Source organism: Arthrobacter sp. 35W (assembly GCF_000482545.1).
Lineage (GTDB): Bacteria > Actinomycetota > Actinomycetes > Actinomycetales > Micrococcaceae > Specibacter.
The window spans coordinates 1,937,867-1,994,237 of record NZ_KI519454.1 but is presented as its reverse complement, the minus strand read 5'-3'; the positions used below and the strand labels follow the sequence as shown (position 1 = coordinate 1,994,237).

The following is a 56,371-nucleotide window of genomic DNA, read 5'->3' as shown; positions in this document are numbered from 1 at the left end:
GATCTGGCCCTGCTGGCCGGCAAGACCCTGGTTGCCGGCGTCGTCGACGGCCACAACATCTGGCGCAACGACCTCGCCGTCGCCGCCGACAAGCTGGAGGCCCTCAAGGCAGCCGGCCTGAACGTTGCCGTCTCCACCTCCACCTCCACCCAGCACGTCCCGCACGATGTTGCCGAGGAAGTCCAGCTCTCCGAGCAGCTGCGCAGCTGGTTGGCCTTCGCCGACCAGAAGGCCACCGAGGTTGTCACCCTGGCCGCCGCGCTGACCGACCGTGCCGCAGCCCAGGGCGCGATCGATGAGGCCAGCGCCATCATCGCCTCCCGCGCCACCGCTGCCGGCGTCCAGCGCCCCGAGGTGCGTGCCCGCCTGGCCGCACTGACCACGGCCGACTTCAACCGCTCCGACTACGCCACGCGTGCCGCAGCCCAGGACGCCGAGCTGAACCTCCCGCCGCTGCCCACCACCACCATCGGTTCCTTCCCGCAGACCAGCGAAATCCGCTCCGCCCGTGCCCGCGCCAACAAGGGCGAGCTGACCGGCGAGCAGTACGAGACGCTGATGAAGGAAGAGATCAAGCGCGTTGTGGACCTGCAGGAGGACCTGGGCTTCGACGTCCTCGTCCACGGCGAGCCCGAGCGCAATGACATGGTCCAGTACTTCGCCGAGAACCTGGAAGGCTTCGACGTCACCGTCCACGGCTGGGTCCAGTCCTACGGCAGCCGCTGCACCCGCCCGTCCATCCTGTGGGGCGATGTCACCCGCGCCAAGGCCATCACCGTAGCCTGGGCCGAGTACGCGCAGTCCCTCACGGCCAAGCCGATGAAGGGCATGCTCACGGGCCCCGTCACGATCCTGGCCTGGAGCTTCGTCCGCGACGACCAGCCCCTGGGCGAGACCGCCAACCAGGTTGCCCTGGCCCTGCGCGATGAGATCGCCGACCTGGAAGCCGCCGGCATCAAGGTCATCCAGGTCGACGAGCCCGCCCTGCGCGAGCTGCTGCCGCTGCGCAAGGCCGACCAGGCCTCCTACCTGGACTGGTCCGTGAACTCCTTCCGCCTCTCCACCGCAGGCGCCGTGGATGGCACCCAGATCCACACCCACCTGTGCTACTCGGAGTTCGGTGTCATCATCGACGCCATCGACGGTCTGGATGCCGACGTGACCTCCATCGAGGCCGCCCGCTCCCGCATGGAGGTTGTGCACGACCTGGAGAGCCACGGCTTCGGCCGCGGTGTTGGTCCGGGCGTCTACGACATCCACTCCCCGCGCGTCCCCGGCCAGGCCGAGGTCTCCGAGCTGCTCGGCACCGCCGTCAAACACGTGCCGGCCCGCCAGCTCTGGGTCAACCCGGACTGCGGTCTGAAGACCCGTGGCTACGCTGAGACCGAAGAGTCCCTGCGCAACCTGGTCGAGGCCACCAAGGAAGTCCGCGCCCAGCTGGTCTAGGACTTCCGAACCAGCGCTCCTTCGCCTTGTTGGGGCCGGCCCGCTTCGCGGACGTCCGAAGCCGCTCCCGGGCCCCAACAAAGCTGCAGAGCGTTGGTCGAACTTGTCGAAACCAAACCGCCGTCGTTCCCTTCCCGGGAGCGGCGGCGGTTTTTGCGTTCCCCACGTTGGGAGCAGGTGGGGAGCGAGACCCGGTGCGACGAGCGTGTCCCCAGTTGGCGACGTCGTTCCCCTCCGAAGACGCGGTAGTGGACGCGTCCCCAACGGGATAGTGCGTCGCCGATGCGCATGGTGGGCCCCGGGGTAGATTTGGCCCATGATTGCGCAGATGGAGACGATGGCCCAGACAGTGGCGCGGGCGCGGGCCGTGTTCAACTCCGGGGTGTCCCGGCCTGTGGCGTGGCGGCGGGAGCAGCTGCACGCGTTGAACCGGATGCTCGTGGAGCGCCAGGGCGAGATCGCCGCCGCCCTCGAGGCCGATCTGGGCAAGCATGCCAGCGAATCGTGGTTGACGGAGATTGGCTTCCTGACGGCGGAGATCGCGCACACGCTTAAACACCTGAAGCGCTGGCTGGCCCCTGAAGCCAGCGCCGTACCCGTGGCCCTCGCGCCGGCCGCGGCGAAGATCGTGCTGGAGCCGCTCGGCGTCGTGCTGGTGATCGGTCCGTGGAACTACCCCATCCAGCTGCTGCTGGCGCCAGTCATCGGTGCACTCGCCGCGGGCAACACGGTGGTGGCCAAGCCCAGTGAGCTGGCGCCGGCGTCGTCGGCCGTGCTGGCCCGGCTCGTGCCCGAGTACCTGCCCGACGCCGTCCGGATCGTCCAGGGTGGCGTTGCAGAAACCACCGAGCTGCTGGAACAGCGCTTCGACCACATCTTCTACACGGGCAACGGCCGGGTGGGCCGCATCGTGATGGCCGCCGCGGCGAAGCACCTGACGCCCGTGACCTTGGAGCTCGGCGGCAAATCGCCCACCTACGTGGACGACACGACGGACCTTGAGGTCGCGGCGGCGCGGATTGCCTGGGGCAAGTTTATGAATGCCGGCCAGACCTGCGTGGCCCCGGACTATGTGCTGGGCACCGCGGAGGTGCTGGACCGGCTGGCCGCCCTGCTGCCCGCCGCCATCGAACGGTTCTACGGGGTGGACCCGAAGTCCAGCGGTGAGTACGGCCGGATCATCCACGAGGGCGCCTTCGCCCGGCTCACCGCCCTGCTGGAGGACGACGACGTCGAGCTGGTCACCGGGGGAGCGGCCGATGCGGCCCAGAAGTATCTGGCACCCACAGTGGTGCGGGCCGGCGCGGACTCGAAAGTCATGCAGGAGGAAATCTTCGGTCCCATCCTGCCGCTGGTGGCCGTGGACGGTCTGGAGGATGCCATCGGGTTCATCACTGCCCGTGACAAGCCGTTGGCCCTGTACGTCTTCAGCGAAGATGCGGCTGTGCGCCAGGCCTTCACCGAGCGGACCTCCTCGGGGGCGCTGGCCTTCGGTGTGCCGGCGGCGCATCTGCTGGTCCCGGGCCTGCCCTTTGGCGGGGTGGGGGAGAGCGGCATGGGCCGTTACCACGGGCGGCATTCGCTGCGCACGTTCTCCCACCCCAAGGCGGTGCTGGACAAGCCGATGAAGCCCGACACCATGGTGCTAGTCTATCCGCCCTTCGGTGCCCTCAGGAACCAGATCATCCGCAGGCTGGTGGCGCCGGCGGCCAGGATCCGCCGTCGCGGAAAGGCCTAGCCGGCGCCACCAGCGGTGCCGCGGCTAGTGCTGCCCGGCCAGCGAGGTGTCGAAACCCGTGCTCCGGCTGGTGGACTCCCAGGCGTCGGTCTCGGCGCGGAGGGCATCGAGCACCGCCCGGAAACCCTTGAGGGAATCTTCGCCCAGCAGCAGCAATCCGGGCGTCTCGGGGCTTTGCACCGCCGCGATGATCGCCTGGGCCGCCTTGGCCGGATCGCCCTGCTGGGTGCCGTGGACGGTGTCGTTCTCCTTGCGGCGTTTCCCAGCGGTCTCGGCGTAGTCGCCAATGGCCGCGGCCGACTGCGTCAGCGACCGGCCGGCGAAGTCGGTGCGGAATCCGCCGGGTTCAACCGACATGGCGGTGATGCCCAGCGGTTTCACTTCCTTGCGCAGCGACGCTGTCATCGCCTCGAGGGCGGCCTTCGTGGCCGAGTAGTAGCCGGATCCTTCGGGGGAGAGCCGGGCGCCGATCGAGGAGATGTTCACGATGGACCCCGAGCGGCGGGCGCGCATCCCTGGCAGGACTGCCTTGACCATGGCGACGGCGCCAAAGAAGTTGGTATCGAACAGCTGCTGGACGTCGGCCTCGCCACCTTCCTCAACCGCGGCGCGGTAGCCGTAGCCGGCATTGTTCACCAGCACGTCGATGCCGCCAAAGCGCTCCTCCGCCTGCTTCACGGCGTCGGCAATCTGCTGCCCGTCCGTGACATCGAGGGGGAGGGCCAGTGCTGTGCCGGGGTGTGCGTCGACCAGGTCCTGGACCGCCGCTGCATCCCTGGCCGTGACGACGGCGTTGAAACCGTTCGCCAGAACGGCCTCGGCAAGGGCGCGGCCGAGGCCGGTTGAGCATCCTGTGATGAACCATGTGGTCATGATGGGGCTTCCTTTCAACGGGTGCCGGCCATCCGGCTGCGGCACTCACCAGTCAACCAAGGCCCCATGCAACGAGGGAGTGCCCCTCCATACAGGCCCTGGCGTTACCCCCATCCGGCAGCTCCACGCGATGGAGCGTCAGCCGATCTGGGACGCCCGGGAGAGCTCGTTGAGAATGCCCGACAGGCCATCCACAAAGACCTCCACCTGGGCCGTGGCCTTCTCATTGATGAGCAGGGCAAAGATGTTGCGCGCCAGCCGGATCTCCGGCACATCCAGGACCACGACGCCGTCGGGCCTGTTCGCCAGCGCCAGCTCGGGAACCAGCGCGGCTCCCATCCCGACCGAGGCGAGCTGGAGGCTGGCGTTGAAGTCGTCGCTGTGGACGGCCACCCGGGGATGGAGATTGCAGCTGGCAAAGAGGCGTTCGATCACCATGGCATCCGGGGTGCCCGGGTGGTGCATGATCCACGGCACGTCGTTCAGCTGCGCGGCGGCCACCTCGGCATTGGCCTGGATGCCCCAGGATTTGGGGAGCACCACGCGGAAGTTGTCATCGCCAATCCACTGCCGGCTGACGGTGTGCGGCCAGGCCAGTCCGCTCTGGCCCACCTGGTAGACGAGGGCGACGTCGAGCTCGCCGCCGGCGCGCAGGCCCTGGATGGTCTGGCCCGGCTCGGCCACCGAGACGTTCAGATTGATCCCCAGGTCCGGCCAGCTGGGGCTGCGCAGGAGACGGGGGAGTACATAGGTGGCCAGCGAGGGGAAGATGCCCAGCCGCAACTCCTGGCTGGTGGCGGCATGGGTCTTGGAGCTGGCGGCCAGCAGTGCGTCGATGTCCGTAAGGACCTTGCGGGCGTGCCGGGTCATGACCAGTGCGGCGTCCGTGGGCAGCACGCTGCGGGCCGAGCGCTGGAACAGCACCACGCCCGTGTCGCGCTCCAGGGCGGACATCTGCTGCGACACCGCCGACGCCGTGTACCCGAGTCTGCTGGCCGCCGCCGCGAAGGATCCCAGCCGGGTCACCTCCACCAGCGTGCGCAAATGCACCGGATTGACCACGCCCACCACCTCTCCATCTGTCCGAGCCAAGCCTAGTGGTGGGGAGCACGCGGCACACCAGGCGCGACACGCCGGGAAAGCCGACACGCCGCCCCGGATTAAGTGATTAACTCGTCCACAGCCTGTGGATAGCGGAGCTTAAAGAGCCGCGAATCCGGCAAATTCTGCGCTCCTGCCTGTGGACGGTCGGTGCATAAAATGACATACTTGTAATACATCATCTTGGGGTCACTTCCGGGGGTGTGCACTACATGTAGTATCTAATTACAGAAATCGAGCAGTTCGGGAAACACTCCCGGAACGCTGGCGAGGCCGTATTTAGGCGCCAAAACCACCCGAGCCAACAGGCAGTGTCACGAGCGAAAGCCGAGGGCGCAGCAAGGGCCGGGAAACCCGCAAAGCGGGGGGCGCGCTTCACAGGCTCAACCGGCACGAAGAGCCAGAAGCAACCATGACAGGTACTTCCAAGAAGGGGAACGGATTATGACCGTTACGGTTTACACCAAGCCAGCGTGCGTGCAGTGCACCGCCACCTACCGGGCATTGGACAAGAAGGGGATCACCTACCAGAGCGTGGACATCTCCCAGGACCCCGACGCCCTCGAGCGCGTGCGGTCCCTTGGCTACATGCAGGCACCTGTTGTCATCACCGACCAGGACCACTGGTCCGGATTCCGCCCGGACAAGATCGAAGAACTGGCCCTCGCGGCCGCCGTTTCCGTCGCCTAGCCACGGACCGGCCCGCCCGGGCCATTCGCCCCGGGCACATCGTTGGGAGCAACACCAATGACTGCCATCGCAGACATCCATCAGCGCGGCACCAGTGCAGGAACCGGCCAGGCCCCAACGGCCGGCCTGGTTTCCACTCGCAGCAGGCTCATCTATTTTTCCTCCATTTCGGACAACACCCATCGGTTTGTCCAGAAATTGGGCATGGATACTGCCCGGCTGCCGGTGCTGACCCGCGATGACACGCTGCTGGCTTTGGAACCCTTTGTGCTGGTCCTTCCCACCTATGGTGGGGAGACCGGGCACGGGGCGGTTCCCAAGCAAGTCATCAAGTTCCTCAATGTGGAGCAGAACCGCAGCATGATCCGCGGCGTTGTCGCCGCCGGGAACACAAACTTCGGGGAAACCTACTGCCTTGCCGGCGACATCATCGCCGCCAAGTGCAAGGTGCCCCTTCTTTATCGTTTTGAGCTCATGGGCACGTCCGAAGACGTTGACCGTGTACACCAGGGATTGGAATTATTTTGGACACAACAGTCACCGAACCGGCGCTGACCCAGAGCAAGGATGCTGCTATGCCCGAGGCATACAAGGGACTTGGCTACCACGAGCTGAACGCCATGCTGAACCTCTACGGTCCCAATGGCGAGATCCAGTTCGACGCCGACCGCGAGGCCGCGCACCAGTACTTCCTCCAGCACGTGAACAACAACACCGTGTTCTTCCACGACCTGGAAGAGAAGCTGGAATACCTGGTCAAGAACGAGTACTACGAGCGCGAGACGCTGGACCAGTACACGATGAACTTCATCCGCGACCTCTTCAGCCGCGCGTACAAGAAGAAGTTCCGCTTCGAGACGTTCCTTGGCGCGTTCAAGTTCTACACCTCCTACACGCTGAAGACGTTCGACGGCAAGCGCTTCCTGGAGCGCTACGAGGACCGCGTCTGCATGGTGGCCCTGCACCTGGCCCGCGGCAACGAGCAGCTCGCCATGAACATGGTGGATGAGATCATCGACGGCCGCTTCCAGCCCGCCACCCCGACGTTCCTGAACGCCGGCAAGGCCCAGCGCGGCGAGCTGGTCTCCTGCTTCCTGCTGCGCATCGAAGACAACATGGAATCCATCGGACGTTCCATCAACTCCGCCCTGCAGCTGTCCAAGCGCGGCGGCGGCGTGGCCTTCGCCCTGACCAACATCCGCGAGGTCGGCGCGCCGATCAAGCAGATCGAGAACCAGTCCTCCGGCGTCATCCCCGTGATGAAGCTCCTCGAGGACAGCTTCTCCTACGCCAACCAGCTCGGTGCCCGCCAGGGTGCCGGTGCGGTGTACCTGCACGCCCACCACCCGGACATCAACCGCTTCCTCGACACCAAGCGCGAGAACGCCGATGAGAAGATCCGCATCAAGACACTCTCCCTGGGCGTTGTGGTTCCGGACATCACCTTTGAGCTGGCCAAGCGCGACGAGGACATGTACCTGTTCTCTCCGTACGACGTCGAAAAGGTCTACGGCATGCCGTTCTCCGACATCTCGGTCACCGAGAAGTACTACGAGATGGTTGACGATTCCCGGATCAAGAAGACCAAGATCAAGGCCCGCGAGTTCTTCCAGACCCTCGCCGAGATCCAGTTCGAGTCCGGCTACCCGTACATCATGTTCGAGGACACCGTAAATCGGGAGAACCCGATCGAGGGCAAGATCATCATGTCCAACCTGTGCTCGGAGATCCTGCAGGTTTCCCAGCCCACCACGTACCTGGATGACCTGTCCTACGACGAGACCGGCAAGGACATCTCCTGCAACCTGGGCTCGCTGAACATTGCCAAAACCATGGATTCGCCGAACTTCGGTGCGACCATCGAGACGTCCATCCGGGCACTCTCCGCGGTCTCGGACATGTCCAACATCACCTCGGTCCCCTCCATCGCCAAGGGCAACGACCAGTCGCACGCCATCGGCCTGGGCCAGATGAACCTGCACGGCTACCTGGCCCGCGAGCGGGTCCACTACGGCTCCGAAGAGGGCCTGGACTTCACCAACATCTACTTCTACACGGTGCTGTTCCACGCTCTGCGCTCCTCGAACCTGCTGGCCATCGAGACCAAGTCCACCTTCGGCGGTTTCGAGAAGTCCAAGTACGCCACCGGCGAGTTCTTCGACAAGTACACGGACCGCGAATGGGTTCCCCAGACCGCCCGCGTCGTGGAGCTCTTCGAGGGCATCCACATCCCCACGCAGGATGACTGGCGCGAGCTGAAGGCCTCCGTCATGGAGCACGGCATCTACAACCAGAACCTGCAGGCCGTGCCGCCCACCGGTTCCATCAGCTACATCAACAACTCCACCTCGTCCATCCACCCGGTTGCCTCGAAGATCGAGATCCGCAAGGAAGGCAAGATCGGCCGTGTGTACTACCCGGCCCCGTACCTGACCAACGACAACCTGGAGTACTACCAGGATGCGTATGAGATTGGCTACGAGAAGATCATCGACACCTACGCCGCTGCCACGCAGCACGTGGACCAGGGCCTGTCCCTGACGCTGTTCTTCAAGGACACCGCCACAACGCGTGACATCAACAAGGCGCAGATCTACGCCTGGCGCAAGGGCATCAAGACCATCTACTACATCCGTCTCCGCCAGCTCGCGCTGGAAGGGACGGAGGTGGAGGGTTGCGTCAGCTGTGCACTATGACAACCTAAATCGGTTGATTTTCGCCAGGAGATGAAGTGATGGAAACGACGACGGCGACGGGTGGCTTGGTCTACGGCATTCGCCTGCGGCGAGAGTTCGAGTACCGATATGTCGGTATTACGACCAAGACGGCCAGTCGTCGTTTCCATCAGCATCTTCGTGTGGCAGTAGAGGGGCGCAAGACGCCCTTCTACGATTGGCTTCGGAAGTTCGATCCATCGGAAGTCACCGTGGATGAGCTGGACTGGGTCGAGGGTTTGCAAGAGCTTGGGCAGGCTGAGATTGACTGGATCAGTTATCTGCGGCGCGAAGGGGACAGGCTCCTGAACCTCTCCGAAGGAGGATTGGGTCCTACCGGCGTCGTCTGGACGGAGGAGATGCGCGAAGCCGCGCGGATTCGGTCCACCGGGCGCAAGATAGTCAGACAGTCAGGACCGGGCGCCCCGTTCTACGGCAAGAACCACAGTGATGAGCAGAAGGAAAAGTGGTCCCGGGAACGCAAGGGTACCAATGCAGGTCCGGAGAATCCGAACTTTGGCAAGTTTGGCCCGGAGCATCCTCGATTCGGCCACGCGATGTCGGAGGAGTCAAAGCAGGCGCTCTCCGAGACGCGCAAGGGAGCCGGCAATCCGAACTTTGGCAAGACAGCCAGTGCGGAGACTCGAGCCAAGATGTCTGCCGTCCGAAAAGGGCGCCCAATGCCGTCGAGCCAGCGGAACGCCCACACGAGGCACCACACAAATAAAGGCATAATGAATCCGGTCTGTAAGCACTGCGTAGAAGATGCAGCGAAGCTCAGCAGCCCCTCAGAAAGTGAAGAAGAGTGATGACGCCTAAGGTCAAACTGATGAGCCATGTTGAGGCCATCAACTGGAACCGCATCCAGGACGAGAAGGACGTAGAAGTCTGGAACCGCCTGGTCAACAACTTCTGGCTGCCCGAGAAGGTGCCGCTGTCCAATGACGTCCAGTCGTGGGCGACGCTGACCCCGGACGAGCAGCAGCTGACCATGCGCGTGTTCACCGGCCTGACCCTGCTGGACACCATCCAGGGCACCGTGGGCGCCGTCTCGCTGATCCCGGATGCGCTCACCCCGCACGAAGAGGCCGTGTACACGAACATCTCCTTCATGGAGTCCGTGCACGCCAAGAGCTACTCCTCGATCTTCTCCACCCTCTGCTCCACCAAGGAGATCGACGAGGCGTTCCGCTGGTCCACCGAGAATGAGAACCTTCAGCGCAAGGCTCAGATCGTCATGGACTACTACGCCGGCGACGACCCCCTCAAACGCAAGATTGCCTCCACGCTGCTGGAGTCCTTCCTGTTCTACTCCGGCTTCTACCTGCCGATGTACTGGTCCTCCCGCGCCAAGCTGACAAACACGGCCGACCTGATCCGCCTGATCATCCGCGACGAGGCCGTGCACGGCTACTACATCGGCTACAAGTTCCAGCGCGGTCTGGAAAAGGTTTCCGAGGAGCGCCGCCAGGAACTGAAGGACTACACGTTCGAGCTGCTCTTCGAGCTGTACGAGAACGAGGTCCAGTACACCCACGATCTCTACGATTCCGTGGGCCTGGCCGAGGACGTCAAGAAGTTCCTGCACTACAACGCCAACAAGGCGCTGATGAACCTGGGCTACGAGGCCATGTTCCCGTCCTCCGTAACGGACGTGAACCCGGCCATCCTGTCCGCGCTCAGCCCCAACGCCGATGAGAACCACGACTTCTTCTCCGGCTCCGGCTCCTCCTACGTGATCGGCAAGGCCGTGAACACCGAGGATGACGACTGGGACTTCTAGTCCAACGTGGCTGTGGCGCCGCACCCGTACGGGTGCGGCGCCACAGTTGTCTAAGGCGGGGTGGCCGGCCGCATGAGCGGCCGGCCACCATTGCTGGGTTGGTTGCTAGCTGCCGGGGTAGGTGAGAATCGTGTCGTGCATCTCGAAGGTCACAATGCTCATGACGTCGCCGGCGGTGCGGTAGACCACGAAGTCGGTCTGCTTCTGCCAGAACTGCACCTCATTTGCGTCGGGCAGATTGACCGACTTTGACACGGTCTGCTGGGTGTCAGTGCTAGTGCTGGTGCTTCCACTCACCTGCATTTCGTCGTTGTACGTGACCGACACCTTTGCGCTGAAGGGCCCCGCCTCGATGCCCGCCTCGGCGCCCACCTCAAGCGAGGTGGTGTGCTGGAAGCCCGTGGAGGACCCGGTCGAGGTGCCAATGGTGATCGACTCCGTCTGCACGCCACCCTTCGGGGAGGAGTACCTCTCGAGACAGAGCCACGAGGGCTGGGCAGCCAGGTAGTAGAACGGGCTGGTGACTGCGGCCGGGTCGCTGATGAGGGTCGACGGGAGAACAGCGACGTTGCCCAGGCCCGGTGTGGTGGTGGACCCCTGCCCGTTGCCGGGAACGTAGACGGGGTCTACGTTCCCGGCTCCTTCGACCGGGAGCATGAGCTTGGCCATCGAGAGGCACCACGAGGTGTTCTGAAAGTCGCCGTGCTCGTTGCTCAGCAAGGTTGTCGGTGCGAGCAGGATGACCTCAGCCTGGGCGGTCTGGCCCGCCAGGGTGGGTACGCTGAGGCTGCCATCGTGTTCCGTCCAGTGCGACCCTGCATCGTTCCAGAACGGCTGGGTTGGGGCGTGCTGGAGGTGCTCGGTCTTGACGCACCAGTACTTGGTTGCGTCGGGGACGTTGCCGTTGAAGCCGACGCAGATACCCAGGGCCTGGTAGCCGTCAGGGGCCGTCGGCCAGAAGTAGGCGATGTCGTTCGGGTTTCCCGAGTGGGCGTCGTCGAGGATCCAGGCGAAACCCGTCGGGTGCGCCAGGGCGTCAGGGTGCTCTTGCGACGGTGCCAGCAGCATGATGGGGGTCGTCGCGATCGGCGTACCGTTGACAGCGGCGAAGTCGCCGAGCGGCAGGAAGTCGGTCGAATCGCCCTGGTACTCGCCGTAGAAGGTGATTGCGTTTCCCTTTTCCGCGGTCCAGCCGTTGACGAACTTCTTGGGATCGGCGAACTTCATCAGGAACGGGTCGAAGGGGGCTCCCTTGGTGCCGTAGCCGGCCGCAGCAATGGCTGCGGCGACCAGGCTTCCGGGCCCGGACCGGGCCGTGAGAGGTCGCGCCGAGGTCTCTTCAGTGGTCGTGGTGTTCATGTTGTCCCCAGTGTTTGGTAGTTGATGCCGGGCCTGGTGGCCGGGCACTGAACTCGTCGCCAGAATCAAAGACCGTTGGCGACCAAAACCATCTCGTGGCAGCCCAAAGTAGCGGGGCTGGCGATGGGTAACTGTCAGGCAGGTGCCATCAATGGCACTGCTGTTGGGGGTGGAACGCGAGCAGTCAAAGCGAGCCGATACTGCCGGCTGCGGCCGTGACACAAACGAATGAAATGGCGGGAGAATTGGAGGCTGCGCAACCCCCGACCGTACGGCCTGATATTCACCTCTGTCTTGCAGTGGTCCCCATCAAACAACGAAGCTCCCCAGCCAGAATCGGTTGATACGGATCACCATAGTTTGGCACCGGTCCAATTAAAAGAGTTCCGGGAAACTTTTTCTGGGTAGTGGAGAGTCGCCGTCCCATACGTCTAACCAGACTGCGGGCCGCTACATCTTCGCGTATCTGGACTTGGCGGCCAGGAACAAGCCGTAGAGGACCAAGCCCACGCCGACCAGGCCCAGCAGGTAGATGCCGTAGGGCTGCTCGCGCAGTGCCTTCAGGCCGCCGTCGAGACCGGTGGACTCCTGCGGCCGGGCGTGGGCGGTGGCGATGATGACCAACACGCCGGTCAGCACCAGCACGATGCCCTTGGCGATGTAGCCGGCGACGCCGAGAACCGTCACGATGGAGCGGGCCGGCGCCGACGATGGCATCGAGAGCATCTTGGTGAACGATCTGGTGATTCCGCGCACCGCAAAGACAACCCCTGTGACGGCCACGGCTGCGCCGATGGCGTACAGCAGCAGCGATCCCAGGGGTGCACTCATCAGAGTGCCGGTCCAGTCACTGGTGGACTCGCTGCTGTTCTTTCCCCGTCCAACCGCAAAGGCGGAGAGGGTCGCAGCAACGAGGGAAAAAACCACGCCTTGGCCCGCCGCCGACAGTTTCCTGCCAGCCTTCTTCTTGGCAGGGAGGCCGCGGTAGCTGAAGAGGGCTTCGCTGAACTGCCACAGTGCCAGTGCCACACAGGCGCCGAACGCCGTCCAGAGCAGCAGCGTCCCCAACGGCTGGGCCGCCAGCTGTGCCACCGCGCCACCCTGGTCGGCCTCGCCGGACTTGCCGAAAGCCAGGCCGATGGCGATGGTCCCGACCAGAATGTGCAGTACGCCGCTGACCGCGAAGCCGGCCCTGGCCACGGCCACAAAGACGGGGGAGTTTGAGGCATCCTCGACGGTGGCCGCCGCCTCGTTCAGTTCCTTTTTGATGGCGTCATCCTTTACCCGGCCTTGTCCCCGGGCCAGTAAACGTGGATCCAGCGCTGGCCCTCGCCGTCCCACGATTCGGTGTGGCCGAGGAGGGCAATGTCGGCAAAGGAAGCCTCAATCCCGTGGTTCTTCAAGATGTCGTGGAGTTCATCCGTGGCCGCCCGGACCACGGATGCTATCGCTTCAGGCGAGTCGGAAGAGATCCGGCGCGAGGCTGAATAGGTTGCACCCATGACCGTTATTCTGCTCTTCCACTGCCACCGGGGGAACCATCGAGGGTGTCGCTGCCATCACTTTCGGCATGGCGCGGGCGGCGGTCGGCGGCCTCATTGGCACCTTCACTGGAGGTCTCTGGCGACTCGGGCTGTGGGGGACCGTCGTCATCGACCATCGGATCCAACGCCTCGGCCTTTCGGATCTGCTCTTCCGAGCGCGATCTGACGGACTCCGCCTCATCTTGGCGTAGGCGGGCCTCCTCGCGCAGATGCTCGGCATCCACCTCGGCCTGCTGGGCGTCGGCCGCGGCCCTGGCGGCCTGCGCTTCGCTTTCCCGCGCCCCGAGTTCGTTGGCTGCTGCAGATCGGCGCAGGTTCTCCGCGTGCTCGTGGTCCTTGCTCCGCTTCCACCGCCGCCCGAAGAAGAGCGCCGCAACGACCACCACCACTATGGCGATGATCGCGATGATGGTCCATGCCAGCTGCCCAGATTCCATGGTCGCTGACCTCTTTTCGATGGCCGCAATGGGATAACTCCAGTAAAGCGCCGAACCGGCACGCTGGCTAGGGAATCTCCGACGGCGCCCGGGCTGGCTATCCGGCCAGCCCCAGCAACTCGATGGAGCGCTCCCGCATGTCCATCTTGCGGACCTTTCCCGTGACGGTCATGGGGAACTCGTCCACCAATAGAACATAGCGGGGGATCTTGTGCCGGGAGAGCTTGCCGGCACAGAAGGCGGCGACGGCGGCCTGGTCCAACGGGGCGGCGCCGGGGCGCATGCGCAGCCAGGCACAGAGCTCCTCACCGTAGGTGGGGTCCGGGACGCCGACCACTTGGACATCGGCCACATCCGGATGGGTGTAGAGGAACTCCTCGATCTCGCGGGGATACAGGTTCTCCCCACCACGAATCACCATGTCCTTGATCCGGCCCACAATGTTGACGTAGCCGTCGTCGCGCATCTCGGCCAGATCTCCGGTGTGCATCCAGCGCGCCTCGTCGATGGCAGCAGCGGTCTTCTCGGGATCCTTCCAATAGCCCAGCATCACCGAATAGCCACGCGTGCAGAACTCTCCGGGCATTCCGCGGGGGACCGTCAGGCCGGTGGCTGGATCCACGATCTTCACCTCAAGGTGCGGGTGCACCCGGCCCACCGTCGCCGTGCGGTGGTCGACGTCGTCGTCGGGCTGGGTCTGCATGGACACTGGGGAGGTCTCCGTCATCCCGTAGGCGATGGACACGGCGCCCATGTGCATCTCGTTCATGGTGCGCTTCATGACCTCCACCGGGCAGGGGGAGCCGGCCATAATGCCCGTGCGCAGGCTGGAGAGGTCGTAGTCGGAAAACTGCGGAAGGGCCAGCTCGGCGATGAACATGGTGGGCACGCCGTACAACGCCGTGCACCGTTCACTCTGGACGGCGCCAAGTGTTGCCGCCGGGTCGAACGCGGGGGCCGGGATGATGATGGCCGCCCCGTGCGAGGTGGCACCGAGATTGCCCATGACCATGCCGAAGCAGTGGTAGAACGGCACGGGGATGCACAGCCTGTCCGCCTCGGTGAAGTTGATGGTCTCGGTGACGAAGTAGCCGTTGTTCAGGATGTTGTGGTGGCTCAGAGTGGCGCCTTTGGGAAAACCCGTGGTGCCGGAGGTGTATTGGATGTTGATGGGATCATCTGCGCTCAGCTGCGACATCGCCGCTGGCACGGCGCTCGCAGGCAGCCCGGTGCCGCCTGCCACCAGGGCATCCCAATCCGAGGTGCCGATGTAGACGATCTGCGAGAGTCCGGGGCACTCAGGCGCTGTCTGCTCCAACATGTCCCGGTAGTCGGAGTTCTTGAAAAAGGGCAGCGCCACCATTAGGCGCAGTCCGGATTGCTGGATGGCGTAGCGCAGCTCGTGGGCCCGGTAGGAGGGGTTGATGTTGACCAGGATCGCGCCGATCGTGGCAGTGGAGTACTGCACCAGTACCCATTCGGGCACGTTGGGCGCCCAGATGCCCACCCGATCGCCCTTCCCGACGCCGGCCGCGAGCAGCCCGCGGGCGAGGGCCTCGACGTCGGACTCCAACTGCGCATAGGTCCAGCGGCGCCCGGACGGTATGTCCACCAGCGCCTCACGGTCAGCAAACTGCGCTGCCATCCGGGAAAAGTTCTGCCCAATGGTCTCGCCCAGCAAGGGGACCGTGGATGTTCCTGACGTATACGAGGGTTGGGCAGGGGCAGTCTGAACGTCATTGGTCATGCCACGATGCTATTCCTCCCCGCGGACCGCAGACAGGGGCGGCGGCCCGCGAGCCGGACTGATGCCCATTGCGCGCCGCGTCAGCAGAGTGTTAGATTTCCGGTGATCGTGATCAAACGTCAGGAGGTGAGTCCCATGAACGCAACATCCGCAATGGGTGCTCCCCTGAAGTCCACGATCGCGCGACTGGGCTAGTCGCCACCGGGAGCGCCAGAGAAGGCAATTCGCGAAGGGCGACTCCCATGAACACAACACCTTTTTCACCTCTGAACTCTGCCCCGCAGACCGACGCCGCAGGTCTGGCACCCGCCGAGCGCGGGCGGGCTCTGGTCCTCGGTGGTGGCGGATCGACAGGCAACGCGTGGCTGATTGGCGTCGTCGCCGGTCTGTATGGCGCCGGACTGGACGTGACGACGGCCGAGCTGACCATTGGCACGTCGGCCGGCTCGACTGCGGCGGCCCAGCTGGCCGGCGCCACCCCCGCAGAGCTGTTCGCCGCCACCCTTGTGGCTGCTCCCCAGCACCGGCCCGCTCCGCTCGGATCCGACCACGGGCGCGCTCCGGCCAGGCCGGTGGTGGACCATCTGGAGCGGATCAACAGGATCATCGCCGCTGCCACCGATGCGGCCGATATGCGCCGGCGAATGGGCGCGGCGGCACTGGAGCTGGATGCGGCGTCGGACGGCTCCTGGCAGGCACAGTGGCGCGCCACCGTCGCCTCGCGGCTGCCCAGCCTCGACTGGCCGCAGCGAACGGTGCTCATGACGGCCGTCGACGCCCAGAGCGGCGAGCCGGCCGTGTTCGACAAGCACAGCGGCGTCGACCTGGTGGACGCCGTCGCCGCCAGCTGTTCCAGCGGCCGCCCCTACAGGATCGGGGGCAGGGGGTACATCGACGGCGGCTACCGGTCCAACGCCGAGAATGCCGATTTGGCCGCCGGATGTTCACGGGTGCTGGTGCTGTCGCCCTTTGGCGGCAGATCGCTGGTTCCGGAGGAGTGGGGCACCCATCTGGCAACCCAGATCGAGGAACTGCGCGCCACCGGCAGTTCGGTGGCAACGATCTTCCCGGAGGCCAGCGCCGAGCACATGTTCGGCGCCAACGCGATGGATCTGTCCCTGCGTCCGGCCGCCGCCCAGTCGGGGTACGACCAAGGCAGGGCGCTGGCCGGGCAGCTCGCCGAGTTCTGGCGCTGCCCCCTCAACGGTTGAGGGGTGGGACATGCTTCCCGCCCCTCAACCAGAGCTCGTTCCGCCGTCTTGATGATCCCCGCATGCAGGTGGCGTTAGATTGGGTGTGTTGGGCGCTCCCGCACCGGTGGCTGCCCGTCCGGAATGGCCAATGCATCGGAGTGAGGAACCATGGGCGAGATTGAGCATGTTCGGTATCTGGCGCAGGCCGTCGATCTGGCCACGCAGAACGTCGCCAACGGCGGCGGTCCCTTTGGCGCCGTCATTGTCACGGCGGACGGGCGCACCTTCAACGGCGTCAACCGGGTGACGGCCACCAACGATCCCACCGCCCACGCCGAGGTGACGGCCATCCGCGCGGCCTGCTCGGCGCTGGACACCTTCACGTTGGCCGGCTGCGTGCTCTACAGCAGCTGCGAGCCATGCCCGATGTGCCTGGCCTCGGCCCTGTGGGCGCGCGTGGATGCCGTCTACTTCGCCGCCGACAGGCATGACGCCGCGGCGGCGGGCTTTGACGACGCCGTGTTCTATGAGTTCTTTGACACGCCTGTGGAGCAGCGGCCCATGCCCGTGGCCAAGCTGCCGCTCGACGGCGAGGGCCCTGCCGCCGCTGCGGCCACGCCGTTGGCACCATTTGCGGCCTGGAATGACCTGGAGACCCGCACCGAATACTAGCCCCGCGCCGGCTGTCATCGGGTCATGAACAATTGGCCCGCGGCAGGGTGTGCAGGTTAGGATTGCCTTATCCAATTTGGCGACCCTTGGCCAAATTCCCATCCACGCCAGGAGCCGAGCATGCGCCGGATCGTTCCACCGTTCCCGACGGCAGTGCCGCGGTCCCTCTGGCTGGGTGCCCGCTAGTGGACGGCATTCTTTCGCTGCCCTTCGTGTGGGCCTTCCTGATTCTCTTTGCCATCGTCATGCTGCGCACCAATGCCACCTATTGGGCCGGACGAGGCCTGGCCGCAGGTGGCCGGAAGACGCGGTTTGCCAGGTATTTGGACTCGGCCGCCGTGGCCCGCGCCGAGCGGATCATTTCCCGCTGGGGTGCACCGGCGGTGTCCGTCAGTTTCCTGACCGTCGGCTTCCAGACGGCCGTCAATGCGGCTGCCGGGCTGGGCCGCATGCCGTTGCGCCGCTACATCCCCGCCACAGTGGTGGGCTCCATTCTCTGGGCCACGGTGTACGCCACCATCGGTCTTGCCGCGTTTGATGCAGCGGTGGCCGCTGCAGCCGGTTCGCCGGTGGCGATTGCCCTGCTGGCTGCGGTGGCCATCGCCGTCGTCGTACTGGTTGTCCGCCGCCGGCGCAAGGCCAGGCTGGTGCCTGCGGTGCAGGAAAGCAGCGTGTCCGCGGGGCTGTAAAGTCGGGTGCATGAGTGAGAGCACCGTGCCCGTCAATGTCGACGCGACGTCCTACTACCGTTCGCTCGGCGGCGGACGCTATGAATCCACGCCCCATGCCCAGGGCGCGTGGGATCCCAACGAGCAGCACATGGCGCCCGTCACCGGCATCATGACGCGGGAGCTGCTGGGCTTCAAGCCGCGCGATGACATGCGCCTGGTCCGGCTGAACTTCGACATTCTGGGGCAGATCCCTGGCGGCGAATTCACCCTGGAGACCACGATGCTGCGCCCCGGGCGCACCATTGAACTGCTCCAATGCGAGCTCCACGCCGGCGGCCGCACCGCGGTGAGGGCCACGGCCTGGCGCCTGCAGACCTCCGACACCTCCGCCGTCGCCGCCCTTGAAGACGACGCCATGCCGCCCCTGGACGACTCCGTGCCGTGGGATGGCCTGGCGGGCTGGCCGGGCGGTTTCATCCGCTCCGTGGAGGCGCGGACCATCGAGGGCCACCGGCCGGGCAACGGCCAGGTGTGGATCAGCACCCCGTTGGAAACCGTGGAGGGTGAGGCCACCGCGCCCATGGTCCGCTTGCTGGGCCTGGCCGACAGCTCCAACGGCATTGCCTACCGGGTGCGGCCGGGTGCGGGCGGCTACATGTTCCCCAATGTTGATCTCTCGCTGCACCTGTACCGGGAGCCGGAAGGGACGTGGCTTGGGTTGGACAACACCGTGACCTTCGCCGACGACGGCGTCGGGCTCACTTCGACGGTGCTCAATGACATCCACGGCCCCTTTGGCCGGGCCGAGCAGATCCTCACCGTCCGCGCCCTGCCCTGAGCCTGCCGGCCCCCTTCCTTCAGGAGACTCCCATTTCTTCCATCGATGCACCCTTCATGGCGCCGCGGATCACCGTCGAACGCCACCACCCCTCCCTGGGCGCCGCCGCCGATCTGGCCCGCGGGCTGGACCTGCTCGCCGACGCCAAGACCGGCCGCATGGGGGCCTTGCTGCGCATTTACCGCCCCGAGCCGACGGTGGCCTTTGGCCAGCGTGACGCCCATCTTCCCGGCTTTCCCGCCGCCGCCGAGGCAACCCGCAGCCTTGGCTTTGAGCCGCTGGTGCGCAAGGCCGGCGGACGTGCCGCCGCCTACCACCAGGGTTGTCTGGTGGTGGACCACATCCAGCCGCAGCCGGATGCGATTGTGCAGGCCAAGGGGCGGTTTGGCTTCTACGGCGAGTTGCTTGCCGAGGCCCTGCGGAGCGTTGGCGTGCAGGCCGCAGTGGGGGAGATCCCTGGGGAGTACTGCCCGGGAGAATTCAGCGTGCACGGCACCGGAGCCAACCAGTCCGTGAAGCTGGTGGGGACCGCCCAGCGCGTGGTCTCCGGTGCATGGTTGTTCAGCTCGGTGGTGGTGGTGCAGAACTCCGCACCGATCCGGGACGTCCTGACGGCCAGCTATGCCGCCCTGGGGCTGGACTGGGATCCCGCCACGGCTGGTGCCGCCGAGGACCTGGTCCCTGGAACCACCGTCGACGCCGTCGAACAGGCCATCCTGGACGTCTACGCCGCGTACACGGAGTTGGTGGAGCGCTAGGGGCGCTCCACCAACGATCCCTCAGCCCTTCAAGGCTTCTTCGATCCCGGGGGCCTCGGCCGCGACGGTGGTTGAATCACCATGTCCGGTCCGCACCACTGTGTCGGCCGGCAGGGTCATAAGCCGGGTGCTGATGGACTCCAAGATGGTGGGGTAGTCGCTGTACGAGCGCCCCGTGGCGCCGGGTCCGCCGTTGAACAGTGTGTCCCCGGTGAACACCGTGCCCTCGGATTCCAGGTAGTAGCAAACGGAACCGGGCGAGTGGCCCGGGGTGTGCAGGGCCTGCAGGGTGCCACCGGCGACGGCGAACGTATCGCCGTCGGCCACCTCATGGTCCGGGGCGGCGTCCGGGTGGACAACGTCCCACAGCATCCGGTCCGCGGGGTGCAGGTGGATGGGCGCCCCGGTGGCCTCGGCAACGGCCCGCGCGGCGCGGATGTGGTCATCGTGGGCATGGGTGAGCCGTATGGCCAGCAGCCTGCGCCCGCCCACCTGCTCCACAATGGCCGCCGGATCGTGCGGGGCGTCGATGACGATGCACTCCGCATCGTCGCCCACAATCCAAACGTTGTTGTCTACGTCCCAGGTTCCGCCGTCGAGCGAGAACGTGCCCGAGGTGACAAGGCGATCAATACGCAGCGCCATTAGAGTTCCACCACCGAACGCAGCACGGAGCCCTCATGCATCTTGGCGAATGCAGCCTCGATGTCGTTGATGCCGATGCGCTCGCTGACAAAGGCGTCCAGATCCAGCCGGCCCTGTCGGTACAGGCTCACCAGCATCGGGAAGTCGCGCGAAGGCAGGCAGTCGCCGTACCAGGAGGACTTCAGTGAACCGCCGCGGCCAAAGACATCCAGCAGGGGCAGTTCCAGCACCATCTCCGGCGTCGGGACGCCCACCAGCACCACCGTGCCGGCCAGGTCGCGGGCGTAGAAGGCCTGCTTGTACGTTTCGGGACGGCCGACGGCGTCGATCACGACGTCGGCGCCGAAGCCGCCGGTGAGGGCGCGGATGGCCTCCACCGGATCCTGCTCGGAGGAGTCCACCGCATGGGTGGCGCCCATGGCGCGGGCGCGCTCAAGCTTCTTGGCATCGATGTCCACGGCGATGACCGTGGTGGCGCCGGCCAGGGCGGCGCCGGCGATGGCTGCCGTGCCCACTCCGCCGCAGCCGATCACGGCCACGGTGTCACCGCGCTGGACGCCGCCGGTGTTGATGGCGGCACCGAGGCCGGCCATGACACCGCAGCCCAGCAGCCCCACGGCCGCGGCATCGGCGTCTGGGTCCACCTTGGTGCACTGGCCCGCGGCCACGAGTGTCTTTTCGGCGAAGGCGCCGATGCCCAGGGCGGGGGAGAGCACGGTGCCATCCTCCAGGGTCATCTTCTGGGTGGCGTTGGCGGTGTTGAAGCAGTACTGGGCTTGGCCCTTGGCACAGGCGCGGCAGGTGCCGCAGACGGCGCGCCAGTTCAGGATGACGCGGTCGCCCGGAACGACATTGGTGACGTCGGGGCCGACGGCGCTGACCACGCCCGTGGCCTCGTGGCCGAGAAGGAAGGGGAAGTCATCGCTGATGCCGCCGAGCTTGTAGTGCAGGTCGGTGTGGCAGACGCCGCTGGTGAGGATGTCAACCAGCGCCTCGCCGGGGCCGGGGTCCGGGACCAGAATGGTTTCCACGGTAACCGGAGCTCCCTTTGACCGTGCAATGACGCCTTGTACTTTGTGAACCACGTTGTTCTCCTTGATGATCTACATCGGGTGCAGGCTGGCTGCCAGCGGCCAGTCTACCGAGTCAACAAGGGCCTGTGGCTTAAGCAAAGATGGGGCCGCCGGCGTGGTGCTGCGAACAGCAATTCCACGCCGACGGCCCCGCCTTGGGCCCACGCCCGCAGGGTTCCCTGGTCGAGCGAAGCGAGATGAGGGAGCGGGTGGGGATTAAGCGGCCAGTCGCAGCTTCACATCGTTCAGCGAGGGGTTGGTGGCGGCCGTGCCGTCCGGGAAGATCACGGTGGGAACGGTCTGGTTGCCGCCATTGAGCTTCTCCACCAGTTCCGCGGTGCCGGGAACGTCCTCGATGTTGATTTCCGTGTAGCCAATGCCCTGGGCGTCCAGCTGCGTCTTCAGACGGCGGCAGTAGCCGCACCAGGTGGTTGAAAACATCGTGATGCTGCCGGCCTCGGGGGTGTAGTCCACGGATACTCCTTGTGTTGGTGCGGATTTGGCTCAGTTGTTGAACACAACGCTACCCAATGCCGCGGATATTCCCTTCTCCGCGGGTCACAGGGCGGTCATGGACGCTTCCACCCGGCATCCGCACGGCCTCGCGGAACGCCCGCACGGGTGCAAGGATGGGGTGCATGTGCGGACGATATGTGATGGCCCGGGCCGTGGGCGACCTGGTGGCGGAGCTTGAAGCGGAGGCCGATGCGGCCCTGGAATTGCGGCAGTCCTGGAACGTTGCCCCCACCACGGATGTGCCCATTGTGCTGGAGCGGTTGATCGACGGTGCCGTGCACCGGCAGATCCACGTCGCCAAATGGGGACTGGTGCCCTCCTGGGCCAAGGACCCCTCGGTGGCGGTGCGTTCGTTCAATGCACGCAGCGAGACGGTGGCGGAGAAGCCCAGCTTCCGCGCCGCCCTGAAGGCCCGCCGCTGTGCCGTACCGGTGGAGGGCTACTACGAGTGGAAGAAGTCCGCCGACGGCAAGACCAAGCAGCCGTACTTCGTGCACAGCAAGGACGGCTCCCTGACCACCTTCGCCGGGCTCTATGAATGGTGGAAGGATCCCGCCCAGCCGGAGGGCAGTGCCGAACAGTGGCTGCTGTCCTGCGCCATCATCACCAAGGCCTCGCCGGAGCCAGACGGCGTTGAAGGCAGCGCGCTCGCAGAGCTGGCCGGGCTCCATGACAGGCTTCCTGTGCCGATGGACGCCGAGACGATGGCGTCCTGGCTGGACCCGCAGGCCGATGACCCGAAGGCCTTGCTGGAGATGGTGCTCGCCTCCGCCGACGACGTCGCTGCCGGCTGGGTGCTGGATCCGGTGGCTGCCGCCGTGGGGAACGTCCGCAACGATTCCCCGGAGCTGACCGCGCCGGTGGATGATCCGCTGCTCTAGAACCTTTGAAGTGAGGCCGGCGGCTCAGACGGTGACGTCGCCGCCGTCGTCGACCTGCCAGGTGGGGTTGAACGCCAGTTCCCAGCGGAAGCCGTCGGGATCGGCAAAGTAGGCCACGTAGCCGCCCCAGGTGGTGGCCTTGCCCTCGGCGGCGACGACGGCGCCTGCCGCAACGGCCTGGGCCAGCGCCTCGTCGACCTCGGCGGGTGAGCCCAGGTTCTGGCTCAGCGTGATGGCGGGGATCCCGCCGGAAGGGTCCACCCCGGCGTCGGCGGCCATGGCGGCCCTGTCCCAGAGGGAGAGCATCAATCCATGGTTGACCTGGACAAAGATGACCTCGCCGGGGACCTCCATGTGGACTGGCCAGCCTAGGCCCTCAACGTAGAAGGCCCGGGATGCGGCGGTGTCGCGCACGCCCAGTGAGATGAAGGAAACGGCTGGTTTCACTGCCCTGCCTCTAGTCCTCGCCCGACCATTCCGGAGACCAGCGGTGGAAGTCCAGGGAAAGGTACAGGGCGATGGCGGCGGCGTTGTTGCTGTCCACGCTCAGTGCCACCTCCTCGTACCCGGCGTTGAACAGGCTGTCCATGGCGGACAGGACCAGATCCTCGGCCAAACCGCGGCGGCGGAACTCGCGGTCGGTGAAAAGTTCGAAAATGAAGGGCGCGTCGGGCGTGTCGTCGCCGACAGCCTTCTCCACCACCAGCACCGCGGCGATGATGTGGCCATCGTCGTCCAGTGAGACGTGTGATGCCTTGGGGAGGAACTTTCCGTACTTCCCGGTCAGGGAGGCGCCCATGTTTTCGATGGCGGCCTCGAGGGATTCGCCGGCCAGCCCCGGGTCGTAGGCAGAGAAGTAGAGCTCGCCAATGGGCCTGGTATCGGCCTGTTCCACGGTGCGGGTTGAGGTCTTCAACTCCCGCTCCAGCGGGGCAGTCCTGGCAATCAGGGTGACCATGTCAGTCATGGAACGCTCCTTATCGTGTGGGTGGTACGGCGGCGCAGCGTCATTGGTGCCTTGAGGCAATGCTAGTGGTCATTTGGACCCTCAGCTATGGCCTGCCACCTTCCGCCCGGCCCGCTCTTCGGCCGCCGACCCTTGGCCGGAGGTTCGTTGTTGAGGCCCCGGCCACGGCGTACACTGGAACGGAATTCGAATATATGTTCGAATACTCAACAGCAGCACGTGGCACCAGATGCGGCCGGCAAATCGGCAGGCAATGGCTTGATGGATGGGCGGTGGACTTCTCCGCGGCGGGAAGGAAGAGGGCGTGGGCATCTTCAGTGCATCCGTGGAGGTTGAACTCTCCGCCGAGGGCCTGCCGCTGCGCCTCGCTTGGCAGGGAGGAAGCTATGAACTGGGGGCCGATCCGGTGCGCTGGTATGAACGCCGCTCCTGGTGGGAGAAGGAACTGCGGGCCCCGCTGGGCCACGGGCCCGGCCTGGTGGACCACGAGATCTGGCGGGTCCAGGCACGGCTCGATGGCAAGGGGGAGCTGTACACCTTCGACCTTTCCCGGCATGTGGGCAGCGGGCGCTGGCGGATGATCCGCATCCACGACGCCCTGCGCACATCTGAGGAACCTGAGGAGCGAGAGGAGCTGGCTGAGCCGGAGGAGCCGTGCGAGGAGGACTGGGGTGCCTAGCTTCACCCACCTGCACGCAGCCACGGCCTTCAGCGCCCACTACGGCGTCTCCTGGCCCAACGAGCTCGCCCAGGCCGCAGCCGCGGACGGAGCCACCGCGCTCGCCTGCACGGACCGCGACGGCCTCTACGGCACCATCAAACACCTCAAGGCCTGCAGCGAGGCGGGGATCGACCCCATCGTGGGCGTGGACCTGGCCGTCCTGGAACCCGCCCCGGATACGCGGGGAAGCCAGAGAACCCGGAGCCCCGGCCTCGGCGCAGCGCCCCGCCTGCAGGAGGGCGGACGCGTGGTGGTGCTGGCCCACGGCAGCCCCGCAGGCTACAAGGCCCTGTGCCGGCTGGTCTCCGCCGCACACTCCCACAACCCCGCAGGGGTGACAATCGAGCAGCTCGCCACCTACGCCGTCGAGCCCTCCACTCTGGAACCGGTGCTGACCATCCTCATCGGACCGGACTCCGACGTCGGCCGCGCCATGGAGGGGCGCCAATACCTGCTGCCCAGGCGCAGGCTTGCCCGCTGGCACCAGCTGATGCCCACAGGAACGCTCATGGCGGAGATCGTCTCCCACCGCAGCACCCCCGGCACGGCCCTGAGCACACAGCACGCCGTGCGCATGCTGCGACTGGCCAACGAGCTCTACATCCCCGCCATCCTCACCAACGCCGTCCGCTACGTCAGCGAAGACGGCGCAGCAACAGCGGACGTGCTGGACTCAGCCCGGGAGCTGAGCACCCTCACCGCGCTCGCAGGCCCAGCCCCCAAACTCCAGCCCACGGCCCAGGGCTGGCTCAAGAGCGCAGCCCAGATGGAGCAGCTGGGCAGGGAGATCATGCGCGACGCCGGCTGCGGCACCGCAGACCTGGCCCAACTGCTGGCCAACACCGAGAAGCTGGCAGACCGCTGCCGCATGGACCCCGTCAAAGACATGGGATGGAAGAGCCCCACGGTCCCCGAGGCCTCGGTCCTGGGGATAGCAGGAAGCCCGGATGCGGAACTGCGCCAACGCTGCGACGCCGGCATCACCGCGCGCTACCCCAACCCCACAGGCGCCAAGGCCCGGGACGTGCACCAACGCCTCGAAATGGAACTGGCCACCATCACCGATCTGGGCTTCTCCGCCTACTTCCTCACCGTCGCCGAGGTCTCCACCATGATCCACGACATGGGAGTGCGGGGAGCCGCCAGAGGCTCCGGCGCCTCAAGCCTGGTGAACTACCTCCTGGGCATCAGCCAAGTGGACCCCCTGCGCCACGACCTCATCTTCGAACGCTTCCTCTCCCGCGACCGCTCCACCCTCCCGGACATCGACATCGACGTGGAGAGCGCACAACGCCACGCGGTGTACCACCGCATCTTCGAACGCTTCGGCGAAGAACGGGTCACCCTGATGAGCATGCAAAACGGCTACCGCGCCCGCGGAGCCGTCCGCGACGCAGGACTGGCCCTGGGCATGGACGAGGAGGAGATCGACACCATCGCCAAACAACTATGGCGCTTCTCCGCCCGCAGCTTCCGTGAGGCGCTCGCAGAAAAACCCGAATTGCGCGAATTCGCCCAACGGGTGGAGGCAAGCCACTGGGGGGACGGAACCGGAACCCCCCAGCAGCTGGACCTGCTCGTGGACATCACCGAACGCCTGGACAGACTGCCACGCCACATCTCCATGCACCCCTGCGGAGTGATCCTGGGCAACGCCACCCTCCTGGACCGCACACCCGTCCAACCCAGTGGGCTGGGACTGCCCATGAGCCAGTTCGACAAACACGACATGGACCCCATGGGCATGCTCAAACTCGACGTCCTGGGCGTGCGCATGCAAAGCGCCATGGCCTACGCCCTGCGCGAGGTCATCCGCATCCACCCCACCAAGGAGGAGGTGGTCGCCGCAGGCAGACACCCCTTGGACGCGACAGGGACGGGGCCGGACTACATCGCCCCGGACGGAACCATCAACCTCGACGCCGTCCCGCTGGACGACGAACCCACCTACCAACTCATCCGCAGCACCCACACCCTGGGCTGCTTCCAAATCGAATCCCCAGGCCAACGCGAACTCATCGGCAAAATGGCCCCCCGCGAATTCAACGACCTCATCATCGACATCTCCCTCTTCCGCCCCGGCCCCATGAAATCCAACATGGTCAAGCCCTACCTCGAAAACAGGGCAGGCTTCGCCCCCGAGGTCTACCCTCACCCACTGCTTAAACCCGCGCTCGCAGAAACGCACGGGGTCACCGTGTTCCATGAGCAGGTGCTGCGGACCTTCCATGTCATGACGGATTGCGGGCTGGCCCGGGCCGATGAGTTCCGCCGCGCCCTGGGCAATGAGGCGCAGGAGCCGGCGGTGGAGGCGTATTTCCGCCGCCACGCCCTGGCCAACGGGTTCCCACCCGGCGTCGTCGACACGGTCTGGGACACGCTGAAGGCCTTTGGCAGCTTTGGCTTCTGCAAGGCCCACGGTGCGGCCTTTGCCGTGCCCACCTACCAATCCGCCTGGCTCAAGACCCACCACCCGGAGGCCTTCCTGGCCGGATTGTGGGAGCACGATCCCGGCATGTACCCGCGCCGGCTGCTGGTGGCGGAGGCCCGCCGGCTGGGCATCCCCATCCTGGGGCTGGACATCAACGCCAGCGCGGGGGAGTACCGGGTGGAACGGACGGACGACGGCGTGCTCGGCATCCGGATGAGCCTGGCCGGGGTCTACGGACTTTCCGGGGCCGAGCTGAAGCGGATTGTGGCGAACCAGCCCTACGATTCGCTGGCCGATCTGCGCACCCGCGCGCGGGTCAGCCGGCCCATTATGAAGCGGCTGGCCCAGCTGGGGGCCTTCGACGCCCTGCACCGTTCGGTCAAAGCAGCCTCAGGGTCCACCGCCAGCCGGGCCGATCTGGTGGCCCACCTGGTGGGGCAGCCTGCCCGGAGTCCTTCGGCACGGCACCAGCCGCTTGAGGGGCAGCTGGCCCTGCCGCTGGGGGATCTGGAACTCTCAGCGCTGCGGCCGCTGCTGCCGGAGCCCAGCCTGCACGAAAAGGTCCGCACGGAACTGGACCTGCTGGCCCTGGATGTCAGCGGGCACCTGATGGGCAGCTACCAGCCGCTGCTGGATTCCCTGGGGGTGACCACGGCGGACAGGCTGCTGGGGCTGCGCAACAACTCGGAGGTGCTGGTGGCCGGGGTGCGGGTGGCCACACAGACCCCGCCCATGCGTGGTGGCCGCCGCGTGGTGTTCATCAGCATCGACGACGGCACCGGCTGCGTGGACGCCACCTTCTTCCACGAGGCGCAGGAGCAATCCGGGCCGCTGCTCTTTGGCACCCGGATGCTGCTGATCCGCGGCCTCACCCGGCGCACCGGACCGCGGGGGATCAGCCTGCAGGCGCTGCAGGCCTGGGATCTGGCCCGAACCGAGACGCTGCCGCTTCCCGCCCCGCGGGAGACGGTGCCGGGGGCCGTGCCAGATTGGGTGCAGTTCTGAAGAACCGATACCATCGAAGAGGCTCACAGCAACCCCCGTATGTTGCTTGCACGGAGCCATTCAACCGAATTTAGGAGCCAGCAATGCCAGTGGACATACAAATCACCCTCGACGTCGATGGCGAAGCAACCACGGTAGCTGCTGGCACCACGGGTGCCGAGCTGTTCTTTGAGCGCCGCGACGTCGTCATCATGCGCGTCAACGGCGTGCTGAAGGACCTCGACCAGCCGCTGGACGATGCCGCCGCCGTGGAAGCCGTCACCATCTCCTCCCCGGACGGCCTCAACGTGCTGCGCCACTCCACCGCCCACGTCATGGCCCAGGCCGTGCAGCAGCTGCGCCCGGACGCCAAGCTGGGCATTGGCCCGTACATCACCGATGGCTTTTACTTTGATTTCGACGTCGCCGAGCCCTTCACTCCCGAGGATCTGAAGACCCTCGAGAAGATGATGCTCAAGATCGTCAACCAGAACCAGAAGTTCGTCCGCCGCGTGGTTTCCGAGGACGAGGCCCGCGAGGCCATGGCGAACGAGCCCTACAAGCTGGAACTGCTGGGCAAGAAGAACGACGGCGACACCGCCGAGGGCGTCAACGTGGAGGTCGGCGCCGGCGACATCACCATCTACGACAACGTGGACCGCAAGAGCGGGGACTCCCTCTGGTGCGATCTGTGCCGCGGCCCGCACCTGCCCAACACCAAGCTGATCTCCAACGCCTTCGCGCTGACCCGCACCTCCGCCGCCTACTGGCTGGGCAACCAGAACAACCAGCAGCTGCAGCGCATCTACGGCACCGCCTGGCCCACCAAGGATGATCTGAAGGCGTACCAGGAGCGCATTGCCGAGGCCGAGCGCCGCGACCACCGCAAGCTTGGCGTGGAGCTGGACCTCTTCTCCTTCCCCGACGAGCTGGGCTCCGGCCTACCCGTGTTCCACCCCAAGGGCGGCATCATCCGCAAGGAGATGGAGGACTACTCCCGCCAGCGCCACGTGGATGCCGGCTACGAGTTTGTCTACACCCCGCACATCACCAAGGGCCACCTCTACGAGGTCTCCGGCCACCTTGACTGGTACAAGGACGGCATGTTCCCGGCGATGCACGTTGACGCCGAGCTCAATGAGGACGGCACCGTGCGCAAGCCCGGCCAGGACTACTACCTGAAGCCGATGAACTGCCCCATGCACAACCTGATCTTCCGCTCCCGCGGACGCTCCTACCGCGAACTGCCGCTGCGCCTGTTCGAATTCGGCTCGGTGTACCGCTATGAGAAGTCCGGTGTGGTGCACGGCCTGACCCGCGTGCGCGGCATGACACAGGACGACGCCCACATCTACTGCACCAAGGAGCAGATGAAGGACGAGCTCACCACCACGCTGAACTTCGTGCTGGGGCTGCTGAAGGACTACGGTCTTGACGACTTCTACCTGGAGCTTTCCACCAAGAACGAGGAGAAGTTCGTCGGCGACGACGATGTCTGGGAGGAAGCGACCCGCACGCTGGCCGAGGTGGCCGAGGCCTCCGGCCTGGAGCTGGTCCCGGATCCGGGTGGAGCCGCGTTCTACGGCCCCAAGATCTCCGTCCAGGCCAAGGATGCCCTCGGCCGCACCTGGCAGATGTCCACCATCCAGCTGGACTTCAACCTGCCCGAGCGCTTTGAGCTCGAGTACCAGGCCGCCGATGGCACCCGCCAGCGCCCGGTGATGATCCACCGTGCCCTGTTCGGCTCCGTGGAGCGCTTCATGGGCGTGCTGACCGAGCACTACGCCGGCGCCTTCCCGGCCTGGCTGTCCCCGGTCCAGGTGGTCGGCATCCCCGTGGCCGAGGCCTTCAACGAGTACATGTTCGACGTCGTCGACAAGCTCAAGGCCGCCGGCATCCGTGCCGAAGCGGACATCTCCTCCGACCGCTTCCCCAAGAAGATCCGCACCGCCAGCAAGGACAAGATTCCGTTTGTCCTCATTGCCGGTGGCGAGGATGCCGAGGCCGGTGCCGTGTCCTTCCGCTTCCGCGATGGCAGCACCGACAACGGTGTGCCCGTGGACGAGGCAGTGGCCCGCATCGTCGAGGCCGTGAAGAACCGCACCGCCTAATCAACCAGAGAAAAGGTATGAACCATCTTGTCTGACGAGCTACAGCACGATGGTGCCATCCCGGCGCCGGGCGTGCAGGACGACTTTGCACTGCCCGGCGTTCCGGATGCCTTTTCCCGGCTCTGGACGCCGCACCGCCTCGCCTACATCAAGGGCGGCCAGGACCAGTACAAGGGCCAGGACGACTGCCCCTTCTGCGTGGCCCCCAGCCGCAGCGATGAAGAATCGCTGATTGTGCACCGGGGTGAGCTGAACTATGTGGTGCTCAACCTGTTCCCGTACAACCCCGGCCACCTGCTGGTGTGCCCCTACCGCCACATTCCGGACTACACGGATCTGACGGTGGAGGAGACGGCGGAGTTTGCCGCCCTGACCCAGCAGGGCATGCGCGTGCTGCGCGAAGTTTCCAACCCCTCCGGCTTCAACCTGGGCATGAACCAGGGAGTCACCGGCGGGGCGGGGATCTCCGCCCACCTGCACCAGCACATCGTGCCGCGCTGGGGCGGGGACGGAAACTTCCTGCCGATCATTGCCCAGACGAAGGCGATCACCCAGACGCTGGGCGACGTCCGCGACCAGGTGGCCAAGGCGTGGTCAAATGCTGAATAAGTACGCGCGCACGTTCTTTGCCAACATCTTCACCCCCATAGCCCGGTTCCTGGTGCGGCTGGGGATTTCCCCCGACGCCATCACCATTGCCGGCACGCTGGGCGTGGCGGCCGGCGCGCTCATCTGGTATCCGCTCGGCGAGCTGTTCTGGGGCACGGTGGTGATCACCGTCTTCGTCTTCTCGGACATCGTGGATGGCCTGATGGCCCGCATGCTGGGCCGCTCGGGCCCGTGGGGTGCGTTCCTGGATTCCACCCTGGACAGGGTGGGGGACGGGGCCGTCTTTGCCGGCATCGTGATCTGGTTCTTCACCGGCGGCGACAACCCCTTCATCGCCGTGATGGCGCTGCTGTGCCTGGTCCTGGGCAGCGTGGTCTCCTATGCCAAGGCCCGTGCCGAGGGGCTGGGGATGACGGCGAACGTGGGCATTGCCGAGCGCTCCGAGCGCCTCGTCGTCGTCCTGGTGGCCACCGGCCTGGTGGGCCTGGGCCTGCCGCAGCTCCTGCTGGCCATCGTGCTGGTGCTGCTGGCGCTGGCCAGCCTGGTGACGGTCTTCCAGCGGGTCCTGACGGTCCGGGCGCAAAGCCTGGCCGTGGACTGTGGAACAGATTCGTAACTGGTTCGGAGCGCTCGACGCCGGGCACTAGTATGGACCGTACCAAGTTAGGCCTTTTGGGCCCTCAACCTACCTTCCCATAGGGGTTTTTGTGTCTACACCTGATGTAACGCCGGTCGCTTCCTCCGCTACGGCCAACGTCACCGGCAGCAGCCGTGTCAAGCGCGGCATGGCCGAAATGCTTAAGGGCGGCGTCATTATGGACGTCGTCAACGTCGAGCAGGCCAAGATTGCAGAGGATGCCGGCGCCGTTGCCGTCATGGCTCTGGAACGCGTTCCCGCCGACATCCGCGCCCAGGGTGGCGTGTCCCGCATGTCGGACCCGGACATGATCGACGCGATCATCGACGCCGTCTCCATCCCGGTCATGGCCAAGGCCCGCATCGGCCACTTCGTCGAGGCACAGATCCTGGAATCCCTCGGTGTCGACTACATCGACGAGTCCGAGGTTCTGACCCCGGCCGACTACGAGCACCACATCGACAAGTGGAACTTCACCGTTCCCTTCGTCTGCGGCGCCACCAACCTCGGTGAGGCCCTGCGCCGCATCAACGAGGGTGCTGCCATGATCCGTTCCAAGGGCGAGGCCGGCACCGGCGACGTCTCCAACGCCACGGGCCACATGCGCAAGATCCGCGCCGAGATCGCCAAGCTGGCAGCCCTGCCCGAGGACGAGCTGTACGTTGCCGCCAAGGAACTGGCCGCGCCGTACGAGCTGGTCAAGGAGATCGCCTCCACCGGCAAGCTCCCCGTTGTCCTGTTCACCGCCGGTGGCATCGCCACCCCGGCCGACGCTGCGATGATGATGCAGCTCGGCGCCGACGGCGTGTTCGTCGGCTCGGGCATCTTCAAGTCCGGCAACCCGGCCCAGCGTGCCGCCGCCGTCGTGAAGGCCACCACCTTCTTCGATGACCCCTCCGTGGTGGCGAAGGTTTCCCGCGGACTGGGCGAGGCCATGGTTGGCATCAACGTCGCCGACATCCCGGAGCCGCACCGCCTGGCCGAGCGCGGCTGGTAAAAACTCCGGCTACTTCCGGCGTCGCCCGGCTTTGCGTCGGCTGACGGCCGGCGCAACGCCGGCCTTGCCGGCGCTTGGGCACAGCCGGGAGCGTCGAGTCGCCCGCGGGCGGGCTTGTCGCCACGCCCGGCTGTGATGCGCGCCTTTGCAAGGCCGGCATTTCGCCTTTCATTGGCGGATCTACGCAAGCGGAGACGAGCCGGGTAGCCTACGCAAAACTGAACGGCGTCCCACCCCCTGAGGGGTGGGACGCCGTTCTTCGTTTAACTTTGGCGGATGGCTAGTTGTTGCTGCCGATGATGGTGTTGACGAGGTGGGGGGAGAATTCCTCGGCGAGGGTGAGGACCACGCGGATGCGGGCGCCGTCCTGGTCGGGGAAGCCGAGGTGGCGGCGGCGGAGGTCCGCGATGGTGGCGCCGCGGCCGGGGCCGTTGGTGGTGTCCACCGCCACGCGCACGCGCGGTGCGGTGCCCAGCTCAATGCCGCCAACGGCGATGGCTGCGGCCAGCGGATCGTGCATGGCGGAGCATTCGCGGCCGTACTGGTCCTTGTAGAAGCGGAAGTAGTAGCCCAACATGCCGCCCAGTGCGGTGGCCATCGGCTGGCCGGCCTCGAGCAGTTCCTGGCGGTGGCTTTCCTCGAACACGTGGGCCATCGTGACGTCCAACGGCACCAGCGTCACGTCCCAATCGGCCGCCAGGACGGCGGCCGCGGCCTCGGGGTCGTTGGCAATGTTGGCTTCGGCGGCGGGGGTGATGTTGCCCGGCACCAGGGCTGCGCCGCCCATGATGGTGATGTGGTCGATCAGCGCGGGCAGATTGGGCTCCAGCTCCAGTGCCTTGGCGATGTTGGTCAGCGGTCCAATGGCCAGGATGTGCAGCTTCCCTGCGTTCTCCCGGGCCAGCCGGATGAGCAGCTCAGCGGCCGATTCGGCGAGAGCGTCATGGGTGGCGGCGGTCAGTTCGACGCCGCCGATGCCGTTGGCGCCGTGGACGTGCGGTGCCCCGCCGGAGAACTCGCCGGCGAGGGGATTGTGGGCGCCGACGGCGACGGGGATGTCCTCGCGGCCGGCGAGGGCCAGCAGGTCCAGCGTGTTGCGGGCGCCGACGGCGGCACTGACGTTGCCGCTGACCGAGCCAATGCCCAGCAGGTTCGCCTTGGTGGAGGCGAGCAGGTAGCCCACGGCCAGGGCGTCGTCAATGCCGGTGTCGCAGTCCAGATAGAGGGGGACGGCTGTTTGCTCACTCATGCGGCGGTTGCTCCTGGTCGGGGATGATAAGAATCTAGTTGTTATACAACCATGTATAACGGGCGGGGACAAGCCGTACAGTAGTGTTGAAGGGCCCTACGGCCGCAGCCAGTGAAGCGAGGAGCGCATGGCGGACACAGCATTGAGTTTCCTGTCGGCACCACTGGTGTCGGCCCCTGGCATGCCCCTGCGGGTGGCGGCGTACTCCCGGATTGCCCAGGCCATCAGAACGGATTTGCTGCGCCCGGGCTCGCTGCTGCCCACCGAAACGGAACTGGGCGCCCACATGAAGATCAGCCGGACGGTGGTCCGTGAAGCGCTGATGCTGCTGGAGGAGGACGGCCTGGTCCGCGCCCGCCGCGGCGTGGGCCGCTTTGTGGCCGATGCGCTGCCCCGGCACGGCATCGAGCGGGTGGCCCCCTTCGATGACATCTTCCGCGCGCCCGGCCAGCAGATCGCGCTGCACCGGGTCCAGACCACCCGGCAGCCGGCGTCGGAATTTGTCGCCCCGCGTGTCGGCCTGGAACCGGGGGAGCAGTCCTGGCTGTGGGAGAGCGTACTGCTGCGCGACGGCGAGCCCATCGCCCACCTGCAGGAGCACATTGCCTCCAACCCGGAGCATGACGAGCTGCTGGCCCGCCAGCCGGATCCCGCCGTCGGCGACGCGCGGACGCTGCTTGCCGTGCTGGACTCCGCCGGCGCCGGCGCGTTGGATGGCGAATGCCAGATCGGCCTGAGCACTGCCGGGGCGAGCCGCGCCGCGTTGCTGCTCATCGACCCCGCCGATCCGGTGCTGGTGGCCACCCAGAGCCTGCGCCGGTCCGGTGAACTCTTCTATCTGGCCAAATGTGTCATCACTGCCAAGGCGGGACACCTGTCCGTCATGCAGTCCCTCCAGCCCTGATGAGGGCACCCACCAAAGACAAAGGACCCTTCATGACCGAGCACCCGCGCCCCGCCCTCACCATTGTCGGCAGCATCAATCTGGACATCACGGCCACCACCGAGCGCCTGCCCACCCCGGGGGAGACTCTGGGCGGCGGCGTGCTCCGCCGCCAACCCGGTGGCAAGGGCGCCAACCAGGCTGTGGCCGCGGCCCGCCTCGGCGGCAGCTCGCGCATGGTGGGTGCCGTGGGCACGGACGGCGACGGCGCTGCCCTGCTGGCGGCGATGGAGGCGGCCGGCGTCGACACCACCGACGTGGCCCGGGTGGATGAGCCCACGGGCACGGCGCTGATCAACGTGGACAGCCACGGCGAGAACCAGATCGTGGTCTGCCCCGGCGCCAACGGGACGGTGTCCCTGGACGGCGTCGAGTTCGCGGCGGACGAGACGGTGCTCTGCCAGCTGGAAATCGACCTGGACTTGGTCGTCGAGGCAGCACGGAAGACCAGCGGCTACTTTGCGCTGAACGCCGCCCCGGCCATGGCGCTGCCCGCGGAACTGCTGGAGCGCTGCGATCTGGTGATCGTCAACGAGACCGAGTACGCCCTGATCCCGGCGCTGGCCGAAGCCAAACTCGTCGCCGTGACCTACGGCGGGGATGGGGCTGCGATGTTTGAGCACGGCGTCAAGGTGGCCGAGGCCGCCGGCTTCTCGGTTCCGGTGGCCAACACCATCGGCGCCGGCGATGCCTTCTGCGCGGCTCTGGTGCTGGCCCTGCGCGCCGGGCTGGGCTACGGCGCGGCATTGGCTGCGGCCAACGCCGTCGGCGCCGCCGCCGTGGGGGATTCCTCCTCCCAGCCGCCGCTGGAACCGCTGGCACACTACATCGCCGCAACCACCGTCTCCGCGTAGCTTCAACACAACGACGTCGGGCACCCTCCTTCCGGAGGGTGCCCGACGTCGTTGTGGCAGGGTTTGGCCTAGTCCAGGGCGGGCTGCCCCAAACCGCGCCGTGCCAGCAGCGGTGCCAGCTCGGCGTCGCGCCCGCGGAAGTCGCGGAAGGACTGCAGGGGATCCGCGGAGTTCCCGCGGGCCAGCACCGTGGCGCGGAAGATGTCGCCATTGGCCCGGGTCAGGCCGCCGTTGTCCTTGAACCACTCCACCGTGTCGGCGTCGAGCACCTCGCTCCAGATGTAGGCGTAGTAGCCCGCCGAGTAGCCGCCGGCAAAGATGTGCTTGAAGTAGCCCGTGCGGTAGCGCGGCGGAATCTGCGGCAGGTCCACCCCGGCGTCGGCCAGCGCCTGCGCCTCGAAGGCTGCGGGATCATCCACCGTAGTGCCCGGCTCCAACTCATGCCAGGCCAGATCCAGCAGCGTGGCCCCGAGGTATTCGGTGGTCGCAAAGCCCTGGCCCCACAAGGACGCCGCCTTGACCTTCGCGATCACGGCGGCGGGCAGCTGCTCGCCGGTGGTGTGGTGGCGGGCGTAGTTGGCCACCACCTCGGCGAACAGGATCCACATTTCATTCACCTGGGACGGGTACTCCACAAAGTCGCGCGGCACATTGGTGCCGGAGAATCGGGGGTACTTCACCGCGGAGAACAGCCCGTGCAGCGCATGGCCAAACTCGTGGAAGCAGGTCACCACCTCGTCATAGGTGAGCAGCGTGGGCTCGCCCTCCGGAGGCTTGGGGATGTTCAGATTGTTGACCACCACGGCATGGCGGCCGAACAGCCGGGACTGCTCCACCAATTCGTTCATCCAGGCCCCGCCGTTCTTGGTGTCGCGGGTGTAGTAGTCGCCCAGAAAAAGGCCCAGCGAGCTGCCGTCGGCATTGAGGACCTCCCAGACGCGGACGTCGGGGTGGTAGCCGGGCAGATCGGTGCGCTCGAGGAACGTCAGCCCATAGAGGCGTTCGGCGGCGTAGAACACGCCGTGGGTGAGCACCCGCTCCAGTTCGAAGTACGGCCGGAGGGCGGCCAGGTCGACGTCGTACTTGTCCCGGCGCACCTGTTCCGAATAGAAGGCCCAGTCCCACGCCTCGATGGGGTGGCCCGCGGCCTCGGCCAGCAGCTCCGCCTCGCTCTTGGCATTGGCGACGGCTGCCGGTGCCAGCTCGCCCAGCAAGTCGTGGATGGCGGCCAACGACGGCGCCGTCTGGTCATCCGTGGCGAATGCGGCATGGGTGGGGAAGCCCAGCAGGGCTGCGCGCTCGGCCCGCAGCTGCGCCATCCGGGCCGCCGTGCCCAGCACATTGGCGTCGTTGTCGCGGCTGCCACGGTTCACGGATGCTTCGAAGAGCCGGCGCCGGGTCTCGCGGTTGGTCAGGGATTCCATGGCCGGCTGGGCGGTCGGCAGGATCAGCGTCAGCAGGTAGCCGGCGTCGTGCCCCGCCGTGCGGGCGGCCTCCGCGGCGGTGGCGATGTCGTCGGCACCCAGCCCGTCCAGCTCCCCGGCGTCGGCCACCCACAAGGCCGAATCATTGGTGTCCTTGAGGACGTCCTGGGAGAACGTCGTGTTCAGCACCGACAGTTCCGCATTGAGTGCGCGCAGCTGGGTCTGGGACGGGGCATCCAGCTGGGCACCGGCGCGGGTGAACGCCTTCAGGTACTCCTCGAGCAGGCGTGCGGACTCGGCGTCGAGACCCTCGGCCGGAACGGCGCGGAAGCGCTGGTAGAGGGCCGCATCCAAGTAGATGTCGTCTCCGTGGGCGGCCAGCCGTGGAGCCACCTCCTGCTCGATGGCCTGGATGGAGTCGGTGGCATGGGCGCTGCTGGCATTGAAGAACACGGCGGCCACACGGCCCAGCAGCTGGCCGGAACGCTCCATGTCCACCACCGTGTTGGCGAAGGTGGCCAGTTCCGGGTTGCTGGTGATGGCTTCGATCTCGGCCAGCTGGGCCGCCATGCCCGCGGCAAAGGCCGGCAGATAGTGTTCGTTCCTGATGGCGGCGAAATTGGGCAGCCCATGGGGGAGCGGGCTTTCGGTCATGAACGGGTTGCTCGCGGCGTCAGCAGTCATGAAGGAACTCTTTCACAGCAAATGTGGTGCCCGCCACCCCGCCCCGCCCCAACTGGGTGACAGCTATCGCACGTTCCAGCGCCCGGAGTGTGCGATAGCTGTCACCTAGTTGGGGGCGTGGCTCAATGGTCCAGGCGGCCCGGTGGGGCGGCGCGGACGTGCATGCGTTCGCCCTGGGGGCCGAACAGGGAGAGGAACTCCACGTCCCCGGCACCCACCCGGCCGAACCAGTGCGGCGTGCGTGTGTCGAATTCCGCGGCCTCGCCGGCAGAGAGGATGATGTCGTGCGGGCCCAGCACCAGCCGCAGGGACCCGCGGAGAACGTACAACCATTCATTGCCCTCGTGCACCTTGGGCTCGGGATCGCGTTCGGGCACCGACGCCGGGATCAGGTGCTTGAACGCCTGCGGCCCGCCCTCGCTGCGCGACAGCGGCAGGATGATCTGGTCGCGGCGGCGCATGGGGCGCAGATAGATGCGCGGGTCGCCGATCTCCGGCGCGCCGACCAGCTGGTCCAGCGGCACCCCATAGGCGCGGGCCAACGGCAGGAGCAGCTCCAGGGCGGGCCGCCGCTGGCCGGATTCGAGGCGAGACAGCGTGCTGGAGGAGATGCCTGTCGTGGCCGAGAGCTCGGCCAAGGTGGCGCCCTTCTGTGTCCGCAGGGCCTTCAACCGCGGTCCAACGGTGGCGAGCATGGCCTCAGTGGTGGGAGTTGCGTCGTCCATGGCAGCCATTTTGCCAGATCGGCAAGAATCTTTGCCACCGCGGATGGCCGGGATCAGAATCGAAGCAGGAGGTCACAACCCATGACAAATGACCAGAACACTGCCCCCACCCATCCGCACCGCGATCCGGACCGTGTGCTCGACGTACTGGTGGTCGGCGGTGGAGCTGCCGGCCTGAGCGCCGCCCTCACCCTTGCACGGGCCCGCCGCGATGTGCTCGTTGTCGATGCCGGCGAGCCCCGCAACGCTCCGGCGGCGGGCGTGCACGGCTTCCTGACCCGCGACGGCATACCGCCCCTCGAGCTCACCAGGCTTGGCCGTGCCGAGGTCGAGTCGTACGGCGGCGACATTCTTTCGGGCACCGTTTCGGCCGCCCGGGCCCTGCCCGACGACGGCGGTGCGGCTCGTTTCGCTGCCACACTCATTACCGACGACGGCCGCAGCCGGGAGGTCCTCGCTCGGCGCCTCGTTATCGCCACCGGGCTCACGGACGAGCTGCCGGCCATCCCCGGCCTCGCCGAGCGGTGGGGACGCGACGTCGTGCACTGCCCGTACTGCCACGGCTGGGAGATCCGGGACCAGGCCATCGGCGTCTTGGCGACATCGGCCATGGCAATGCACCAGGCGCAGCTCTTCCGCCAGTGGAGCGGCAATGTCACGCTGTTCCTGCACAGCGGGCCGGAGCCGACTCCCGAGCAGTTGGAGGAGCTCGCCGCCCGCGGCATTGCGGTGGTGTCCGGGCCCGTAGCCGGGCTTCGGGTGGATGACGACAGGCTCACCGGAGTGGTGCTCGCATCCGGATCCACAGTGCCCGTCGACGCGCTGGCTGTGGGTGCGCCGGTGAAATCGAATGCCGACGTGCTCGCCGGGCTGGGGATCACTGCCGAGGCGCACCCCTCGGGGTTCGGCCTGACTGTGCCCAATGACCCTGCCACCGGGGCGACCGCCGTGCCGGGCGTGTGGGTGGCCGGTAACGTGGGCGATATGAAGATGCAGGTGGTCACAGCCGCCGCCTCCGGCGTATGGGTTGGCGCGGCCGTCAATGCGGACCTCATTGCAGAGGAAACGGCCGCTGCCGTGGCCGCCCGCCGCCACGGACTCGCGGAGGTGCGCTGATGAAAGCCCAGGAACAGCCGTTTGGGCGCAACTACTGGGAGGACCGCTATGCCGCCCCCGGGCACACGTGGAGCGGAAACCCGAATCCCGTATTGGTTGCCGAGGCCGCTGCCCTGGCACCTGGCCGGGCCCTGGACATCGGGAGCGGCGAGGGGGGCGATGCCATCTGGCTCGCTCTAGGAGGGTGGCATGTCATGGGGATAGACATTGCCGAGAATGCACTGCAGAAGGCGCGGGCCCGTGCCGAAGCAGTCGACTTGGCTGCCGCCGACCGCATCGACTGGCAGCAGCGCGATCTCACAGTATGGGGGCCGGAGCCACTGTCCTACGATCTGGTGTCGGCGCAGTTCATGCACCTGCCGCTGCCAACGCGGACCGAGCTGTTCCGCTCCCTCGCGGCGGCCGTCGCGCCGGGCGGCACCCTGCTGATCGTCGGCCACGACGTCGTCGACGTCGAGGAGGGTGGACACCGGGCCCACCTTCGACACGTGATGTTCGACGTCGACGAAGTTGTCTCCGCCATCGCGGGGGAGTCCTTGGCCGTCGAGGTGGCCGAGTCGCGGCCGCGGCAGGTTTCGGACGCCGACGGCGGCATCGCCGTGATGCATGATGTGGTGGTGCGGGCGGTCCGGAGTCTGTAGGGGGAGAGGCCGCCCGCATGCGATTGTCTCAGCCCCCTGTCACACGGGCGGTGGGGCCGGTGAAGCATTGCTAGCATCGGAGTCCATTGTCGTCGTCAGGAGGAACGTTGCCGCGCCCATTCATGGTCGCTCCGAACCAGCTCGCCTCCCTTGAAGGGCAGAAGTACCTGGTGCTCCGCCCGTCGGGTTCGGTGATGAGGGCCTGCGAAGACGGGCAGGCCAGAGCGCTGTCAACGCTGCCCGGCGCCGTTCAAGATCCTGATTGCCCGGCTCGCTCGCACGCCGTCGCTTGTGGACACCTATGCCGATCTCACGGCGATGCTCGATCAAGGCGACTACCGCCGCATTGGCGAGCTCAGCCTCGATGACTGGATCTTCCACATGTCGATCGTCTACTGCAGCGGGCTCCCCGACGACGAGTGGGAGGCCGCTCGGGAACGTCATTCGCAGGAGCTCGCGGATGGTCCCACCGACGCCGCAGCCGAGCTCGAATTCGTTTGGTACCAGGGCGGCGTCGAACATCGGGAGGCCATGTCCCTGGACGTGGCCAGGTCCATCCGGTAGATGACTGTCGTTGAGGTCCAGCGCCGTCGTGACCCCGACGCCGTCGACCAGGTCCTGAAGTCACTGCCCGAGTGGTTCGGCATCGACGACGCCATCGCCGGCTATGTTGCGAGCGTGGTCCGGCGGGACTGCTTCCTCGCGGTGCTGGACGGCGACGTCGTTGGAGTGGCGCTGGTGGAGAGGCATTTCCCGGAATCGGCGGAGTTGGCATTGATAGCCGTTGGGGCCGGCCACCGCGGCTCCGGAGTTGGCGCCGCTCTTGTCCACGCTGTTTCGGAGACCCTGAGGGCCGAGGGCTGCAGTCTGCTCCAAGTGCACACCGTGGGATCGTCGTTCGAAAATGCTGCCTACGAGCAGACCAGGGCCTTCTACCGGCGGATGGGCTTTCTGCCTCTGCAGGAGTTTGATCGAATCGACTGGGATGGCCCGACGCTTGTTCTGGTGATGCAGCTCGTGACGCCACCTGCCAGCGGGTCCAAGGCAGCCGCGCCGGGGTCGGGCTAGAGGCCGGACAGCACCCGCTCGACCATCCCCACACCGGAACGTTCAAACGCGGCGTCGCCAATCTGGTGGCCCCACACAACCGTTGATATGGCCTGGTTCAGATTTTCCAGACGCCAAATGTCCTCGTCCGGGGCTTCTACTTTCATTCCCAACCCGGCGTAGAAGGCATCCTCCAGATCCGGGCGTTCGACGAATTGCTGGTGGGTGAGCCTGACGAGGTCGTGCACCCACGGCCGGGCATCCGCCCGGCCAAAGTCGATGACCTTGATGGTGCCGTCCTCCTGCAGCCAGTTGCGCGGCTGGTAGTCGCCGTGGGTCGTGGCCAGCTGGACCGGCCCAGGGTTCAGCGCCTCCAGCTCTGCAGCCAGGCGGACTCGCCAGTCTTCCGGCACCAACCCTTGGGCGCGGTCCACCGCGGACTGCGTCTTGATGGCCAGGGCCGTGGCATAGTCCCGTGAAACCCCTGCCGGCTTGTGGATCCTGCCCAGCAGCGCGCCTGCCTGGCGGTACGTTTCGGGCGCACCCTCCGCCGTCGTGCCTTCAACAAGGCTGCCCGGGAGGAACTCCGTCACCAGGAGTTTGGCCTCCGTCGAAGCATGGACCAGCACGGGAACCCGTCCATAGAGGCCGGTGAACCCTCTTGCATGCGCGGTGATTTCCCGCCGGATGTGGTGGCTCGTCACGCTGGCCTTGACGATGAAGTCCTCGCCGGTGGATGTGCGTATGTGGAGCACGGTGGTGTCTTGCAACGGCCAGGAATGGTCGTGCACAGTGGAAAATTCCCCCAGCCAGGAATCGAGCAGGTTCTTTTGTACTTCCGTCAATCCATCGGGCATTCGACAATCCTGCCATTGATAGCCCCAGGGACACCCACGGGTCCCAGGAGCATTGCGCACACAACCGGCTGGATCTAGCGTGGGGATATCTAGGACAAGGGGCTGGGAGATGTCTTCATCGGTGCTCTACATGTCAATGTCCCTCGACGGGTACATAGCGGGCCCGAATGACGGACCCGAGCATCCCGGCGGCGACGGCTTTGACCGGCTGCATGAGTGGTTCCACAATGCCGAGGGTGAGTTTGTCCGCCCCGATGGACCGGCCGGGGTGTTGTGGGACGAGATACTTGCCACCGGCGCCGTGTTGGCGGGCCGGCGTACCGTCGAGCAGGTGGACCACTGGAAGGGCGACCACCACGGTGTGCCGATCGTGGTGCCCAGCCATCGGCCGCCCGGCCCCTCGGTGGCGAGGTACCCCATGGTGACCTACGTGCTGGACGGCATTGAAAAGGCAATGGCGCAGGCCAAGGCGGCGGCCGGGGGCCGGGATGTGATGGTGCATGGGGCCTACACGGCGCAGCGCGCGCTTGAAGCAGGCGTCCTGGACGAACTGCAGATCCACCAGATCCCTGTCTTGTTTGGCCAGGGCCGCCGGCTGTTCGACATCCTGCCGTCCCATATCGAGTTGGAGATCATCAGGGTGCTCGACACTCCAGTGGCCACCCACATCCGCTACCGCGTCCAGCACTGACCGCGGCCGCCGCCCTCTACCGTCAACAGCCCCTACGAACCGGTGATGAGGAGGTTGTCGGTGAGCCTTGTCCACCCGGACGATTCCAGCTTCCGGGTGTCGTAATCGTCCCGCACCAAGGTGGCGGACCATCGTCCGCCCGGCCCGCCAACCTCAATGATCTGGCCAGAGCTGTTCGACGACCCACAGCCGACAATCCACGGTGGCATATCGCCAGGAGGAACGACGGCGATGCAGGCGACCGTCGCGTCGTCGTTCTCTGCGGCGTAGTACTGGACGCCGTCGTTCGCGGCGAGCAGCCGCACGCTGTCCGGATTCGGACTCTGCGGACCTTCCGGAAAGGCAACTCCTGCCGGCAGCACGTCCTCCGCCGTCGGCGCACGGTCCAGGGCTTTCAGGCCCACCTGCCCCGAGCAGCCGCCCAGAAGCAGTACTGCGCACAGCGCAGTGGTGAATAGTTGGATTGACTTCATTGTCATGACATTGCCCCCAAAGCTGTCGATTCTCAGAGGCTACCCGACAACGAACATGATTGCCGCCAAGGAACATCGGCGCGCATGTTCATAGGCGGCAAATGTGTTCATTTCTGCGAGACTGCATCTGGAACGCCCCACATCAGCAAAGAGCCGACGGGCGGCGATAGGGGATGGCGCATGACAAGTCCGGATCTTCAAACCTGGCCCGCAAGCGACGGCAGCCACCGCCGTTCTGAGGTGTCGGCGGTCGTGGGCAGCGGCGACGCGGACTGGGACCGTGCCGCGCGGGAGGTTCTCCGGTGGAGGGTCAAAACGGCGAGTGGCTTCGCCGTGGAGCCAGCCGGTCCAGTGTCGCTGGGAGGTCTGGCAACTGTCACGGTGCGCGTGTTCGGCGTGGCTATCGTTGAACCCGTCCAGGTCACGGCTGTCATCGAGAAGCCGGATTGGGTTGGATTCTCCTACAAGACCCTGCCGGGGCATCCTGTCAGTGGGGAAGAGGCCTTCATCGTGCACCGCGACGGCGAGGAGGTGCGCCTCACCATTCGCTCGCTCACCCGAGCGGCGCCCCAGCAACCATGGCGTGCGCTCTACCCAGTTCTCCTCGTCGCGCAGCTCATCGTGCGCAGGCGGTATCTGCGCGCTCTGCGCCGCGAAACTCTCTAGCCGCCGTTGTTCCTGAGCGCGGCGCCCAGCACACGTGCACCCTCGGGATAGGCGCCGGGGTTCGCACCCGAGTAGTTGAGCCGGATGAACGGCCCGGTGGGTTCGGCAGGGAACCATTCCGTGCCGGCAGCGATGATGACGCCGGCATCTTCGCAGTCGCGTGTCAGCCTGGCAAGGTTCGTTCCGTCGGGCATGCGCAGCCACAAGTTCAGCCCACCCTTGGGGATGTGTTCGATGTGGGCTTCCGGCGCGTGCTCCCGCAGGCTGGCCACCAAGAGGTCGCGGCGGGATTGCAACTGGTGGCGGAGGCTGCGCAGGTGCGTCTGCCAGCCCGGCTGCGTGACGACGTCGAGGGCTGCAGCCTGGAGGAAGCCGCTCACATACATGGACTCCGCACTCCTGTCCGCCAGGATGCGTTCGCGCGCCGGCCCGCGGGCTATGACGCCGGCAATGCGGATGGCGGGGGAGACGCTCTTGGTCAGGGAACGGATGTAGATGACGTGGCCGGAATCGTCCCGTGCAGCGATGGGCGAGGGGCTGGTGGTGATGCCAAAGTCGTGGGCCCAGTCGTCCTCAACCAGAAACGCCCCATTGCTGCGCACCACGTCCAGAATCTGCTCACCCCGCCCCGGAGCCCATTGCGACCCGGTGGGATTGGCGTAATGCGGCTGTGCGTAGAACATCCGTGCACCGGTGTCGGAAAAGGCCCGGGCCAGCGCCTCCGGATCGGGCCCCTCGGGGCCGCTGGGCACGGGAACCAGCCGGACGCCGGCCTGCGACGCGGCGAGGATGGCACCCCAATAGGTGGGCGATTCGATGAGCAGCGGCTGCCCGCGGCCGACCAAGGCGCTGAAGATGGAGCTGAGACCGCTTTGGCTGCCGGGGAGCACGACGACGTCGCTGGGCGTGGGCGGGTTGATGCCGGCAGGCGTGGCGGCGCCAAGTTCCTGCGAAAACCAGGACTGCAGTTCGGGAAGCCCCGCGGCCGGCGGCCGGGACAGCGCTGCATCGCCCCGGGCTGCGCGGGCCAGCGCCGCACGGACGAGGCGCTCCGGCAGCAGCTCCCGGTCCGGGTAGCCGGAGTGGAATGCGATGGCCTCGTTCGATGCGCCGCGCATGGTGGCGGATCTGGACGACAACAGGGCCGGTGATGATCCGAGGGCGGCACTCTGCCAGCCGTAGTCCGACGGCCGTGCCGTGCGGGTGGCCCTGACAAACGTCCCCACTCCGGGCCGGCTCTCGATCAACCCCCGCGAAGTGAGTGTCTGCAGCGCCTTTTGCACCGTGACCGGACTGGCCTGGAACTCGGCAACCAAGGTCCGCGTTGAGGGCAGCTTGGCGCCCGGTGCGGCACCGTCCATCCACTTCTTGAGTCGCGCAACAATGCGGGAACTGCTATCGTCATACATGAGAGACAATAGTAGCGCTACTGTCCTGGTTCGGCCAGTGATACCGCCCCGATCGGCAACGGGCCTCTGGTGGGGGCTGCTCGGAGTAGCGGCTTTTTCCTTCACTGTGCCGTTCACCAAGATCGCCGTCGCCGGCCTGTCGCCGCTGTTCATCGGCTCCGCCCGCGCCGTTGTGGCTGCGATTTTGGCCGTGCTGGCCCTCAGCCTCACCCGGCAGCGTCTTCCCCAGGGTCGCCAGTGGATTCGGCTCGCAGTGGTCGCTGCCGGGATCGTCGTCGGCTTCCCGCTTCTCACCTCTTTTGCCCTGACTTCCACCCCGGCCAGCCATGGCGCCGTCGTGATCGCCCTGCTGCCCGCCGCGACGGCTGCGGCGGCCGTTCTGCGCGGGCGCGAGCGTCCGTCGGCAGGATTCTGGGCCGCCAGCATACTGGGTGCACTGGCCGCCATTGGCTTCGCTCTGCTCCAGTCCGGCGGCTTTGGCCAGCTGGGCTGGGCCGATCTGCTGCTCTTCGGTGCCGTGGTGGCCGCGGCCACCGGATACGCCGAGGGTGGGCTGCTGGCCCGGGAGCTCGGCGCGTGGCAGACCGTGTCGTGGGCGCTTGTCCTTGCGTCCCCGCTGATGGTGGTCCTGGCCGCGGTGTCCATCCTCCAGCAGCCGCCGTCGGGCACGCCCGTCCAGTGGGCCGCCCTGGCCTACCTCGGCGTCGTGAGCATGTTCCTGGGTTTCATTGCGTGGTACCGCGGCCTGGCCATCGGCCCCATGGCACAGGTCAGCCAGATCCAGCTCGTCCAACCCATTCTGACCCTCTGCTGGGCCTGGCTCCTGCTCGGGGAGACGTTGACGTGGACCACTATCGTTGGCGCCCTCGCCGTCATCCTCTGCGCCGCGGCGGCCGTCCGCGTCCGGCTGGGCACACCACGCCCGCCCACCAACCCGTGAAACCCATCAACCAGCGAAGGAACACCCCATGTACACCCCTGAACACTTCGCCGCAGGCCCGGAGGCGATCCAGGAGCTGCTTCGCGCACCCGGTGCCGCCAATCTGGTGACGACGACGGCGCAGGGTCTGCTCGCCACGCTGCTGCCGTTCGTCTACGATCCGTCCATCGGCGAGCATGGCGCGCTTCACGCCCACCTCGCCCGGAACAATGCACAATGCATGGAGCCGTCCATTGGCGAATCGTTGGCCATCATCCAAGGCCCCGACGCCTACATCTCGCCGTCCTGGTACGCGTCAAAGGCCGAGCACGGGCGGGTGGTCCCGACCTGGAACTACGCCACCGCCCACGTCTACGGGACACTCACCATCCATGACGACCCATTGTGGCTCGGCCGGCATGTCAGGGCGCTGACGGCCCTGCATGAAGCCGGTGCGGAGCACCCCTGGACCGTGGAGGACGCGCCGGAGCGCTTCATTGCCGGGCAGCTGAGGGCCATCGTCGGCGTCGAACTGGTGATCACCCGGATCGAGGCGAAGACCAAGCTGAGCCAGAACCGGCCCGACGGCGACATCGCCGGCGTCGTGGACGGGCTCCGACGCGCCGGCGAGGCGGGCATGGCCGCCGCAGTGGAGCAGGCCAACCAGCGCTGCCCCCGGTAGGAGGCACCGGCGCGGACTAGGCATGCACCACAAAAGAAGACGATTGCCGCCGGGGAACATGCGTGAACATGTTCCCCGGCGGCAATCGTCTTCGTTTCTGCAAGGTCCGCCGCACTAACCGCGGAGCGCTGCTACTTCTGGGTGAACACCAGCGACATGGGCGTCGTCTCGGTGGTCTGGCCCTGCGGGTTGTCCTTGAAGATCCCTTCCAGCACCGGCTTGGACAGGGGGGTGTCGTGGCCCAGGGCCACCACGCCGAGGTCGTTGGCGTCCATGATGGCCGTGCCGGCGAACGTTGCGGCGTACTCGGCCGGAACGTGCTGGCGCACCAGGGCGCTCAGGCGGGCGGCCACGCCGTCGGGATCCAGCGGAGCGTACTTCACCGAGTGGGTGGAGGTGCCCACCTGGTAGCCGGCGGCGCCGTCGATCGCGTTGATGTTGTGGCCCACCACTTCGTAGAACACGCCGGACTTGCCCTGGAGCTTGCCGACCACGCTGCGGGCGGAGGCATAGGCGATGCGGGGCAGGCCCACCTCGTCGATGGCCAGCTGCATGGACCAGGGGCTGGCCAGGCCGATGCCGCCCGGGTTGCGGGTGACGAACTTGGAGAAGAAGCGCGCGGCGTTGGTCACCTTGATGTCCCAGACCGGAATGGACCGGCCCTGGGTCATGGCCACGATCTTCTCCGAGACGAACAGGTACCACGGGGTGTCGGCCGTGGCGCCCTTGTGCTCGGCTCCGGCGTCGGGCAGGCCCTCGAAGAAGCGCTTCACATAGGTCATCACGGCGGGGTCGAAGTCCGTCTCCTTGTAGAAGACCTCCGTGCGCAGCGGGTAGCGGCGGTAGGTGCCGCCGTCGGCCGGGACGGTGATGTCCAGGTTCTTGTCCGCATTGGGGATGTAGTCGCTCTTGCCCTCGATGCCAGCCAAGACCGGCGGCTCGTCGAAGAATTCGCGCAGCCACAGCTCGGTGTTCAGCAGGCGCCAGAAGACCATGGTGGAGCCGGAGCTCTTGCCGTTGAGGTATTCCTCAAAGGCGTAGATGATGGCGTCCTGGTTCCAGTACGGGCGGTTCTCGAAGGAGGAGGACAGGAAGATCTCGTAGATCTTTTCCTTCATCAGCGTGAACCACTCGGCCTCGGGCGTGGTGAAGCCGATCTTGTTGCGGCGGTTGGAGATCATCTCCGGCAGCAGGCCGCGGGTGGCGTCGCGCAGAATCCGCTTGTTCCAGCCGCCCTTGATGATGGACTCATCGGAGAGGCTGAAGAGGAACTTGACCACTTCCTTGTCCAGGAACGGCACGCGGCCCTCCAGGGAGAAGCGCATGGTGTTCTTGTCCTCGTAGCGCAGCACGGCCGGCAGGGACTTGTGAAACAGGTCGTCGATCAGGCGCAGCTTGAGGTTGTCCGGGATGTTGGAGAACTTCTCGCCCTTGAAGCGCGCGGTGAAGGTCTTGTTCAGCAGCGGGGAGATGCTGACATCCTTCTTGATGGTCAGCATGCTCTGCAGGCGGAAGCGGCCCAGGCGGAACAGGATGTCCGCACTGGAGGCAAGCTCCTTGGCCAGCTTGGCGTTCTGGCCGTTCTTCTTCAGCTGGCGCAGGTAGGCGAAGTAGTACGGGATGTACCCGGCCATCATTTCGTCGGCGCCCTGGCCGTCCAGCAGCACCGTGACGTGCTTGGAGGCCTCCTGCATCACTCGGTACTGGGCGTAGGGGCCGGAGGAGATGATGGGCTCCTCCATGGTGCGGACGAAGTCCTCCAGGTCGACGGCGAACTCGTCGGCCTTGGGCAGGATCTTGTGGCTGGTGACGTTGCCCTCGCAGCGGGCCAGCACGGCGTCGGCGTACTTCTCTTCATCGTTGATGGAGTTGGGGAAGATCGCGGAGAACGTCTGCTGGGTGGCACCCAGGGAGTCCGTGGCAGCGGCCTTTTCCTGCATCAGCTTGTTGATGGTGGCGACGACGGCGGAGGAGTCCAGTCCGCCGGACAGCGCGGTGCCCACGGGGACCTCGGACTGCAGGCGCAGGCGCACACCCTCGGTGAAGCGTTCGCGGTATTCATCGATGACGGCCTGGCTGTAGGGCGTTTCGATCTTGGCCAGCTCGGCCAGCTCTTCCTTCAGGCGGGTGAAGGGGCTGATGGTGATGGTGCCGGCCGGGCCGTCGGCGTTGTCCACGGTGCTGAGCACCAGCTTCTCGCCGGGCATCAGCTTGTGGATGCCCTCGAAGAAGGTCTGGGCCTCCTCGTCGTGGATGCGGAACTGGAGGTAGCGGTACAGGATCCGCTCGTTGACCTTCTTCTCCAGCTTGCCGGCGGCCAGCAGCGGCTTGATCTCCGAGCCGAAGAGCAGCTTGGGCTCGGCGGCGGTGCCGGTGCTCGCGTAGTACAGCGGCTTGATGCCGAAGTGGTCGCGGGCCAGCACCAGGCGGCTGTTCTTCTTGTCATGGATGGCGAAGCCAAACATGCCGTTGAAGCGGTCGAAGGCTGCGTCGCCCCACTCCTCGTAGGACTGCAGCACCACTTCGGTGTCCGAGACGGTGCTGAAGGTGCGGCCCAGGGCTTCGAGCTCGGCGCGCAGGTCCAGGTAGTTGTAGACCTCGCCGTTGTAGATCAGCACGGTCTGGCCGTCGGCGCTGTACATCGGCTCCTGGCCGTGGGCGACGTCGATGATGGACAGACGGCGGTGGGCCAGGCCCACATTGCCATCGGTGTAGATACCCTCGCCGTCGGGGCCGCGGTGCACAATGCACGCATTCATCTCTTTGAGAAGACTTTCGTCTGCCCCGTAACCGTAGTATCCGGCGATTCCGCACATACTGTACGTTCCTCATCTGTAGTTCGTCAGTCCTCGGTCAATGCTACTTGCTGGCCGGGCGGCCGTCGGGCACCGGCACCCCGGCGCAGGGGGAGGCCGACGGCGCTGTGGGCGTGGGCGCCCGCCCCGCCCGGGCGGTGGCGGAGCAGGCGGCCACTATGATGTTTTGGTGACCAATCACATAAGCCCCACGTCCACGGGCACTTCTGCCCAGCCCCTGGTGGGCATCCTCGCCCTGCAGGGCGATGTCCGCGAACACGCCCGGGCCATCGAGGCCAGCGGAGCCCGCGCCATCAGCGTCCGGCGCCCCAGCGAGCTGGCCGCCGTCGACGGTTTGATCCTGCCCGGCGGCGAGTCCACCACCATTGACAAGCTGACGCGCATCTTCGAGCTGGCCGAGCCGCTCAAGGAACGCATCGCCTCAGGGCTGCCGGTCTACGGCAGCTGTGCCGGGATGATCCTGCTGGCCAATGAGATTGCCGATCCCGCCCGGGATCTGGCCGGAAACGCCCAGCAGACCCTCGGCGGCCTGGACATCACGGTCCGCCGCAACGCCTTCGGCCGGCAGCGCGATTCCTTTGAGACGAACCTCTCCTTCACCGGCTTGGCCGCCCCCGGCGAGCAGGAAACTCCCGTCCACGCCGTCTTCATCCGGGCGCCCTGGGTGGAGCGTGTGGGGGAGTCCGTCCAGGTGCTGGCCTCCGTGCACCTGCCGGCCACGGCCCATGATGCCGGCCATGATCCTGCCGCCCTTCCAGGGGCCGCGGGTGCGGGGGCGGATAGAATTGGACCAGATGTCCGTGCGGTGGCTGTGCGTTCGCAGCATCTGCTTGCCACCTCCTTCCACCCGGAAGTGACGGGGGAGCGCCGCATCCACGAACTGTTTATTCGAATGATTAGAGGGGAAGCGTAACCATGTCAGGCCACTCCAAATGGGCTACAACCAAGCACAAGAAGGCCATCATCGACGGCCGTCGTGCCAAGTCCTTCGCCAAGCTGATCAAGAACATTGAAGTTGCCGCCCGCATCGGCGGACCGGACATCGTCGGAAACCCGGCGCTGGAACTGGCCGTCTCCAAGGCCAAGAAGACCTCGGTGCCCAGCGACAACATCGACCGCGCCATCAAGCGCGGCTCCGGCCAGCTCGGCGAGGCCGTCGACTACCAGACCATCATGTACGAGGGCTACGGACCCCAGGGCACCGCCATCCTCATTGAATGTCTGACGGACAACAAGAACCGCGCCGCCTCCGAGGTCCGCCTCGCCGTGGGCCGCAACGGCGGCAACATGGGTGATCCCGGTTCCGTGGCGTACATGTTCACCCGCAAGGGCATCGTCACGCTGCCCAAGAGCGGCCTCACCGAGGACGATCTGCTGATGGCAGTGCTGGACGCCGGCGCCGAAGAGGTCAAGGACGAGGGCGAAACCTTCGAGATCCACTCCGAGCCGCAGGACCTCCCCGCCATCCGCGCCGCCCTGGCCGAGGCCGGCATCGAGTACGACACCGATGAGGCCGGTTTTGTACCGTCCATGCAGGTGGAGCTCGACGTCGACAACGCCCGGAAGTTCATGAAGCTCTACGACGCGCTGGAGGATCTGGACGACGTCCAGAACATCTACTCCAACGCCGATATGAGCGCCGAGGTCCTGGCCCAGCTGGAAGAGGACTAATTCTGCGTGTTCTCGGTGTCGACCCCGGCCTGACCCGCTGCGGTCTGGGCGTGGTGGACGTTGCCCCCAACCGGACGGCCACCCTGGTGGCCGTCGGGGTGGTGGGCAGTTCACATGAGATGTCCCTTGACGCCCGGCTGCTGGTCATTGCCGATGCCATCGACCAGTGGCTGGACGCCTGGACCCCCGATGTCCTGGCGATTGAGCGCGTTTTCGCGCAGACCAACCTGAGCACGGTCATGGGCGTGGCGCAGGTGTCCGGCATCGTCATCGCCGCCGCCGCCCGCCGCAAGATCCCCGTGTCCCTCCACACGCCGTCTGAGGTCAAGGCCGCCGTGACGGGCAGCGGCCGGGCGGACAAGGCGGCCGTGACGACCATGGTCACCAAGATCCTGCGCCTCTCGGCCCCGCCCAAGCCGGCCGATGCCGCCGATGCCCTGGCCCTGGCCATTGCCCACGCCTGGCGCAGCGGCCCCGGCTCCCAGGTTTCCTCCTCCGAAGGCTCGACGGCGGCCCAGCAGCTCTGGCGCGACGCCGAGGCGAAGGCAAAGAAGAACAAGGAAAAGTCGGGTCAAAGCTGGCGCTAAAGCGTGGCAGCTGCCGATGGAACCGCATTTGGGTCTAATCTATTCGTAGATATGTTCGGATTTCTGGATGCGCAACCCTGGTGGATGCGCACGACACCCAGTCCGGACGGAGCAGGCACGCAGGGAGAAACCAGATCATGATCAGCTTTGTACGCGGCCCGGTGGCCCACCTTTCCCTGTCGCAGGCCGTGATCGACGTCAACGGCATGGGCATGCTGGTGCACGCCACGCCCAAGACCCTCGGCACTCTCCGGCTGGGCCAGGAGGCGGTCATCACCACCACCATGATTGTCCGCGAGGACTCCATGACGCTCTTCGGTTTTGCCGATGTCCACGAGCGCGAGGTCTTCGACACGCTGCTGAGCGTCAGCGGCATCGGCCCCCGCCTGGCCCTGGCCGTGCTGGCCGTCCTTGACCCCGAGGCCATCCGGATCGGCGTAGAAACCGGTGACGGCAAGGTCTTCACCAAGGTTCCCGGCATTGGCCCCAAGGTGGCCGGACGGATCGTGCTTGAACTCAAGGGCAAACTGGTCCCCACCGGCATCCCTGCCGGGCCCGCCCCCGCGGCCACCGCCGAATGGAAGCCGCAGGTCATCGCGGCCATGACCAGCCTGGGCTGGAACGAAAAGGATGCTTCGGCCAGCATCGACAAGGCGACGGCGGACGAGCCCGAGCTGGTGGCCGGCGGCAATGTCGCCCAGATCCTGCGCGCCACCCTGAGGTGGCTGGGCTCCGACGGCGCCCGCACCGGCACCCGGGCGGCATCCCGTGTCTGAGCGGCGGATGGCCGGCGACGGCGGATCCCTGCTGCCCGGCCAGCTGGCAGCGATGGAGGGTGCAGCCTTGGTCTCGGCCGCCACCGAGCCCGAGGAGCGGGCCATGGAGGCAGCTCTCCGGCCCAAGAACCTCGACGATTTTGTCGGCCAGGCCCGCGTGCGCCGCCAGCTCTCCCTGGTCCTGGAGGCCTCGCGGATGCGTGGGCGCACGGCGGACCACGTGCTCATGTCAGGCCCGCCGGGCCTGGGCAAGACTACTTTGGCGATGATCATTGCCGCGGAAATGAATGCGCCGCTGCGCATCAGCTCCGGCCCCGCCATTCAACACGCCGGAGACCTGGCGGCAATTCTGTCCTCCCTGTCCGAGGGCGAAGTGTTGTTTTTGGATGAAATCCATCGGATGTCCCGCCCGGCCGAGGAAATGCTCTATATGGCCATGGAAGACTTCCGAGTGGACATCATCGTCGGCAAGGGTGCCGGAGCCACGGCCATTCCCTTGGAATTGCCGCCCTTCACCCTGGTGGGGGCCACCACCCGCGCCGGTCTGCTGCCCGGCCCGCTGCGTGACCGCTTCGGGTTCACCGGCCACTTGGAGTTTTATTCGGTGGCCGAGTTGGAGCTGGTGCTCCGCCGCTCCGCCGGCCTGCTGGATTTGAAATTGACCAGTGCCGGATTCTCCGAGATTGCCGGCCGTTCCCGGGGGACCCCCCGCATCGCCAACCGGCTGCTGCGCCGTGTGCGGGACTGGGCGCTCGTCCATGCCGTGGACAGCATCGACGCCCGCACCGCGGGAGCGGCGCTGGATATGTACGAGGTGGATGCCCGCGGGCTGGACCGGTTGGACCGTGCGGTGCTGGAGAGCCTGGTGCTTAAGTTCAACGGCGGTCCGGTGGGGCTGTCGACGCTGGCCATTGCCGTGGGCGAGGAGCCGGAGACGGTGGAAACCGTTGCCGAGCCGTTCCTGGTCCGTGAGGGCCTGCTGGGGCGTACGCCGCGGGGGCGCATTGCCATGGCCTCGGCCTGGGAGCATCTCGGGCTCCGCATGCCGGAGAACACGGCGGCCGCCGCGCTGGGTCAAACATCAGATGATTCTGAATTCGAATAGTCCCATTCTTAAGCTTCACGCCGAAATATCATGATGCTCCCAGCTAAACCGCATAGACTTGTATGACGTCCGGCACGTTAAGTGCATCGGACATTCAATCTAGACGTATATGAACGGAACTACGCTGTGTTCAATAGCATCCTGTCAGCCGAGACGGCCCCCGCAACTGCTGCGCCTGGCTTTGACCCGATGACGCTGATCCTCTTCGCGATCTTTGCCGTCGTCATTTTCATGATGTTCCGCAAGCAGAAGAAGGCCAAGGCCGCCCAGGCGGAGCAGCAGGCCAAGATGGCCCCCGGCGTTGAGATCATGACCAACTTCGGCCTCTTCGGCACGGTTGTCTCCGTGGACGAGGAGAACAACAAGGTTGTCGTCGAGCTGGCCCCCGGCAGCCACGCCACCGTGCACCGCCAGACCATCGCGAAGATCACGCTGCCCGAAGATGCCGCAGCAGTGGTTCCGGATGACGCTTCCTCCCTGACGGCCGAGGAGCCCAGCGCCCCTGCCGTTGAGGCTGCGGATGAGCCCATTTCGCTGAACAAAGACAACAACAAAGACAACTAGCGCCCGGGTGGGGCCACCAGGCTCCGCTGCGCATGTCAGCTCGGGCAGGCCGCTTCCGTCGCAAGACGGGGGCGGCACTGCCGCGTCCACTGCCTGTGACAAATAGAAGGATCCCTTGATGGCACGTACTGGTCCGACCACCTCAGCCCGCAGGACACTGCTGTGGCTCGGTGCACTCTTGATTGCCTGCACACTCCTGCTGGGTGGTGGCGTGATTTCCGGCGCTGCCAGCTGGGCGCCCAAGCTTGCCTTGGACCTTGAGGGTGGAACCCAGATGATTCTGGCGCCAAAGGTTGAAGGTGGCGCCGCGATCACGGAGGAGCAGCTGAACCAGGCTGTCGCCATCATCCGCCAGCGCGTGGACGGATCCGGTGTCTCCGAGGCCGAGATCACCACCCAGGGTGGCCGCAATGTGATCGTCTCGATGCCGGGCAAGCCCACGGCAGAGACCCGCGAGCTTATCAAGGCCTCGGCCAACATGGTGTTCCGCCCGGTGATCCAGGTCGGCAACGGCCCCTCCGTGCCGACCGAGAGCCAGGTCCCCGAAGCCCAGCTGCCCGTTCCGACGGCTGCCCCGGCCAATGCCAGCGATGACAACTGGATCGACGCCGCGCTGTACCGCACCTTTGAAGCCACCAGCTGTGTGCCGCCGGTGACTGAGGCACCCACCGAGGCCGACCCGGCCAAGCCGATGGTTGCCTGCGAGCCCGGCACCGGTTTCAAGTACATCCTTGGCCCCGTTGAGGTTCCCGGGAAGGACATCAAGGACGCCTCCTACGGCCTCCAGCAGGGCGCCCAGGGCGTCACCACCAACCAGTGGTCGGTCAACCTGAGCTTCAACGCCGAAGGTGCCACCAAGTTCCGCGACGTCACCCAGCGCCTGCACAGCTTCTACGTGACCGACCCGAACAACCCCAAGTCCCAGTTCGCGATTGTGCTGGACAACCAGGTGATCTCCGCTCCGCGGTCCCAGGCCGTCATCACCGATGGCAACTCCTCCATCACGGGCAACTTCACCGAGGCCTCCGCCAAGTCGCTGGCCGACAAGCTCAAGTTCGGTGCACTGCCGATCAGCTTCGATATCCAGAGCGAAGAACAGATCTCCGCCACCCTGGGTGGACAGCAGCTGCAGATGGGCCTGCTGGCCGGTCTGATCGGTCTGCTGCTCGTGGTCGTCTACTCGCTCTTCCAATACCGCGCCCTGGGCTTTGTCACCATCGCGTCCCTCGTGGTGGCAGGTGGCCTGACCTATCTGGCGATCGCGATCCTCGGCTGGACCGAGAACTACCGCCTGTCCCTGGCCGGTGTAGCCGGCATCATCGTGGCCATCGGCCAGACGGCGGACTCCTTCATCGTCTACTTCGAACGCATCCGTGATGAGCTGCGCGACGGGCGCAGCCTGGTGGCTGCCGTGGAGAACGGCTGGAAGCGTGCCAAGCGCACCATTCTGGCCTCCAAGGCCGTCAACCTGCTGGCCGCCGTCGTGCTCTACTTCGTCGCCGTGGGCAATGTGCGCGGCTTCGCCTTCACCCTGGGTCTGACAGCCATCGCCGACCTCATCGTGGTCTTTATGTTCACCCACCCGACGCTGCAGCTGCTGGCCCGCACCAAGTTCTTCGGTGAAGGCCACACGTTCTCCGGACTTGACCCCAAGCGTCTGGGCGCCGTCCCGCTGTACCGCGGTGCCGGACGCATCCGCACCCCCGAGGATGCCCCGTCTGTGGCCAAGGGCAAGAACGCCGGCGCGGCAGCCGAGGCGGAACGCCGCCAGACCATCGCCGAGCGGCGCCTGGCCGCCAAGCAGGAACAGATGGCCGGCACCCGGGGCTCAGGCTCCGCTGACACGGCAGGCAACGACAAGACTGAGGAGAGCAAGTAATGGCGAGCTTTGCCACATTTGGTAACGAGCTGTACACCGGCAAGCGCTCCTACGAGTTCGTCGGCCGCCGCAAGCTCTGGTTCCTCATCGCCGGCGTGCTGGTGGTGCTGTCCATCCTGATCCCGATCGCCCGCGGCGGGTTCAACCTGGGCATCGAGTTCCGCGGTGGCTCCCAGTTCACTGTCTCCAACGTCACGGACACGGACACCCTCCGCGGTGAGCGCGCCGTCACAGATGTCGTCAGCGGCACCGTGCCCCGCGTGGCCAACGTGGCCGGCAGCACCATGCAGATCCAGACGGACAAGCTCACCGAGGATGAGACCTTGGCTGTCCGAGAGTCGCTGATCAAGGCCTACGGTGTCACCGAGGAGCAGGTCACCTCCACGTTCATCGGCCCCACCTGGGGACAGGACGTCTCCCGCCAGGCACTGATTGGCCTGGTCGTGTTCGTGCTGCT

The 56,371-nt window shown here is 66.2% G+C and carries 56 protein-coding genes (2 of these 56 cut by a window edge); 37 read left to right on the top strand and 19 right to left on the bottom strand.

Translation table 11 applies throughout. The annotated features are described in order from the left end of the window. Both metE and K254_RS0108785 read left to right on the top strand, forming a co-directional pair. A protein-coding gene (gene metE / locus K254_RS0108790) for a 5-methyltetrahydropteroyltriglutamate--homocysteine S-methyltransferase (protein WP_026555053.1) crosses the window boundary here: on the top strand, positions 1–1,446 show its 3' portion. It extends 867 nt beyond the left edge of the window; only the last 1,446 of its 2,313 coding nucleotides appear in the window; the start codon falls outside the window, past its left edge; it ends in the stop codon at positions 1,444–1,446. A 316-nt stretch (positions 1,447–1,762) separates the two neighbouring features. Next, complete coding sequence (locus K254_RS0108785) at positions 1,763–3,184, top strand: aldehyde dehydrogenase family protein (RefSeq protein WP_231391792.1); 1,422 nt, start codon at positions 1,763–1,765, stop codon at positions 3,182–3,184. A 24-nt stretch (positions 3,185–3,208) separates the two neighbouring features. Here K254_RS0108785 and K254_RS0108780 read toward each other — a convergent pair whose 3' ends face one another. Both K254_RS0108780 and K254_RS0108775 read right to left on the bottom strand, forming a co-directional pair. Next, positions 3,209–4,057: an oxidoreductase gene (locus K254_RS0108780; RefSeq protein WP_026555051.1), complete on the bottom strand. Its 849-nt coding sequence runs from the start codon at positions 4,055–4,057 to the stop codon at positions 3,209–3,211. 138 nt (positions 4,058–4,195) lie between these two features. Next, positions 4,196–5,119 carry a LysR family transcriptional regulator gene (locus K254_RS0108775; RefSeq protein WP_026555050.1) on the bottom strand — a complete coding sequence of 308 codons (924 nt, stop codon included), beginning with the start codon at positions 5,117–5,119 and terminating at the stop codon, positions 4,196–4,198. Positions 5,120–5,602: 483 nt separating this feature from the next. On the opposite strand from K254_RS0108775, the gene nrdH reads away from it, so the two are divergent. Genes nrdH through nrdF form a run of 5 tightly spaced genes read left to right on the top strand, consistent with a single transcriptional unit; the run spans position 5,603 to position 10,345 of the window. Beyond that, a complete protein-coding gene (gene nrdH, locus K254_RS0108770; RefSeq protein ID WP_026555049.1) occupies positions 5,603–5,848 on the top strand; it encodes a glutaredoxin-like protein NrdH in 246 nt (81 codons plus the stop codon). 57 nt (positions 5,849–5,905) lie between these two features. Further along, the gene (nrdI, locus tag K254_RS0108765; protein ID WP_081709974.1) at positions 5,906–6,403 is read left to right on the top strand and encodes a class Ib ribonucleoside-diphosphate reductase assembly flavoprotein NrdI; all 498 of its coding nucleotides are present in this window, start codon (positions 5,906–5,908) and stop codon (positions 6,401–6,403) included. Positions 6,404–6,423: 20 nt separating this feature from the next. Beyond that, positions 6,424–8,544, top strand: a complete 2,121-nt coding sequence (nrdE, locus tag K254_RS0108760; RefSeq protein ID WP_026555047.1) for a class 1b ribonucleoside-diphosphate reductase subunit alpha — start codon at positions 6,424–6,426, stop codon at positions 8,542–8,544. Positions 8,545–8,582: 38 nt separating this feature from the next. Next, a complete protein-coding gene (locus K254_RS0108755; RefSeq protein ID WP_026555046.1) occupies positions 8,583–9,371 on the top strand; it encodes an NUMOD3 domain-containing DNA-binding protein in 789 nt (262 codons plus the stop codon). After that, positions 9,371–10,345, top strand: coding sequence for a class 1b ribonucleoside-diphosphate reductase subunit beta (gene nrdF, locus K254_RS0108750; protein WP_026555045.1), 975 nt, complete (start codon positions 9,371–9,373; stop codon positions 10,343–10,345). The genes K254_RS0108755 and nrdF overlap by 1 nt, the downstream gene beginning before the upstream one ends. Before the next feature lie 105 nt (positions 10,346–10,450). Here nrdF and K254_RS0108745 read toward each other — a convergent pair whose 3' ends face one another. The 5 genes from K254_RS0108745 to K254_RS0108725 form a co-directional block, all read right to left on the bottom strand. After that, a complete protein-coding gene (locus K254_RS0108745; RefSeq protein WP_026555044.1) occupies positions 10,451–11,704 on the bottom strand; it encodes a Vps62-related protein in 1,254 nt (417 codons plus the stop codon). Positions 11,705–12,154: 450 nt separating this feature from the next. Then, a complete protein-coding gene (locus K254_RS0108740) occupies positions 12,155–13,045 on the bottom strand; it encodes a DUF1206 domain-containing protein (protein ID WP_331271231.1) in 891 nt (296 codons plus the stop codon). After that, complete coding sequence (locus K254_RS0108735; protein WP_026555042.1) at positions 12,985–13,206, bottom strand: hypothetical protein; 222 nt, start codon at positions 13,204–13,206, stop codon at positions 12,985–12,987. The genes K254_RS0108740 and K254_RS0108735 overlap by 61 nt, the downstream gene beginning before the upstream one ends. A 5-nt stretch (positions 13,207–13,211) precedes the next feature. Beyond that, positions 13,212–13,685 carry a hypothetical protein gene (locus K254_RS22525; protein WP_051388997.1) on the bottom strand — a complete coding sequence of 158 codons (474 nt, stop codon included), beginning with the start codon at positions 13,683–13,685 and terminating at the stop codon, positions 13,212–13,214. A 97-nt stretch (positions 13,686–13,782) separates the two neighbouring features. Continuing rightward, complete coding sequence (locus tag K254_RS0108725; protein WP_026555041.1) at positions 13,783–15,432, bottom strand: AMP-binding protein; 1,650 nt, start codon at positions 15,430–15,432, stop codon at positions 13,783–13,785. Between the two features lie 242 nt (positions 15,433–15,674). On the opposite strand from K254_RS0108725, the gene K254_RS0108720 reads away from it, so the two are divergent. The 5 genes from K254_RS0108720 (at position 15,675) to K254_RS0108700 (ending at position 19,564) form a co-directional block, all read left to right on the top strand. Continuing rightward, entirely contained in the window at positions 15,675–16,643 is a 969-nt protein-coding gene (locus K254_RS0108720; RefSeq protein WP_026555040.1) for a patatin-like phospholipase family protein, read from the top strand. A 150-nt stretch (positions 16,644–16,793) separates the two neighbouring features. Continuing rightward, complete coding sequence (locus K254_RS0108715) at positions 16,794–17,297, top strand: nucleoside deaminase (protein ID WP_026555039.1); 504 nt, start codon at positions 16,794–16,796, stop codon at positions 17,295–17,297. Between the two features lie 185 nt (positions 17,298–17,482). Further along, entirely contained in the window at positions 17,483–17,986 is a 504-nt protein-coding gene (locus K254_RS0108710; protein WP_026555038.1) for a DedA family protein, read from the top strand. Positions 17,987–17,996: 10 nt separating this feature from the next. Continuing rightward, positions 17,997–18,806, top strand: a complete 810-nt coding sequence (locus K254_RS0108705) for a thioesterase family protein (RefSeq protein ID WP_051388996.1) — start codon at positions 17,997–17,999, stop codon at positions 18,804–18,806. A gap of 56 nt (positions 18,807–18,862) precedes the next feature. Next, positions 18,863–19,564 carry a lipoate--protein ligase family protein gene (locus K254_RS0108700; RefSeq protein WP_026555036.1) on the top strand — a complete coding sequence of 234 codons (702 nt, stop codon included), beginning with the start codon at positions 18,863–18,865 and terminating at the stop codon, positions 19,562–19,564. A gap of 21 nt (positions 19,565–19,585) precedes the next feature. On the opposite strand, the gene K254_RS0108695 is transcribed toward K254_RS0108700, so the two are convergent. From K254_RS0108695 to K254_RS0108685, 3 genes are all read right to left on the bottom strand, one after another. Beyond that, complete coding sequence (locus K254_RS0108695; protein WP_026555035.1) at positions 19,586–20,209, bottom strand: MBL fold metallo-hydrolase; 624 nt, start codon at positions 20,207–20,209, stop codon at positions 19,586–19,588. Beyond that, a complete protein-coding gene (locus tag K254_RS0108690; protein WP_026555034.1) occupies positions 20,209–21,294 on the bottom strand; it encodes an S-(hydroxymethyl)mycothiol dehydrogenase in 1,086 nt (361 codons plus the stop codon). Before K254_RS0108690 ends, K254_RS0108695 begins: the two co-directional genes overlap by 1 nt. Before the next feature lie 204 nt (positions 21,295–21,498). Beyond that, complete coding sequence (locus K254_RS0108685) at positions 21,499–21,756, bottom strand: mycoredoxin (protein WP_026555033.1); 258 nt, start codon at positions 21,754–21,756, stop codon at positions 21,499–21,501. A 164-nt stretch (positions 21,757–21,920) separates the two neighbouring features. Here K254_RS0108685 and K254_RS0108680 point away from each other — a divergent pair, with 164 nt between their 5' ends. After that, on the top strand, positions 21,921–22,679 hold the full coding sequence (locus K254_RS0108680; protein ID WP_155848483.1) for an SOS response-associated peptidase: 759 nt from the start codon (positions 21,921–21,923) through the stop codon (positions 22,677–22,679). A 24-nt stretch (positions 22,680–22,703) separates the two neighbouring features. Here the strand turns inward: K254_RS0108680 and K254_RS0108675 are convergent, their stop codons facing one another. Further along, positions 22,704–23,126, bottom strand: coding sequence for a VOC family protein (locus K254_RS0108675; RefSeq protein WP_026555031.1), 423 nt, complete (start codon positions 23,124–23,126; stop codon positions 22,704–22,706). A 10-nt stretch (positions 23,127–23,136) separates the two neighbouring features. Continuing rightward, a complete protein-coding gene (locus K254_RS0108670; protein ID WP_026555030.1) occupies positions 23,137–23,646 on the bottom strand; it encodes a GNAT family N-acetyltransferase in 510 nt (169 codons plus the stop codon). Between the two features lie 304 nt (positions 23,647–23,950). On the opposite strand from K254_RS0108670, the gene K254_RS22520 reads away from it, so the two are divergent. The 6 genes from K254_RS22520 (at position 23,951) to pdxS (ending at position 32,136) form a co-directional block, all read left to right on the top strand. Beyond that, positions 23,951–24,325 carry a DUF6504 family protein gene (locus K254_RS22520; RefSeq protein WP_051388995.1) on the top strand — a complete coding sequence of 125 codons (375 nt, stop codon included), beginning with the start codon at positions 23,951–23,953 and terminating at the stop codon, positions 24,323–24,325. Next, a complete protein-coding gene (locus K254_RS22515; RefSeq protein WP_035749150.1) occupies positions 24,318–27,803 on the top strand; it encodes a DNA polymerase III subunit alpha in 3,486 nt (1,161 codons plus the stop codon). The genes K254_RS22520 and K254_RS22515 overlap by 8 nt, the downstream gene beginning before the upstream one ends. 83 nt (positions 27,804–27,886) lie before the next feature. Next, positions 27,887–29,893: a threonine--tRNA ligase gene (gene thrS / locus K254_RS0108655; RefSeq protein WP_026555029.1), complete on the top strand. Its 2,007-nt coding sequence runs from the start codon at positions 27,887–27,889 to the stop codon at positions 29,891–29,893. Positions 29,894–29,920: 27 nt separating this feature from the next. Continuing rightward, complete coding sequence (locus K254_RS0108650) at positions 29,921–30,502, top strand: HIT family protein (RefSeq protein ID WP_051388994.1); 582 nt, start codon at positions 29,921–29,923, stop codon at positions 30,500–30,502. Continuing rightward, positions 30,492–31,118 carry a phosphatidylinositol phosphate synthase gene (pgsA, locus tag K254_RS0108645; protein ID WP_026555027.1) on the top strand — a complete coding sequence of 209 codons (627 nt, stop codon included), beginning with the start codon at positions 30,492–30,494 and terminating at the stop codon, positions 31,116–31,118. The genes K254_RS0108650 and pgsA overlap by 11 nt, the downstream gene beginning before the upstream one ends. A 91-nt stretch (positions 31,119–31,209) precedes the next feature. Next, the gene (gene pdxS, locus K254_RS0108640) at positions 31,210–32,136 is read left to right on the top strand and encodes a pyridoxal 5'-phosphate synthase lyase subunit PdxS (RefSeq protein WP_026555026.1); all 927 of its coding nucleotides are present in this window, start codon (positions 31,210–31,212) and stop codon (positions 32,134–32,136) included. 280 nt (positions 32,137–32,416) lie between these two features. Here pdxS and K254_RS0108635 read toward each other — a convergent pair whose 3' ends face one another. Continuing rightward, positions 32,417–33,385, bottom strand: a complete 969-nt coding sequence (locus K254_RS0108635; RefSeq protein ID WP_026555025.1) for a nucleoside hydrolase — start codon at positions 33,383–33,385, stop codon at positions 32,417–32,419. Between the two features lie 127 nt (positions 33,386–33,512). Here K254_RS0108635 and K254_RS0108630 point away from each other — a divergent pair, with 127 nt between their 5' ends. Beyond that, positions 33,513–34,289 carry a GntR family transcriptional regulator gene (locus K254_RS0108630; protein ID WP_026555024.1) on the top strand — a complete coding sequence of 259 codons (777 nt, stop codon included), beginning with the start codon at positions 33,513–33,515 and terminating at the stop codon, positions 34,287–34,289. A 32-nt stretch (positions 34,290–34,321) separates the two neighbouring features. Next, on the top strand, positions 34,322–35,182 hold the full coding sequence (locus tag K254_RS0108625) for a ribokinase (RefSeq protein WP_026555023.1): 861 nt from the start codon (positions 34,322–34,324) through the stop codon (positions 35,180–35,182). A 68-nt stretch (positions 35,183–35,250) separates the two neighbouring features. Here K254_RS0108625 and K254_RS22510 read toward each other — a convergent pair whose 3' ends face one another. Together K254_RS22510 and K254_RS0108615 are read right to left on the bottom strand one after the other, a co-directional pair. Further along, positions 35,251–37,290 (bottom strand): M3 family metallopeptidase, encoded by a 2,040-nt coding sequence (locus tag K254_RS22510; protein ID WP_035749149.1) that lies wholly within the window; start codon positions 37,288–37,290, stop codon positions 35,251–35,253. Positions 37,291–37,412: 122 nt separating this feature from the next. Then, positions 37,413–38,015 (bottom strand): helix-turn-helix domain-containing protein, encoded by a 603-nt coding sequence (locus K254_RS0108615; protein WP_026555022.1) that lies wholly within the window; start codon positions 38,013–38,015, stop codon positions 37,413–37,415. Between the two features lie 81 nt (positions 38,016–38,096). Between K254_RS0108615 and K254_RS0108610 the strand changes: the two genes are divergently transcribed. The 4 genes from K254_RS0108610 to K254_RS22505 all read left to right on the top strand — a co-directional run bounded on the left by K254_RS0108610 (position 38,097) and on the right by K254_RS22505 (position 40,840). Next, on the top strand, positions 38,097–39,131 hold the full coding sequence (locus tag K254_RS0108610) for an NAD(P)/FAD-dependent oxidoreductase (protein ID WP_051388993.1): 1,035 nt from the start codon (positions 38,097–38,099) through the stop codon (positions 39,129–39,131). Next, positions 39,131–39,772: a class I SAM-dependent methyltransferase gene (locus K254_RS0108605; RefSeq protein WP_026555020.1), complete on the top strand. Its 642-nt coding sequence runs from the start codon at positions 39,131–39,133 to the stop codon at positions 39,770–39,772. Before K254_RS0108610 ends, K254_RS0108605 begins: the two co-directional genes overlap by 1 nt. Positions 39,773–40,063: 291 nt before the next feature. Next, complete coding sequence (locus K254_RS0108600; RefSeq protein WP_026555019.1) at positions 40,064–40,336, top strand: hypothetical protein; 273 nt, start codon at positions 40,064–40,066, stop codon at positions 40,334–40,336. Further along, positions 40,337–40,840, top strand: coding sequence for a GNAT family N-acetyltransferase (locus tag K254_RS22505; protein ID WP_051388992.1), 504 nt, complete (start codon positions 40,337–40,339; stop codon positions 40,838–40,840). On the opposite strand, the gene K254_RS0108590 is transcribed toward K254_RS22505, so the two are convergent. Beyond that, positions 40,837–41,676 (bottom strand): phosphotransferase family protein, encoded by an 840-nt coding sequence (locus K254_RS0108590; RefSeq protein WP_026555018.1) that lies wholly within the window; start codon positions 41,674–41,676, stop codon positions 40,837–40,839. The genes K254_RS22505 and K254_RS0108590 overlap by 4 nt on opposite strands. Positions 41,677–41,785: 109 nt before the next feature. Here K254_RS0108590 and K254_RS0108585 point away from each other — a divergent pair, with 109 nt between their 5' ends. After that, complete coding sequence (locus tag K254_RS0108585; protein WP_026555017.1) at positions 41,786–42,367, top strand: dihydrofolate reductase family protein; 582 nt, start codon at positions 41,786–41,788, stop codon at positions 42,365–42,367. Positions 42,368–42,399: 32 nt separating this feature from the next. On the opposite strand, the gene K254_RS0108580 is transcribed toward K254_RS0108585, so the two are convergent. Beyond that, positions 42,400–42,846, bottom strand: coding sequence for a hypothetical protein (locus K254_RS0108580; protein ID WP_026555016.1), 447 nt, complete (start codon positions 42,844–42,846; stop codon positions 42,400–42,402). 174 nt (positions 42,847–43,020) lie between these two features. Between K254_RS0108580 and K254_RS0108575 the strand changes: the two genes are divergently transcribed. Next, positions 43,021–43,506 (top strand): DUF1990 family protein, encoded by a 486-nt coding sequence (locus K254_RS0108575; protein WP_026555015.1) that lies wholly within the window; start codon positions 43,021–43,023, stop codon positions 43,504–43,506. On the opposite strand, the gene K254_RS0108570 is transcribed toward K254_RS0108575, so the two are convergent. Then, a complete protein-coding gene (locus K254_RS0108570; RefSeq protein ID WP_026555014.1) occupies positions 43,503–44,915 on the bottom strand; it encodes an aminotransferase-like domain-containing protein in 1,413 nt (470 codons plus the stop codon). The two genes, K254_RS0108575 and K254_RS0108570, sit on opposite strands and share 4 nt — an antisense overlap. Between K254_RS0108570 and K254_RS0108565 the strand changes: the two genes are divergently transcribed. After that, positions 44,914–45,855 carry a DMT family transporter gene (locus K254_RS0108565; RefSeq protein ID WP_026555013.1) on the top strand — a complete coding sequence of 314 codons (942 nt, stop codon included), beginning with the start codon at positions 44,914–44,916 and terminating at the stop codon, positions 45,853–45,855. The two genes, K254_RS0108570 and K254_RS0108565, sit on opposite strands and share 2 nt — an antisense overlap. 28 nt (positions 45,856–45,883) lie before the next feature. Next, entirely contained in the window at positions 45,884–46,516 is a 633-nt protein-coding gene (locus K254_RS0108560) for an FMN-binding negative transcriptional regulator (protein WP_026555012.1), read from the top strand. Between the two features lie 131 nt (positions 46,517–46,647). Here K254_RS0108560 and asnB read toward each other — a convergent pair whose 3' ends face one another. Further along, a complete protein-coding gene (asnB, locus tag K254_RS0108555) occupies positions 46,648–49,332 on the bottom strand; it encodes an asparagine synthase (glutamine-hydrolyzing) (RefSeq protein ID WP_026555011.1) in 2,685 nt (894 codons plus the stop codon). A 169-nt stretch (positions 49,333–49,501) separates the two neighbouring features. Here asnB and pdxT point away from each other — a divergent pair, with 169 nt between their 5' ends. The 8 genes from pdxT to secF form a co-directional block, all read left to right on the top strand. Further along, on the top strand, positions 49,502–50,245 hold the full coding sequence (gene pdxT, locus K254_RS0108545) for a pyridoxal 5'-phosphate synthase glutaminase subunit PdxT (RefSeq protein ID WP_026555010.1): 744 nt from the start codon (positions 49,502–49,504) through the stop codon (positions 50,243–50,245). Between the two features lie 2 nt (positions 50,246–50,247). Beyond that, a complete protein-coding gene (locus K254_RS0108540; RefSeq protein ID WP_026555009.1) occupies positions 50,248–51,003 on the top strand; it encodes a YebC/PmpR family DNA-binding transcriptional regulator in 756 nt (251 codons plus the stop codon). Between the two features lie 2 nt (positions 51,004–51,005). Next, positions 51,006–51,590: a crossover junction endodeoxyribonuclease RuvC gene (ruvC, locus tag K254_RS0108535; RefSeq protein WP_026555008.1), complete on the top strand. Its 585-nt coding sequence runs from the start codon at positions 51,006–51,008 to the stop codon at positions 51,588–51,590. Positions 51,591–51,727: 137 nt separating this feature from the next. After that, the gene (gene ruvA / locus K254_RS0108530) at positions 51,728–52,366 is read left to right on the top strand and encodes a Holliday junction branch migration protein RuvA (protein WP_026555007.1); all 639 of its coding nucleotides are present in this window, start codon (positions 51,728–51,730) and stop codon (positions 52,364–52,366) included. Between the two features lie 52 nt (positions 52,367–52,418). Beyond that, positions 52,419–53,471 carry a Holliday junction branch migration DNA helicase RuvB gene (gene ruvB / locus K254_RS22500; RefSeq protein ID WP_051389162.1) on the top strand — a complete coding sequence of 351 codons (1,053 nt, stop codon included), beginning with the start codon at positions 52,419–52,421 and terminating at the stop codon, positions 53,469–53,471. 126 nt (positions 53,472–53,597) lie between these two features. Next, positions 53,598–54,035, top strand: coding sequence for a preprotein translocase subunit YajC (yajC, locus tag K254_RS0108520; protein ID WP_231391791.1), 438 nt, complete (start codon positions 53,598–53,600; stop codon positions 54,033–54,035). A gap of 118 nt (positions 54,036–54,153) precedes the next feature. After that, positions 54,154–55,914, top strand: coding sequence for a protein translocase subunit SecD (gene secD / locus K254_RS0108515; RefSeq protein ID WP_026555005.1), 1,761 nt, complete (start codon positions 54,154–54,156; stop codon positions 55,912–55,914). Further along, positions 55,914–56,371: the 5' portion of a protein translocase subunit SecF gene (gene secF / locus K254_RS0108510; RefSeq protein WP_026555004.1), read on the top strand. The gene runs 577 nt beyond the window's last position; the window shows 458 of its 1,035 coding nt (coding positions 1–458); its start codon is at positions 55,914–55,916; its stop codon lies off the right edge, out of view. Before secD ends, secF begins: the two co-directional genes overlap by 1 nt.

Bases quoted from the DNA above. Each gene is read 5' to 3' on its own strand.
- ruvB (WP_051389162.1), top strand. From the start codon at position 52,419: ATGGAGGGTGCAGCCTTGGTCTCGGCCGCCACCGAGCCCGAGGAGCGG.
- K254_RS0108540 (WP_026555009.1), top strand. From the start codon at position 50,248: ATGTCAGGCCACTCCAAATGGGCTACAACCAAGCACAAGAAGGCCATC.
- K254_RS0108635 (WP_026555025.1), bottom strand. From the start codon at position 33,385: ATGAGTGAGCAAACAGCCGTCCCCCTCTATCTGGACTGCGACACCGGC.
- K254_RS0108680 (WP_155848483.1), top strand. From the start codon at position 21,921: ATGTGCGGACGATATGTGATGGCCCGGGCCGTGGGCGACCTGGTGGCG.
- K254_RS0108755 (WP_026555046.1), top strand. From the start codon at position 8,583: ATGGAAACGACGACGGCGACGGGTGGCTTGGTCTACGGCATTCGCCTG.
- K254_RS0108605 (WP_026555020.1), top strand. From the start codon at position 39,131: ATGAAAGCCCAGGAACAGCCGTTTGGGCGCAACTACTGGGAGGACCGC.
- K254_RS0108705 (WP_051388996.1), top strand. From the start codon at position 17,997: ATGAGTGAGAGCACCGTGCCCGTCAATGTCGACGCGACGTCCTACTAC.
- K254_RS0108585 (WP_026555017.1), top strand. From the start codon at position 41,786: ATGTCTTCATCGGTGCTCTACATGTCAATGTCCCTCGACGGGTACATA.
- K254_RS0108610 (WP_051388993.1), top strand. From the start codon at position 38,097: ATGACAAATGACCAGAACACTGCCCCCACCCATCCGCACCGCGATCCG.
- K254_RS0108785 (WP_231391792.1), top strand. From the start codon at position 1,763: ATGATTGCGCAGATGGAGACGATGGCCCAGACAGTGGCGCGGGCGCGG.
- K254_RS0108725 (WP_026555041.1), bottom strand. From the start codon at position 15,432: ATGACCAATGACGTTCAGACTGCCCCTGCCCAACCCTCGTATACGTCA.
- K254_RS0108580 (WP_026555016.1), bottom strand. From the start codon at position 42,846: ATGACAATGAAGTCAATCCAACTATTCACCACTGCGCTGTGCGCAGTA.
- K254_RS0108720 (WP_026555040.1), top strand. From the start codon at position 15,675: ATGAACACAACACCTTTTTCACCTCTGAACTCTGCCCCGCAGACCGAC.
- K254_RS0108590 (WP_026555018.1), bottom strand. From the start codon at position 41,676: ATGCCCGATGGATTGACGGAAGTACAAAAGAACCTGCTCGATTCCTGG.
- pgsA (WP_026555027.1), top strand. From the start codon at position 30,492: ATGCTGAATAAGTACGCGCGCACGTTCTTTGCCAACATCTTCACCCCC.
- K254_RS22510 (WP_035749149.1), bottom strand. From the start codon at position 37,290: ATGACTGCTGACGCCGCGAGCAACCCGTTCATGACCGAAAGCCCGCTC.
- nrdE (WP_026555047.1), top strand. From the start codon at position 6,424: ATGCCCGAGGCATACAAGGGACTTGGCTACCACGAGCTGAACGCCATG.
- nrdH (WP_026555049.1), top strand. From the start codon at position 5,603: ATGACCGTTACGGTTTACACCAAGCCAGCGTGCGTGCAGTGCACCGCC.
- asnB (WP_026555011.1), bottom strand. From the start codon at position 49,332: ATGTGCGGAATCGCCGGATACTACGGTTACGGGGCAGACGAAAGTCTT.
- nrdF (WP_026555045.1), top strand. From the start codon at position 9,371: ATGACGCCTAAGGTCAAACTGATGAGCCATGTTGAGGCCATCAACTGG.
- K254_RS0108700 (WP_026555036.1), top strand. From the start codon at position 18,863: ATGGCGCCGCGGATCACCGTCGAACGCCACCACCCCTCCCTGGGCGCC.
- K254_RS0108715 (WP_026555039.1), top strand. From the start codon at position 16,794: ATGGGCGAGATTGAGCATGTTCGGTATCTGGCGCAGGCCGTCGATCTG.
- K254_RS0108560 (WP_026555012.1), top strand. From the start codon at position 45,884: ATGTACACCCCTGAACACTTCGCCGCAGGCCCGGAGGCGATCCAGGAG.
- K254_RS0108615 (WP_026555022.1), bottom strand. From the start codon at position 38,015: ATGGACGACGCAACTCCCACCACTGAGGCCATGCTCGCCACCGTTGGA.
- K254_RS0108745 (WP_026555044.1), bottom strand. From the start codon at position 11,704: ATGAACACCACGACCACTGAAGAGACCTCGGCGCGACCTCTCACGGCC.
- K254_RS0108695 (WP_026555035.1), bottom strand. From the start codon at position 20,209: ATGGCGCTGCGTATTGATCGCCTTGTCACCTCGGGCACGTTCTCGCTC.
- nrdI (WP_081709974.1), top strand. From the start codon at position 5,906: ATGACTGCCATCGCAGACATCCATCAGCGCGGCACCAGTGCAGGAACC.
- K254_RS22505 (WP_051388992.1), top strand. From the start codon at position 40,337: ATGACTGTCGTTGAGGTCCAGCGCCGTCGTGACCCCGACGCCGTCGAC.
- K254_RS0108735 (WP_026555042.1), bottom strand. From the start codon at position 13,206: ATGGGTGCAACCTATTCAGCCTCGCGCCGGATCTCTTCCGACTCGCCT.
- thrS (WP_026555029.1), top strand. From the start codon at position 27,887: ATGCCAGTGGACATACAAATCACCCTCGACGTCGATGGCGAAGCAACC.
- K254_RS0108780 (WP_026555051.1), bottom strand. From the start codon at position 4,057: ATGACCACATGGTTCATCACAGGATGCTCAACCGGCCTCGGCCGCGCC.
- secD (WP_026555005.1), top strand. From the start codon at position 54,154: ATGGCACGTACTGGTCCGACCACCTCAGCCCGCAGGACACTGCTGTGG.
- K254_RS22525 (WP_051388997.1), bottom strand. From the start codon at position 13,685: ATGGAATCTGGGCAGCTGGCATGGACCATCATCGCGATCATCGCCATA.
- K254_RS0108565 (WP_026555013.1), top strand. From the start codon at position 44,914: ATGAGAGACAATAGTAGCGCTACTGTCCTGGTTCGGCCAGTGATACCG.
- K254_RS0108630 (WP_026555024.1), top strand. From the start codon at position 33,513: ATGGCGGACACAGCATTGAGTTTCCTGTCGGCACCACTGGTGTCGGCC.
- ruvA (WP_026555007.1), top strand. From the start codon at position 51,728: ATGATCAGCTTTGTACGCGGCCCGGTGGCCCACCTTTCCCTGTCGCAG.
- K254_RS0108575 (WP_026555015.1), top strand. From the start codon at position 43,021: ATGACAAGTCCGGATCTTCAAACCTGGCCCGCAAGCGACGGCAGCCAC.
- K254_RS0108625 (WP_026555023.1), top strand. From the start codon at position 34,322: ATGACCGAGCACCCGCGCCCCGCCCTCACCATTGTCGGCAGCATCAAT.
- K254_RS0108570 (WP_026555014.1), bottom strand. From the start codon at position 44,915: ATGTATGACGATAGCAGTTCCCGCATTGTTGCGCGACTCAAGAAGTGG.
- K254_RS0108670 (WP_026555030.1), bottom strand. From the start codon at position 23,646: ATGACTGACATGGTCACCCTGATTGCCAGGACTGCCCCGCTGGAGCGG.